This window comes from Acidovorax sp. Root217 (assembly GCF_001428645.1).
GTDB lineage: Bacteria > Pseudomonadota > Gammaproteobacteria > Burkholderiales > Burkholderiaceae_C > Acidovorax.
In genome coordinates this window covers 349-56,539 of record NZ_LMIH01000023.1, presented here as the reverse complement: position 1 = coordinate 56,539, position 56,191 = coordinate 349, and the positions used below count along the sequence as shown (strand labels likewise).

49 protein-coding genes, 1 pseudogene and 2 riboswitches (1 of these 52 cut by a window edge) are annotated in these 56,191 nt (G+C 67.4%); of the genes and pseudogenes, 23 read left to right on the top strand and 27 right to left on the bottom strand.

All coding sequences use genetic code 11. The features are described 5' to 3' along the window. Together ASE31_RS20145 and paoC are read left to right on the top strand one after the other, a co-directional pair. Window positions 1-893: the 3' portion of a xanthine dehydrogenase family protein subunit M gene (locus tag ASE31_RS20145; RefSeq protein WP_057203589.1), read on the top strand. 58 nt of this gene lie to the left of the window's left edge; 893 of the gene's 951 nt are visible here — the last part of the coding sequence; its start codon lies off the left edge, out of view; it ends in the stop codon at window positions 891-893. A 3-nt stretch (window positions 894-896) separates the two neighbouring features. Continuing rightward, complete coding sequence (gene paoC / locus ASE31_RS20140) at window positions 897-3,104, top strand: aldehyde oxidoreductase molybdenum-binding subunit PaoC (protein WP_057203588.1); 2,208 nt, start codon at window positions 897-899, stop codon at window positions 3,102-3,104. A gap of 3 nt (window positions 3,105-3,107) precedes the next feature. On the opposite strand, the gene ASE31_RS20135 is transcribed toward paoC, so the two are convergent. Both ASE31_RS20135 and map read right to left on the bottom strand, forming a co-directional pair. Continuing rightward, window positions 3,108-5,699 carry a [protein-PII] uridylyltransferase gene (locus ASE31_RS20135; protein ID WP_200961144.1) on the bottom strand — a complete coding sequence of 864 codons (2,592 nt, stop codon included), beginning with the start codon at window positions 5,697-5,699 and terminating at the stop codon, window positions 3,108-3,110. A gap of 81 nt (window positions 5,700-5,780) precedes the next feature. Next, entirely contained in the window at window positions 5,781-6,596 is an 816-nt protein-coding gene (gene map, locus ASE31_RS20130) for a type I methionyl aminopeptidase (RefSeq protein WP_057203586.1), read from the bottom strand. 412 nt (window positions 6,597-7,008) lie between these two features. On the opposite strand from map, the gene purL reads away from it, so the two are divergent. Then, on the top strand, window positions 7,009-11,004 hold the full coding sequence (gene purL / locus ASE31_RS20125) for a phosphoribosylformylglycinamidine synthase (protein WP_057203838.1): 3,996 nt from the start codon (window positions 7,009-7,011) through the stop codon (window positions 11,002-11,004). A gap of 87 nt (window positions 11,005-11,091) precedes the next feature. Here the strand turns inward: purL and ASE31_RS20120 are convergent, their stop codons facing one another. Then, complete coding sequence (locus tag ASE31_RS20120; RefSeq protein WP_057203585.1) at window positions 11,092-11,796, bottom strand: methyltransferase; 705 nt, start codon at window positions 11,794-11,796, stop codon at window positions 11,092-11,094. Between the two features lie 202 nt (window positions 11,797-11,998). Between ASE31_RS20120 and ASE31_RS20115 the strand changes: the two genes are divergently transcribed. Both ASE31_RS20115 and ASE31_RS20110 read left to right on the top strand, forming a co-directional pair. Continuing rightward, window positions 11,999-12,991, top strand: coding sequence for a DUF808 domain-containing protein (locus tag ASE31_RS20115; protein WP_057203584.1), 993 nt, complete (start codon window positions 11,999-12,001; stop codon window positions 12,989-12,991). Window positions 12,992-13,162: 171 nt separating this feature from the next. Continuing rightward, window positions 13,163-13,777 (top strand): OmpW family protein, encoded by a 615-nt coding sequence (locus ASE31_RS20110; RefSeq protein WP_057203583.1) that lies wholly within the window; start codon window positions 13,163-13,165, stop codon window positions 13,775-13,777. Here ASE31_RS20110 and ASE31_RS20105 read toward each other — a convergent pair. The 3 genes from ASE31_RS20105 to ASE31_RS20095 all read right to left on the bottom strand — a co-directional run bounded on the left by ASE31_RS20105 (window position 13,774) and on the right by ASE31_RS20095 (window position 15,836). Further along, window positions 13,774-14,400: a LysE family translocator gene (locus tag ASE31_RS20105; protein WP_057203582.1), complete on the bottom strand. Its 627-nt coding sequence runs from the start codon at window positions 14,398-14,400 to the stop codon at window positions 13,774-13,776. The genes ASE31_RS20110 and ASE31_RS20105 overlap by 4 nt on opposite strands. Next, window positions 14,397-14,648 (bottom strand): DUF1272 domain-containing protein, encoded by a 252-nt coding sequence (locus ASE31_RS20100; protein WP_057203581.1) that lies wholly within the window; start codon window positions 14,646-14,648, stop codon window positions 14,397-14,399. Before ASE31_RS20100 ends, ASE31_RS20105 begins: the two co-directional genes overlap by 4 nt. A 114-nt stretch (window positions 14,649-14,762) precedes the next feature. Then, a complete protein-coding gene (locus ASE31_RS20095; RefSeq protein WP_057203580.1) occupies window positions 14,763-15,836 on the bottom strand; it encodes a metal-dependent hydrolase in 1,074 nt (357 codons plus the stop codon). A gap of 404 nt (window positions 15,837-16,240) precedes the next feature. On the opposite strand from ASE31_RS20095, the gene egtD reads away from it, so the two are divergent. Further along, entirely contained in the window at window positions 16,241-17,338 is a 1,098-nt protein-coding gene (gene egtD, locus ASE31_RS20090; RefSeq protein WP_235514699.1) for an L-histidine N(alpha)-methyltransferase, read from the top strand. Between the two features lie 97 nt (window positions 17,339-17,435). After that, window positions 17,436-18,734, top strand: coding sequence for an ergothioneine biosynthesis protein EgtB (gene egtB / locus ASE31_RS20085; protein ID WP_235514713.1), 1,299 nt, complete (start codon window positions 17,436-17,438; stop codon window positions 18,732-18,734). A 58-nt stretch (window positions 18,735-18,792) separates the two neighbouring features. On the opposite strand, the gene ASE31_RS20080 is transcribed toward egtB, so the two are convergent. The 4 genes and pseudogenes from ASE31_RS20080 to ASE31_RS20065 form a co-directional block, all read right to left on the bottom strand. After that, a complete protein-coding gene (locus ASE31_RS20080; protein WP_157412594.1) occupies window positions 18,793-19,314 on the bottom strand; it encodes a hypothetical protein in 522 nt (173 codons plus the stop codon). Window positions 19,315-19,359: 45 nt separating this feature from the next. After that, window positions 19,360-20,361, bottom strand: coding sequence for a hypothetical protein (locus tag ASE31_RS20075; RefSeq protein ID WP_057203577.1), 1,002 nt, complete (start codon window positions 20,359-20,361; stop codon window positions 19,360-19,362). A 115-nt stretch (window positions 20,362-20,476) separates the two neighbouring features. After that, a pseudogene (locus ASE31_RS20070) lies at window positions 20,477-21,078 on the bottom strand (PLP-dependent transferase); the annotation flags it as partial. 25 nt (window positions 21,079-21,103) lie between these two features. Further along, window positions 21,104-23,110: a U32 family peptidase gene (locus ASE31_RS20065; protein WP_057203576.1), complete on the bottom strand. Its 2,007-nt coding sequence runs from the start codon at window positions 23,108-23,110 to the stop codon at window positions 21,104-21,106. A 219-nt stretch (window positions 23,111-23,329) separates the two neighbouring features. On the opposite strand from ASE31_RS20065, the gene ASE31_RS20060 reads away from it, so the two are divergent. Further along, complete coding sequence (locus ASE31_RS20060) at window positions 23,330-24,445, top strand: branched-chain amino acid ABC transporter substrate-binding protein (RefSeq protein ID WP_057203836.1); 1,116 nt, start codon at window positions 23,330-23,332, stop codon at window positions 24,443-24,445. A gap of 4 nt (window positions 24,446-24,449) precedes the next feature. Here the strand turns inward: ASE31_RS20060 and ASE31_RS20055 are convergent, their stop codons facing one another. After that, entirely contained in the window at window positions 24,450-25,454 is a 1,005-nt protein-coding gene (locus tag ASE31_RS20055) for a GlxA family transcriptional regulator (protein ID WP_057203575.1), read from the bottom strand. A gap of 100 nt (window positions 25,455-25,554) precedes the next feature. Here ASE31_RS20055 and ASE31_RS20050 point away from each other — a divergent pair, with 100 nt between their 5' ends. The 4 genes from ASE31_RS20050 (at window position 25,555) to ASE31_RS20035 (ending at window position 29,089) form a co-directional block, all read left to right on the top strand. Next, the gene (locus tag ASE31_RS20050; protein WP_057203574.1) at window positions 25,555-26,175 is read left to right on the top strand and encodes a LysE family translocator; all 621 of its coding nucleotides are present in this window, start codon (window positions 25,555-25,557) and stop codon (window positions 26,173-26,175) included. A 173-nt stretch (window positions 26,176-26,348) separates the two neighbouring features. Beyond that, a complete protein-coding gene (locus ASE31_RS20045) occupies window positions 26,349-26,612 on the top strand; it encodes a hypothetical protein (protein WP_057203573.1) in 264 nt (87 codons plus the stop codon). Between the two features lie 5 nt (window positions 26,613-26,617). Beyond that, the gene (gene tadA / locus ASE31_RS20040; protein ID WP_082604300.1) at window positions 26,618-28,012 is read left to right on the top strand and encodes a tRNA adenosine(34) deaminase TadA; all 1,395 of its coding nucleotides are present in this window, start codon (window positions 26,618-26,620) and stop codon (window positions 28,010-28,012) included. An 81-nt stretch (window positions 28,013-28,093) separates the two neighbouring features. Then, the gene (locus ASE31_RS20035; protein WP_057203572.1) at window positions 28,094-29,089 is read left to right on the top strand and encodes an LD-carboxypeptidase; all 996 of its coding nucleotides are present in this window, start codon (window positions 28,094-28,096) and stop codon (window positions 29,087-29,089) included. A 40-nt stretch (window positions 29,090-29,129) separates the two neighbouring features. On the opposite strand, the gene ASE31_RS20030 is transcribed toward ASE31_RS20035, so the two are convergent. Next, window positions 29,130-29,486 (bottom strand): hypothetical protein, encoded by a 357-nt coding sequence (locus ASE31_RS20030; protein ID WP_057203834.1) that lies wholly within the window; start codon window positions 29,484-29,486, stop codon window positions 29,130-29,132. A gap of 418 nt (window positions 29,487-29,904) precedes the next feature. Between ASE31_RS20030 and ASE31_RS20025 the strand changes: the two genes are divergently transcribed. The 3 genes from ASE31_RS20025 (at window position 29,905) to ASE31_RS20015 (ending at window position 34,544) form a co-directional block, all read left to right on the top strand. Next, window positions 29,905-30,834 carry an adenylate/guanylate cyclase domain-containing protein gene (locus ASE31_RS20025; protein ID WP_057203571.1) on the top strand — a complete coding sequence of 310 codons (930 nt, stop codon included), beginning with the start codon at window positions 29,905-29,907 and terminating at the stop codon, window positions 30,832-30,834. Between the two features lie 111 nt (window positions 30,835-30,945). After that, window positions 30,946-33,504 carry a penicillin acylase family protein gene (locus tag ASE31_RS20020; RefSeq protein ID WP_057203570.1) on the top strand — a complete coding sequence of 853 codons (2,559 nt, stop codon included), beginning with the start codon at window positions 30,946-30,948 and terminating at the stop codon, window positions 33,502-33,504. 26 nt (window positions 33,505-33,530) lie between these two features. Continuing rightward, window positions 33,531-34,544 carry an asparaginase gene (locus ASE31_RS20015; protein ID WP_057203569.1) on the top strand — a complete coding sequence of 338 codons (1,014 nt, stop codon included), beginning with the start codon at window positions 33,531-33,533 and terminating at the stop codon, window positions 34,542-34,544. 8 nt (window positions 34,545-34,552) lie between these two features. On the opposite strand, the gene ASE31_RS20010 is transcribed toward ASE31_RS20015, so the two are convergent. After that, window positions 34,553-35,287 carry a hypothetical protein gene (locus ASE31_RS20010; protein ID WP_200961142.1) on the bottom strand — a complete coding sequence of 245 codons (735 nt, stop codon included), beginning with the start codon at window positions 35,285-35,287 and terminating at the stop codon, window positions 34,553-34,555. An 80-nt stretch (window positions 35,288-35,367) separates the two neighbouring features. Between ASE31_RS20010 and ASE31_RS20005 the strand changes: the two genes are divergently transcribed. After that, window positions 35,368-36,087 carry a hypothetical protein gene (locus tag ASE31_RS20005; RefSeq protein ID WP_057203833.1) on the top strand — a complete coding sequence of 240 codons (720 nt, stop codon included), beginning with the start codon at window positions 35,368-35,370 and terminating at the stop codon, window positions 36,085-36,087. A 106-nt stretch (window positions 36,088-36,193) separates the two neighbouring features. After that, window positions 36,194-36,607 carry an OsmC family protein gene (locus ASE31_RS20000; RefSeq protein WP_057203567.1) on the top strand — a complete coding sequence of 138 codons (414 nt, stop codon included), beginning with the start codon at window positions 36,194-36,196 and terminating at the stop codon, window positions 36,605-36,607. A gap of 51 nt (window positions 36,608-36,658) precedes the next feature. On the opposite strand, the gene ASE31_RS19995 is transcribed toward ASE31_RS20000, so the two are convergent. From ASE31_RS19995 to ASE31_RS19975, 5 genes are all read right to left on the bottom strand, one after another. Continuing rightward, on the bottom strand, window positions 36,659-37,933 hold the full coding sequence (locus ASE31_RS19995) for an acyl-CoA dehydrogenase family protein (RefSeq protein WP_057203566.1): 1,275 nt from the start codon (window positions 37,931-37,933) through the stop codon (window positions 36,659-36,661). Between the two features lie 51 nt (window positions 37,934-37,984). Next, window positions 37,985-39,070, bottom strand: a complete 1,086-nt coding sequence (locus ASE31_RS19990) for a phosphotransferase (RefSeq protein ID WP_057203565.1) — start codon at window positions 39,068-39,070, stop codon at window positions 37,985-37,987. A gap of 114 nt (window positions 39,071-39,184) precedes the next feature. Continuing rightward, complete coding sequence (locus tag ASE31_RS19985; protein WP_057203564.1) at window positions 39,185-39,904, bottom strand: Crp/Fnr family transcriptional regulator; 720 nt, start codon at window positions 39,902-39,904, stop codon at window positions 39,185-39,187. A 190-nt stretch (window positions 39,905-40,094) separates the two neighbouring features. After that, entirely contained in the window at window positions 40,095-40,874 is a 780-nt protein-coding gene (locus ASE31_RS19980) for an oxepin-CoA hydrolase, alternative type (RefSeq protein ID WP_057203563.1), read from the bottom strand. 207 nt (window positions 40,875-41,081) lie between these two features. Further along, complete coding sequence (locus ASE31_RS19975) at window positions 41,082-42,605, bottom strand: 3-hydroxyacyl-CoA dehydrogenase (RefSeq protein WP_057203562.1); 1,524 nt, start codon at window positions 42,603-42,605, stop codon at window positions 41,082-41,084. Between the two features lie 73 nt (window positions 42,606-42,678). Between ASE31_RS19975 and ASE31_RS19970 the strand changes: the two genes are divergently transcribed. Further along, window positions 42,679-44,952 carry a FimV family protein gene (locus ASE31_RS19970; RefSeq protein WP_235514697.1) on the top strand — a complete coding sequence of 758 codons (2,274 nt, stop codon included), beginning with the start codon at window positions 42,679-42,681 and terminating at the stop codon, window positions 44,950-44,952. Window positions 44,953-45,012: 60 nt separating this feature from the next. On the opposite strand, the gene ASE31_RS19965 is transcribed toward ASE31_RS19970, so the two are convergent. The 4 genes from ASE31_RS19965 to ASE31_RS19950 are packed head-to-tail and all read right to left on the bottom strand — an operon-like array spanning window position 45,013 to window position 48,067. Next, window positions 45,013-45,921: a thiamine phosphate synthase gene (locus tag ASE31_RS19965; protein ID WP_057203560.1), complete on the bottom strand. Its 909-nt coding sequence runs from the start codon at window positions 45,919-45,921 to the stop codon at window positions 45,013-45,015. Beyond that, on the bottom strand, window positions 45,914-46,726 hold the full coding sequence (locus ASE31_RS19960; RefSeq protein ID WP_057203559.1) for a thiazole synthase: 813 nt from the start codon (window positions 46,724-46,726) through the stop codon (window positions 45,914-45,916). Before ASE31_RS19960 ends, ASE31_RS19965 begins: the two co-directional genes overlap by 8 nt. 16 nt (window positions 46,727-46,742) lie before the next feature. Next, the gene (thiS, locus tag ASE31_RS19955; RefSeq protein ID WP_057203558.1) at window positions 46,743-46,940 is read right to left on the bottom strand and encodes a sulfur carrier protein ThiS; all 198 of its coding nucleotides are present in this window, start codon (window positions 46,938-46,940) and stop codon (window positions 46,743-46,745) included. Continuing rightward, entirely contained in the window at window positions 46,937-48,067 is a 1,131-nt protein-coding gene (locus tag ASE31_RS19950) for an FAD-dependent oxidoreductase (protein ID WP_057203557.1), read from the bottom strand. Before ASE31_RS19950 ends, thiS begins: the two co-directional genes overlap by 4 nt. Window positions 48,068-48,107: 40 nt before the next feature. Beyond that, window positions 48,108-48,231, bottom strand: a riboswitch (TPP riboswitch). A 92-nt stretch (window positions 48,232-48,323) separates the two neighbouring features. Between ASE31_RS19950 and thiD the strand changes: the two genes are divergently transcribed. Continuing rightward, window positions 48,324-49,184, top strand: a complete 861-nt coding sequence (thiD, locus tag ASE31_RS19945; protein WP_057203556.1) for a bifunctional hydroxymethylpyrimidine kinase/phosphomethylpyrimidine kinase — start codon at window positions 48,324-48,326, stop codon at window positions 49,182-49,184. On the opposite strand, the gene ASE31_RS19940 is transcribed toward thiD, so the two are convergent. Continuing rightward, window positions 49,185-50,465 (bottom strand): cytosine permease, encoded by a 1,281-nt coding sequence (locus ASE31_RS19940; protein WP_057203555.1) that lies wholly within the window; start codon window positions 50,463-50,465, stop codon window positions 49,185-49,187. A gap of 109 nt (window positions 50,466-50,574) precedes the next feature. Further along, a riboswitch (TPP riboswitch) is annotated at window positions 50,575-50,678 on the bottom strand. A 103-nt stretch (window positions 50,679-50,781) separates the two neighbouring features. After that, window positions 50,782-51,345, bottom strand: coding sequence for a hypothetical protein (locus ASE31_RS19935; protein ID WP_057203554.1), 564 nt, complete (start codon window positions 51,343-51,345; stop codon window positions 50,782-50,784). A 149-nt stretch (window positions 51,346-51,494) separates the two neighbouring features. On the opposite strand from ASE31_RS19935, the gene ASE31_RS19930 reads away from it, so the two are divergent. The 3 genes from ASE31_RS19930 (at window position 51,495) to ASE31_RS19920 (ending at window position 53,961) form a co-directional block, all read left to right on the top strand. After that, a complete protein-coding gene (locus ASE31_RS19930) occupies window positions 51,495-52,676 on the top strand; it encodes an esterase-like activity of phytase family protein (protein WP_200961141.1) in 1,182 nt (393 codons plus the stop codon). Between the two features lie 66 nt (window positions 52,677-52,742). After that, window positions 52,743-53,087, top strand: a complete 345-nt coding sequence (locus ASE31_RS19925; RefSeq protein WP_157412593.1) for a hypothetical protein — start codon at window positions 52,743-52,745, stop codon at window positions 53,085-53,087. A 340-nt stretch (window positions 53,088-53,427) separates the two neighbouring features. Further along, window positions 53,428-53,961 (top strand): Rrf2 family transcriptional regulator, encoded by a 534-nt coding sequence (locus ASE31_RS19920; protein ID WP_057203551.1) that lies wholly within the window; start codon window positions 53,428-53,430, stop codon window positions 53,959-53,961. A 12-nt stretch (window positions 53,962-53,973) separates the two neighbouring features. Here ASE31_RS19920 and ASE31_RS19915 read toward each other — a convergent pair whose 3' ends face one another. The 3 genes from ASE31_RS19915 to ASE31_RS31850 form a co-directional block, all read right to left on the bottom strand. Next, window positions 53,974-54,438, bottom strand: coding sequence for a hypothetical protein (locus ASE31_RS19915; protein WP_057203550.1), 465 nt, complete (start codon window positions 54,436-54,438; stop codon window positions 53,974-53,976). A 115-nt stretch (window positions 54,439-54,553) separates the two neighbouring features. Next, on the bottom strand, window positions 54,554-54,730 hold the full coding sequence (locus ASE31_RS31855) for a hypothetical protein (RefSeq protein ID WP_157412592.1): 177 nt from the start codon (window positions 54,728-54,730) through the stop codon (window positions 54,554-54,556). A gap of 186 nt (window positions 54,731-54,916) precedes the next feature. After that, window positions 54,917-55,990, bottom strand: a complete 1,074-nt coding sequence (locus ASE31_RS31850; RefSeq protein WP_157412591.1) for an intradiol ring-cleavage dioxygenase — start codon at window positions 55,988-55,990, stop codon at window positions 54,917-54,919. Between the two features lie 16 nt (window positions 55,991-56,006). On the opposite strand from ASE31_RS31850, the gene ASE31_RS32735 reads away from it, so the two are divergent. After that, window positions 56,007-56,191: hypothetical protein (locus ASE31_RS32735; protein WP_235514695.1), on the top strand; the 185-nt coding region annotated here is incomplete at its 3' end.

Below are 56,191 nucleotides of genomic sequence, written 5' to 3'. Positions count from 1 at the left end.
AACGCGTACCCGGCGCCAGGTTCATCGCGGGCGGCACCAACCTGCTGGACCTGATGAAGCTGCAGATCGAAAACCCCGTGCACCTGGTGGACGTGAACGCGCTGCAGCTCGACAGGATAGAGCCCACGCTCGAAGGCGGCCTGCGCATCGGCGCGCTGGCGCGCAACACCGACCTGGCCGCGCACGAGCGCGTGCGGCGCGACTATGCGGTGCTCTCGCGCGCGCTGCTGGCCGGTGCCTCGGGCCAGTTGCGCAACAAGGCCACCACGGCCGGCAACCTGCTGCAGCGCACGCGCTGCCCGTATTTCTACGACACCCACATGCCCTGCAACAAGCGCCAGCCGGGCAGCGGCTGCAGCGCCATCGGCGGGGTCACGCGCCAGCATGCGGTGGTTGGCACCAGCGCGGCCTGCATCGCCACGCACCCGAGCGACATGGCCGTGGCCCTGCGCGTGCTCGACGCCACGGTGGAGACCGTGCGCGGCGATGGCCGCACGCGCGTGATTCCCATCGCCGACTTCCACCGCCTGCCCGGCACGACCCCGCATGTGGAGACGGTGCTGGCCCCGGGTGAGCTCATCACTTCCGTCACGCTGCCCAAGCCCGCAGGCGGCACCCACATCTACCGCAAGGTGCGCGATCGGGCGTCCTACGCCTTTGCGCTCGTGTCGGTGGCGGCCATCGTGAACCGCAATGGCACCGGTCGCATCGCCCTGGGCGGTGTGGCCCACAAGCCCTGGCGCGTGGCGGCCGCCGAGGCCGAGATGCCCCAGGGCGCCAAGGCCGTGGCGGCCAGGCTCTTCGCTGGCGCGCAGCCGGCGCACGACAACGCCTTCAAGCTGACGCTGGCCGAGCGGACCATCGCCGCCGTACTGTTGCAGGCAAGGAGCTGAGCCATGAAGTTCGATACCCCCGCCACCACCAACCCCATTGATCAGCTCAAGTTCATTGGCCAGCCCATGGACCGCATCGACGGGCCCATGAAGACCAGCGGCACCGCCCCTTACGCCTACGAGCGCCACGACGCGGTGCAGAACGCCGCCTACGGGGTCGTTGTCGGCGCGGCCGTCGCCAAGGGGCGCATCGAGTCCATGGACCTGCGCGCCGCACAGGCCTCGCCGGGCGTGATCACCATCGTCACGGCGCAGACAGCGGGCAAGCTCGGCAAGGGCCAGTTCAACACTGCCGCCTTGCTCGGCGGCCCCGAGATCGCGCACTACCACCAGGCCATTGCGCTGGTGGTGGCACAGACCTTCGAGCAGGCGCGGGCGGCTGCGCAACTGGTGAAGGTGCAGTACAGCCGCGCCAACGGCCGTTTCGATCTGGCTGCGGCCCGCCCCTCGGCGCACAAGCCGCCCGAACAGGATGGGTCGCCCGCCGACACGCGCAAGGGCAATTTCGAGAAAGCCTTCGATACCGCACCGGTGCAGCACGATGCGACCTACACCACACCCGACCACTCGCACGCCATGATGGAGCCGCATGCCTCCACGGCAGCATGGAAGGGCGACAAGCTCACGGTGTGGACCTCCAACCAGATGATCGACTGGAGCGTGGGCGACCTGGCCAAGACGCTCGGCATCCCCAAGGAGAATGTGCGCCTGGTCTCGCCCTTCGTAGGCGGCGGCTTTGGCGGCAAGCTCTTCATCCGTGCCGACGTGTTGCTGGCCGCCCTGGGCGCCAAGGCGGCGCGCCAACCCGTGAAGGTGGCGCTGCAGCGGCCGCTGATCGCCAACAACACCACGCACCGCCCCGCCACCATCCAGCGCATCCGCATTGGCGCCGCCAAAAACGGCAAGATCAGCGCCATTGCGCACGAGAGCTGGTCGGGCGATCTGCCGGACGGCAAGCCCGAGACGGCGGTGAACCAGACACGGCTGCTCTACGCCGGCGCCCACCGGCTCACCGCCACGCGCCTGGCCGTGCTCGACCTGCCCGAGGGCAATGCCATGCGCGCGCCCGGCGAAGCCCCTGGGCTGATGGCGCTGGAAATCGCCATGGACGAGATGGCCACCAAGCTCGGCATCGACCCGGTGGAGCTGCGCATCATCAACGACACCCAGGTCGACCCCGAAAAGCCCGAGCGACCCTTCTCGCAGCGCCAGCTGATCGAGTGCCTGCGCACCGGTGCACAGCGCTTCGGCTGGGGCCAGCGCCGGGCCGAGCCCGGCCAGGTGCGCGATGGCCGCTGGCTGGTGGGCATGGGGGTGGCGGCGGCGTTTCGCAACAACATGGTGATGAAGTCGGGCGCGCGGGTGCGCCTCAACAGCCGAGGCGTGGTGACGGTGGAGACCGACATGACCGACATCGGCACCGGCTCGTACACCATCATCGCGCAGACCGCTGCAGAGATGATGGGCGTGCCCATCCACAAGGTCATGGTGCGCCTGGGCGACTCGGCCTTCCCCGTGTCGGCCGGCTCGGGTGGGCAGTGGGGTGGCAACTCGTCCACTGCCGGCGTGTACGCCGCCTGCGTGAAGCTGCGCGAGACCGTGGCGCAGAAGCTCGGCGTGCTGGTCGATGGCGCCGTGTTTGCCGACGGCATGGTGCGCTCGGGCGAGCGCTCCGTACCGCTGGCCGAGGCCGCCGTGGGTGGCGAACTGGTGGTAGAGGACAGCATCGAATACGGCGACCTGGACAAGAAGTTCCAGCAATCGACCTTCGGCGCGCATTTCGTGGAGGTCGGCGTGGACGTGGCCACCGGCGAGATCCGCGTGCGCCGCATGCTGGCGGTGTGCGCCGCCGGCCGCATCCTGAATCCCAAGTCCGCGCGCAGCCAGGTGATCGGCGCCATGACCATGGGCGTGGGCGCGGCGCTGATGGAAGAACTGGCCGTGGACAAGCGCCAGGGCTTCTTCGTCAACCACGACCTGGCAGGCTACGAGGTGCCGGTGCATTCCGACATCCCGCACCAGGAGGTGATCTTCCTGGACGAAACGGACCCGGTCTCCTCGCCCATGAAGGCCAAGGGCGTCGGCGAACTGGGGCTTTGCGGCGTGGCGGCGGCGGTGGCCAATGCCGTGTTCAACGCCACGGGCGTGCGGGTGCGCGACTACCCTGTCACGCTGGACAAGCTGCTCGACAAGCTGCCTGAAGTGACCTGACGATCAGTTCGACAGCTCGCGCAGCAGCTCCGTCTCGATCTGGATCTGCCGCGCGTTGTTCTGCAGCTCGGGCCCCTGCACCAAAAAGGTGTCTTCCACCCGCTCGCCCAAGGTGCTGACCTTGGCCAGTTGCACGCTCAGGTGGTGGTTGGCGAGTACCCGGGCCACCAGGTAGAGCAGGCCCGCGCGGTCGCTGGCCGAGATGGCCAGCAGCCAGCGCTGGGCCTTCTCGTCCGGGCGCAGGGTGACGCGCGGGGCGATGGGGAAGCTCTTGACCCGGCGCGACACGCGCTTGCGCGTGGGCTCGGGCAGCGGGCCGCCTTCCTCGATCACATGCACCAGGTCGCTCTCCACCATGTGGGTCAGCTCGCGGTAGTGGCCGGCCTGGTCGTCGGCCACGATCTGGAAGGTATCGAGCGCATGCTGGTTGTTGGCCGTGTGCACGCGCGCATCCAGGATGCTGAAGCCCGCGCGGTCGAAGTAGCCGCAGATGCGGGCGAACAGGTCTTCCTGGTCGGGCGCGTAGACCATCACCTGCAGGCCGTCGCCGGCCAGCGACTGGCGTGCCCGCACCACGGCGCGCGGCGCGCCCACGTGGCGCGACAGGTGGCGCGTGTGCCAGGCGATGTCGGCGGCCTCGTGGCGCATGAAGTAGCTCACGTCCAGCGTGGCCCACAGGGCCTTGTGCGCCTCGAAGGGCAGGGCGCTCAGGGCCAGCAGCACCAGGGCCTCGCGCTTGCGCGCCTCGACCTCGGCGGCGGCATCGGGCGCCCGCCCGCCCAGGGCGCGCAAGGTTGCGCGGTACAGGTCTTCCAGCAGCTTGCCCTTCCAGGCGTTCCACACCTTGGGGCTGGTGCCGCGGATGTCGGCCACTGTCAGCAGGTACAGCGCCGTGAGGTAGCGCTCATTGCCCACGCGCTTGGCAAAGGCGGCGATCACGTCGGGGTCGCTCAGGTCTTCCTTTTGCGCGATGCGGCTCATGGCCAGGTGCTCGCTGACCAGGAATTCGACGAGCTGCGCATCCTCGCGGTCCACGCCGTGCTGGCGGGCGAACCGCCGCACCTCCATGGCGCCGATCTGCGAATGGTCGCCACCGCGACCCTTGCCGATGTCGTGGAACAACGCGGCCAGGTACAGGATCCAGGGCTTGTCCCAGCCGCCGGCCAGTTGCGAGCAGAACGGGTATTCGTGCGCGTGCTCGGCCATGAAGAAGCGGCGCACATTGCGCAGCACCATCAGGATGTGCTGGTCCACCGTGTAGACGTGGAACAGGTCGTGCTGCATCTGCCCCACGATGCCGCGAAACGCCCACAGGTAGCGCCCCAGCACCGAAGTCTGGTTCATGAGCCGCATGGCATGCGTGATGCCGGCGGGCTGCTGCAGGATGCGCATGAAGGCGGCGCGGTTCACCGGGTCGCTGCGAAAGGCCCCGTCCATCACGCTGCGGGCGTTGTACAGGGCCCGCAGGGTACGGGCCGACAGGTCCTTGAGCCCCACGGTGGTCTGGTAGAGCAGAAAGGTCTCCAGGATGGCGTGCGGGTCCTTCAGGTACAGGTCGTCGCTGGCCACCTCGATCAGGCCCGACTTCTCGAAGAAGCGCTCGTTGATGGGGCGCGGTTCGTGCGCCGAGGGGTTGAGCGATTCCTCGATGTTGAGCAACAGGATCTGGCTGAGCTGCGAGACCGCCTTGGCCGCCCAGTAGTAGCGGCGCATCATGGCCTCGCTGGCGCGCATCGGCAGGCGTGCGCCGTCGGGCGCCTGCGAGCGGTAGCCGAAGGATTCGGCCACCGTGGTCTGCAGGTCGAACACCAGGCGGTCCTCGTGCCGGCCTGCTGCGGCATGCAGGCGCGCACGGATCAGGCACAGCACGGCCTCGTTGCGCTCGATCTGGCGCACCTCGAAGGCGGTGGCCATGCCGCTGGTGGCCAGCTCCTTCCAGGTGCTGCCCAGGCCGGCCGCGCGGGCCACCCACAGGATCATCTGCAGGTCGCGCAGGCCGCCGGGCGACTCCTTGCAGTTGGGCTCCAGCGCGTAGGGGGTGTTCTCGTACTTGTTGTGGCGCTGGCGCATCTCCAGCGTCTTGGCCACCAGAAAGGCCTGCGGGTCCATCTGCGCGCGGTACTGCACCTGGAACTGCGCGAACAGCCCGGTGCTGCCGCAGATCTGCCGCGCTTCGAGCAGCGAGGTCTGCACCGTCACGTCGGCCGCCGACTCGGCCAGGCACTCGGCAATGGTGCGCACGCTGGAGCCGATTTCCAGCCCCGCGTCCCAGCAGCTGCCGATGAAGGCTTCGAGCTGCGCGCGCAGCACGCTGCAGCCATCGGCGGCCCGGTCGTCGGGCAGCAGCAGCAGCACGTCCACGTCGGAATACGGGAACAGCTGGTCACGGCCAAAGCCGCCCACCGCCACCAGGGCCAGGTCGGGGGGCAGCTCGGCCCGGCGCCACAGCTCCTGCAGCAGGCTGCCGGCCAGGGTGGAGAGCTTGCGCAGCAGCACCCGGATGCCGCGCGTAGAGGCGCCCGTGGCCTGGATGGAGGCCATCAGCGCCGCCTTGTCGCGGCGGTAGGCGTCCCGAAGGGCGTGGATTTCGGTCATGGACGATAGGGGCGTTGCAGTCGATATGGCCATGCAGTGTTCCACGCAAGAGTCGTGCGCAGCGGGGTTCCCGCTGACTTTTTATGTCTTTGTGGCGGTCACAAAGGACGGCAGCGGCGGCGAGCCGGCCGACAGCGTCATCACCTCATAGCCCGTCTCGGTGACCAGCACCGTGTGCTCCCACTGGGCCGAGAGGCTATGGTCCTTGGTGACGATGGTCCAGCCGTCGTTGCCATGGTCCTTCACCTCGCGGCGGCCGGCGTTGATCATGGGCTCGATGGTGAACACCATGCCGGGCTTGAGTTCGTCGAGCGTGCCGGGCTTGCCGTAGTGCAGCACCTGGGGCTCTTCATGGAAGCGCTGGCCGATGCCGTGGCCGCAGAACTCGCGCACGATGGAAAAACCCAGGCCTTCGGCAAACTTCTGGATGGCGTGGCCGATGTCGCCCAGGTGGGCGCCCGGTTTGACCTGCACGATGCCATGCCACATGGCATCGAAGGTCACCGCGCACAGGCGCTTGGCGGCGATGGAGGTTTCGCCGATCAGGTACATGCGGCTGTTGTCGCCGTACCAGCCCTCCTTGGTGATCACGGTGACGTCCACGTTCACGATGTCGCCCTTTTTCAGGGGCTTGTCGTTCGGGATGCCATGGCACACCACGTTGTTGACCGAGGTGCACAGCGACTTGGGGTAGGGCGGGTAGCCCGGCGGCTGGTAGCCCACCGTGGCCGAAATCGTGCCCTGCTGGACCATGCATTCGGCGGCCAGCCGGTCGATTTCGTTGGTGGTGATTCCGGGCTTGATGTGGGGGGCGATGTAGTCCAGCACTTCAGACGCCAGGCGGCAGGCGACGCGCATGCCCTCGATGTCCTGTGCAGTTTTGATGGTGATGCTCATGGAGGGGATTATCCCATTGCGGTGAAGAACCTGTTCACGACCTCGCAGGGGATCGCGTTGGAGCGCAATCGGGATGAGTGGATGCTTCGGATGCGCCGCATGGGCTCATGCCCATGTAAGCAGCCGGGGCCTCCAATCGCCCGATTTCGCTCCAACCCTTCGGGCAGTGGCCTTGGCGGGCGGTCTGCGGCGTTGCGGTGCTTGTTGATAGACGGGCTATCAACTGCACACCGCGCCTTGCATACCACCCGCCAAGGCCGCTGCGCGACCCCTGGGAGATCGTGAACAGGTTCTGCTGCCGCATGCGGTGGGAAGACGCCGGTTAAAATGGGAGGCTAACCGCCACCAAGCCTGCGTTTTTCGGATGGCGGCGGCGCCCACCGTACCCCTCACACCCCAACAGGCCGCTACCGTGACCTTGCACATGACCACGCTGGCGGGCGGCAACGCCCTCAGCACCTTTCGCGCCCAGCAACTCCAGCCTGCCCTCGAGGCCATCCACCCCAAGATCACTGGCATCGCTGCGCGCTTCGTGCACCTGGTGGCCACCGATGCGGCACCCTCGCCAGCCGATCAGGAGCGTCTGGCGGCCCTGTTGACCTACGGGGACCCCTATTCCGGCCCAGACAATGGCGCGGTCATCGTCGTCACCCCGCGCCTGGGCACGCTCTCGCCCTGGGCCTCCAAGGCCACCGACATCGCGCGCAACTGCGGCATCGCGATCCGCCGCGTGGAGCGCATCACCGAATACCGCGTGGCTCTCAAGCCCGGCCTCTTGGGCGGCACGCCCGAGCTGAGCGCCGACCAGGTGGCCCAGGTCGCGGCCCTGCTGCACGACCGCATGACCGAGTCGGTGGTGGCCGACCGCAGCGGCGCCGCAGCGCTGTTCACCGAGCTGCAGCCCGCCCCCATGGAGCATGTGGATGTGCTGGGCGGCGGCCGTGCCGCGCTGGAGGCCGCCAACACCCGCTTCGGCCTGGCCCTGGCCGAGGACGAGATCGAATACCTGGTCAACGCCTTCACCGGCCTGGCGCGCAACCCCAGCGACGTCGAGCTGATGATGTTCGCCCAGGCCAACAGCGAGCACTGCCGTCACAAGATTTTCAACGCCGAGTTCACCATCGACGGCGTGGCGCAGGACAAGAGCCTGTTCGGCATGATCCGCAACACCCACCAGCTGGCACCCCAGCACACGGTGATCGCCTATTCGGACAACGCCTCGGTGATGGAAGGCCACCAGGTCGAGCGTTTCCTGGCGCGCATGGGCGATGCCGGCACGGTGGGCTATGCCAAGAGCGAGGCTCTCCAGCATGTGCTGATGAAGGTGGAAACGCACAACCACCCCACGGCGATCTCTCCCTTCCCCGGTGCCTCCACCGGCGCGGGTGGTGAAATCCGCGACGAAGGCGCCACCGGCCGGGGCTCCAAGCCCAAGGCGGGCCTGACCGGCTTCACGGTCTCCAAGCTCTGGGGCAGCGAGGTCGGCAAGCCCGAGCACATCGCCAGCCCACTGCAGATCATGGTCGAAGGCCCGCTGGGCGGCGCGGCGTTCAACAACGAATTCGGCCGGCCCAACCTGGCCGGCTATTTCCGTGAATACGAGCAAAACGTAGGCGGCGTGCAGCGCGGCTACCACAAGCCCATCATGATCGCGGGCGGCGTGGGCGTGATCGACGCCGGCCTGACCAAGAAGATCGAGTTCCCCGCCGGCTCGCTGCTGATCCAGCTGGGCGGCCCCGGCATGCGCATCGGCATGGGCGGCAGCGCCGCCAGCTCCATGGCCACCGGCACGAATGCGGCCGAGCTCGACTTCGACTCCGTGCAGCGCGGCAACCCCGAGATCGAGCGCCGCGCACAGGAGGTCATCAACCACTGCTGGGCGCAGGGCGATGCCAACCCCATCCTGGCCATCCACGATGTGGGTGCGGGCGGCCTGTCCAATGCCTTCCCCGAGCTGACCAACGACGCCGGCCGCGGTGCACGCTTCGACCTGCGCGCCGTGCCGCTCGAAGAGTCGGGCATGGCGCCCAAGGAAATCTGGAGCAACGAGAGCCAGGAGCGCTACGTGCTGGCCATCGCCCCCGGTTCGCTGGCCCAGTTCCAGGCCTTCTGCGAGCGCGAGCGCTGCCCCTTCGCCGTGATCGGCACCGCCACCGAAGAGCGCCAACTGGTGCTGGACGACACGGCCGTGGCCGGTGGCGACCAGAAGAGCCCCGTCGATATGCCCATGAACGTGCTGCTGGGCAAACCGCCCAAGATGCACCGCGACGTGGCCACGGTGGAGCGCCAGTTCGCGCCCATGGACCTGACCGGCGTGCCCCTGCAGAAGGCCGTGATCGACGTGCTGGCCCACCCCACGGTGGCGTCCAAGCGCTTTCTCATCACCATTGGCGACCGCACGGTGGGCGGCCTGTCGCACCGCGACCAGATGGTGGGCCCCTGGCAGGTGCCCGTGGCCGATTGCGCCGTGACCCTGGCCGACTACAAGGGCTTTGCCGGCGAGGCCATGAGCATGGGAGAGCGCACGCCGCTGGCCGCCATCAACGCCCCCGCATCGGGCCGCATGGCCGTGGCCGAGGCCATCACCAACCTGCTGGCCGCGCCCATCGAGCTGCCGCGCGTCAAGCTCAGCGCCAACTGGATGGCCGCCTGTGGCGAACCCGGTGAAGACGCCGCGCTGTACGCCACGGTGAAGGCCGTGGGCATGGAGCTGTGCCCGGCCCTGGGTATCTCCATCCCTGTGGGCAAGGATTCGCTGTCCATGCGCACGCAGTGGCAAGAGGGTGGCGACAAGAAGAAGGTCACCTCGCCCGTGAGCCTGATCGTGAGCGCCTTCGCCTCGCTGGCCGACGTGCGCGGCACGCTCACGCCGCAGCTCGATGCGACCGAAGCCGACACCACCCTGGTGCTGATCGACCTGGGCAAGGGCCAGAGCCGCATGGGCGGCAGCATCCTGGGCCAGACGCTGGACCAGAGCGGCGATGTGGTACCCGACCTCGACGACCCGCAGGACCTGGTGAACCTGGTCAACGCCGTGAACGCGCTGCGCGCCAAGGGCCAGATCCTGGCCTACCATGACCGCAGCGATGGCGGCCTGCTGGCCGCTGCCGCCGAAATGGCCTTTGCCGGCCACGTGGGCGTGTCGCTCAACGTGGACCTGCTGGTCACCGAAGGCGACGGCATCAGCGACAGCCGCATGGAAACCGGCGACGCCAAGAACTGGGCCACCCAGGTCAGCGCGCGCCGCGAAGAACTCACGCTCAAGGCCCTGTTCAACGAAGAGCTGGGCGTGCTGCTGCAGGTGCGCACCGCCGAGCGCAACGACGTGATGCAGCTGCTGCGCGAGCACAATCTGTCGCGCTTCAGCCATTTCGTGGGCAAGACGCGCCCCGTGTCCTCGCCCATCGACGCCGGCAAGGGCGAGCTGCAGGTCTGGCGCGATGCCAAGGCCGTGTTCAGCGCGCCGCTGGTCGACCTGCACCAGGTGTGGGACGCGGTGAGCTGGAAGATCTGCCAGCAGCGCGACAACCCCGCCAATGCCGATGCCGAGCACGCCGCTGCCGGCGCCCCGGCCGATCCCGGCATGCACGTGCACCTCACGTTCGACACGGCCGAGAACGTTGCCGCGCCGTACCTCAACCTGGCGCGCCCCAGGGTCGCCATCCTGCGCGAGCAGGGTGTGAACTCGCACATCGAGATGGCCTATGCCTTCACCGAAGCGGGCTTCGAGGCCTATGACGTGCACATGACCGACTTGCAGACCGGCCGTGCCCAACTGGCGGACTTCAAGGGCGTGGTCGCCTGTGGCGGCTTCAGCTATGGCGACACCCTGGGTGCCGGCATCGGCTGGGCGCGCAGCATCACCTTCAACCCGGTGCTGGCCGAGCAGTTCCAGGGCTTCTTCGGCCGCACGGACACCTTTGGCCTGGGCGTGTGCAACGGCTGCCAGATGTTTGCCGAGCTGGCCGACATCATCCCCGGCGCGCAGGACTGGCCGCGCTTCACCACCAACCAGAGCGAGCGCTTCGAGGCCCGCCTGTCGATGGTGGAGGTGCTCGAATCCCCCAGCCTGTTCTTCCAGGGCATGACCGGCAGCCGCCTGCCGATCGCCGTGGCGCACGGCGAGGGCTATGCCAACTTCCGCTACCGCGGCAATGCCGACAAAGCGATTGCGGCCATGCGCTACGTGGACAACCACGGCGCGGCCACCGAGCAGTACCCCTTCAACCCCAACGGCAGCGCGGGCGGCCTGACCGCCGTGACCACGGCCGACGGCCGCTTCACGGCCATGATGCCGCACGCCGAGCGCGTGTTCCGCAACGTGCAGATGAGCTGGACCAGCGAAGACCGCAGCCAGCTGAGCCCGTGGATGCGCCTTTGGCAAAATGCCCGCAAGTGGGTTGGCTGATCCGGTGGGTACGGCCGTTCAGGCCGTGACCGGGATCAAGGGACGGGGCTTCGGCCCCGTTTTTTCATGGGCGAGCCGTTTGCTGTCTCAACTGGCCAGTGCAGGCCGCTGGTAGACCAGCAGGCGGCCCTTGTAGGCCGGGCGGTCGTCCAGGGCCGGGTGGTCCAGGCGCTCTTCCACCACGGCGAATCGGTGCACGGCCATCTGCTTGTGGAAGGCGCTGCGGTTGCCGCGATCCGGGTCCACGATCCAGATCTGGGCGCCCACGCCGGCGTGGCGGTCAATGAAGCCGGCCAGGGTGGCGCGTGCGTCGCGCTCGTAGAGCACGTCGCTGCCCATGATCAGGTCGAACTGGCCGCTCACGGTGCTGGCGGCGGTGCCGTCGCCCTCGGTGCCTTCGGGTGGGTTCCAGTGGCCGGCGCAGTATTTCATGGGCGGCAGGGCGTTCAGCCGCAGGTTCTCTAGCAAAAAGCGGTCGGCCAGCGGGTGTCCGTCGCTGGCAGTGATGTCCATGCCGCGCCGGTGGCACACCAGGCTGGCCAGGCCCAGGCCGCAGCCGATCTCCAGCACGCGCTCGCCCGCCTTCAGCGGCCGGGTGGCCATGCGCTCAGCCAGTTGCGTGCCCGAGGGCCACAGCATGCCGAACAGCGGCCACAGGGCCGACGAAATGCCGAGCCGCTCGGCTTCGCCCAGCGGGTCAGAGAACTGCTGCCTGTCCAGCAGCGAACGGATGATGAGATTCGCAGCGCCCGCGATCGGGACGCTGTCTTGCTTGGTGAGGTAGCCTGGCATGGCCCGGGCGAGAAGCCCGGTATCAAGGGACCCCAAAGGTTGGTGGTGCAGCGCCAAGTATGCGCCTTTTGGCCTGTAGGGGCTTCCTTGCGTGGCCCGCAATGGGCTCCTGGCCTACTTTGCATGTAGCCGTTGGACGCGTGGGGACGGGCCCTGCGCGTTGCTATAGTCGGCGCATTCACCGCAATCGCAAGGACATTCCATGGCCGCTGGCAGCCTTCTAGCCCTGTTGGACGATATCGCCACCATCCTCGACGACGTCGCCCTCATGACCAAGGTGGCGGCCAAGAAGAGCGCCGCCATGGCCGACGACGTATCGGTCATGACCAAGGTGGCCGCACAGAAGACGGCCGGCGTGCTGGGCGATGACCTGGCGCTCAACGCCCAGCAGGTCACCGGCGTGCGCGCCGAGCGCGAGATCCCGGTGGTCTGGGCCGTCGCCAAGGGCTCCCTGATCAACAAGGCCATCCTGGTGCCGGCGGCGCTGTTGATCAGCGCCTTCGCGCCCTGGGCCGTCACGCCGCTGTTGATGATCGGCGGCGCCTTCCTGTGCTTCGAGGGCTTCGAGAAGATCGCCCACAAGTTCCTGCACAGCGAGAGCAAGGACGAGGCCGAGCACGAAAGCCGTGCCCAGGCCAATGCCAACCCCGCCGTGGACCTCGTGGCCATGGAAAAGGACAAGATCAAGGGTGCCGTGCGCACCGACTTCATCCTCTCGGCAGAAATCATCGCCATCACGCTGGGCACGGTGGCTACGGCCTCGTTTGCGCAGCAGGTGGCCGTGCTGGTGGGCATCGCGGTCATCATGACCATAGGCGTCTATGGACTGGTGGCCGGCATCGTCAAGCTCGACGACCTGGGCCTGTGGCTCAACAACAAGCGCAGCGCGGTGGCCAAGGCGCTGGGTACGGGCATCGTCAATGCGGCCCCCTGGCTCATGAAGTTCCTGTCCATCGCCGGCACGGCCGCCATGTTCCTGGTGGGCGGCGGCATTCTGGTGCATGGCGTGCCGGCCCTGCACCACGCCGTGGAAGGTGCAGGCGCTGCGTCCGCCCTGTGGCCCGTGGGCGGGCTGTGGGCCGTGCTGGTCCCCAACCTGCTCAATGCCTTGGTGGGCATCATTGCCGGTGGACTGGTAGTAGCCGTGGTGACCGCCGTGCAAAAAATGCGTGGCAAGAGCGCGGCCGCGCACTGACGCGCCGCCCCCACTTTTGTTGATCCAGATCGAAGCCCCGGCACCAGGGCGCTGATGCGCCGGCCCGGCCGGCGCATCGGTTGATCTGCGGCAAGGCGAGGTGGTGCGTGCGGGGGCCCAATGCATGCACGGGGGTCGTCCCCGTGCAACCGCATCGAATCGATCGCTCCCATGAAGAACAACAAGCTGCTGAACCTGGCCCTGGTGGCCGCCTGCGCGCTGGCATCCGGCGCCACCATGGCACAAGGCGCACAAGACGCCAACGGCCCCTGGCTGGTGCGCGCCCGCGCCGTGAACCTCGACAGTGCCAACAAGGACGGCACCGGCCTGGGCCTGTCGATCAACGACAAGGCCATCCCCGAGGTCGACGTCTCCTACTTCTTCACCAAGAACATCGCCGCCGAGCTGGTCCTGACCGTGCCGCAGAAGCACGACGTGCGCGCCAGCACGCTGGGCGGCAAGATCGGCACGCTCAAGCACCTGCCGCCCTCGCTGCTGCTGCAGTACCACTTCGACGCACCCGGCTTCAAGCCCTATGTGGGCGCGGGCTTGAACTACACGCGCTTTTCCAGCGTCCACCTGCCCGCTGGCGTGGGCATCGACAAGAGCAGCTGGGGCGCGGCCCTGCAGGCCGGGGTGGACATTCCCCTGTCCAGGAACCTGTATTTGAATGTGGATGTGAAGAAGGTTTATATCCAGACCGATGTGTTTGCAGGTGGCGTGAAGGCCGGTACCTTCAAGGTTGATCCTGTACTCGTCGGCATAGGTCTGGGCTACCGGTTCTAAGCGCTGCGGCGGTAGAACGCCAGCGAGCCGGCCAGCGCCAGCAGCGCGCCGCCGCAGCAGCGGTCGAGCCAGAGCACGGCGCGGCGGTGCAGCAGCTGCACCGCCTTGGCGCCCACGATGGCGTAGGCCAGCATCACCGCGAAATCCAGGCCGGCGAACACCACTGCAATGGCTGCGTACTGCGGCCACTGCGGAGCGCCGGCGTCGATGAACTGCGGCAGCAGGGCCGAGCAGAACAGATAGCCCTTAGGATTGGTCACCGCCACCAGGAACGACTTGGCAAAGATGCCGCGAGCCGTCGCCCCCTCGGCGCTGCCGGCCTGCGACAGGTCCAGCCCGCCCTGCGAGCGCAGCAGGCGCAGGCCGAGCCATGCCAGGTACGCGGCCCCTACCCATTTGACGACGGAGAACCAGAACTCCGAGGCCGCCAGCAGCGCGCCCAGGCCCACCGCCACGGCACCCACCAGCACAAAGTCCGATGCCACCGCGCCCAGCATGCCCGGCACGGAGCGGCGCACGCCGTAGCGCGAGCCATTGGCCAGCGCCAGCAGCACCGTGGGCCCGGGCGTGGCAATGGCCACCAGCGCCACCAGCGCAAAGACCAGCAGGGTGGTGGCGTTCATGCCAGCACCGGGCCGCAGCCTTGCGGTTTGTGTACGCGATCGGTTGACGCGGGAAACTTCGCGAGCTTGGATGCGGGCCGGCGCGGGCGCTGCAGCAGCTCACCGCCGCAGTTGGGGCAGATGCCGCCCAGTGGGCCGCCCGCACAGGTGCTGCAGAAGGTGCACTCGAAGGTGCAGATGCGCGCGGCAGTCGTATCAGGGGGCAGGTCTTTGTCGCAGCATTCGCAGCTGGGGCGCATCTGTAGCATGGCGGGGCCTCGGGGTGGTCGGTAGACCGCCCACTCTATGCGCAGCCGCCTTGCCCGGCAAGGTACAGACAGCTGCTGCCACCAGCGCCATCTGTACTGCTGCTGCCTGCGTGCTCAGCCCGCTGGGGTGGCCGTCGGCGCGGGCGTCCTCGGCTCAGTGCCTGGCGGTGGGTGCAGGGGGGCGTCATCGAGCGCCCACATGCGCCGCCACAGCCAGGGCAGGGCGGTCTCCAGGTCGGGCCGCTGCCACTCCTGCCGTGCCTTGGCGGTACCTGCCAGCACCTGCTGGGGCGTGCCGATGTCGAAGTGGAACGAGTACGCGGGCTCCATGCCCATGCGCAGGTCGGTGATGTAGACATGCCCGCCCGCCTCGTTCATGCGGTAGAAGCCGTGGGTGAAGCGCGAGAGGCGCTGCACATGCGCGTTGCCCTGGTAGGTGGCGAACAGGTCCGCTCCGCGCTCATGCCGCGTCCAGCGCATGGGCTGGTGGCTGCCATCGGCCAGCGAGCGAAAGCCCTCCAGGTAGTGCGTGGGCGTCATCGCCACCACACGCCACAGCACGGCAGAAAACGGCGCCGGCGTCACCAGCACGCGCTCCGCAGTGATGCCTTCTGACTGCAGCGAGGCACGCGCAATGCCCTCTACATGCTGCTGCGCCAGCACGCCGACGCCCAGGTAGGCAGTGCTGAACACCAGCGCCCAGGCATTCCAGCGCAGGCCGCGCCGGCCATCGCGCCCGCGAGCCACCAGTGCCGCCACCACCCCGATAATCAGCGGCACGGTGTACAGCGGGTCGATGATGAACACGCTGCCCACGCCATACGGGTGGTTGGTGAACGGGTACAGCAGCTGCGTGCCGTAGACCGTCATCGCATCGAGCAGCGGGTGGGTGACCAGCGCCAGCCACAAGGCCAGCCACCAGCGCAGCAGGTGCGGCATTTCGCCATGCAGGCGTGCGACCAGCCAGGCCAGCGGGCCTGACAAAAGTGTGAGGGTGAGCAGGGCATGGCTGCTGCTGCGGTGCAGCACCATGTTGAGCATGGCATCGCCATGGTCGATGAAGGCATCCAGGTCGGGCAGGGTGCCGGCCACGGCGCCCCAGAAGACGGCCTTCCACGCTGCGGTGCGGCGGCCCATGGTGGCGAGGGTGACGGCGGCGCCCAGGGCGATCTGGGTCAATGAATCCATGGGGCGGTGTGTCCTTGTCTGGAGTATTTGTGGCAAAGATGTGTCTGCAAGCGAAATGCGGGCCAGCCACAACAGGGCTTGCCGCGCATGTTAGGAGCCTGTCGGACTTGGAGCGTCGAAAGCGAAAATCGGCCTCAGCGAGGACAGTTTTTGCCGGATTTGCAGCCCCATAGCCAGGCTATGGGGCAAAAAGGCGGTGAAAAATGGACCGCTGCGGCCGATTTGCAGCCGACGATTTCCAAGTCCGACAGGCTCCTATGGGGCGACATCATGGTGGCATGGCCCGATGACAGGAAAGCCTGCGCAGTTGCGCCCAAGCAGCGCCATCCAGGATGCCCCATGATCAGGCACATGCGCGCTCGTCCTACTTTGGGGCCCCGGCCCCGCCGCTAACCTACCGAACCATGGCCCACGCACTCCTCCAGAACCCGTCGCCCTTGCTTCCAACCCAGGGCGCGCCGCGCCAAGCGGCCTCGAACGCCAAGCCACCCCACCTGGCCTTCGAAGCCTTCGAGGGGTTGGCCCCCGAGACCGACAACGCGCAAGCCCCCGTATCCGCGCTGGCAGACCAGTCCGTATTCGACGAGATTACCGAGGGCCTGCTGCAGCAGCCCGCCACCATCTCGCCCAAGTATTTTTACGACCAGCTCGGCTCGGAGCTCTTCGAGTCCATCACCCGACTGCCCGAGTACTACCCCACCCGCACCGAGCATGCGGTGATGCAGCAGCACGCCGCCGCCATTGCAGACGCCGTGGGCCACGGCCGTACGCTGATTGAACTGGGCGCTGGCAACTGCGAAAAGGCGCGCACCCTGTGCCGCACGCTGGCGCCGGCCTGCTTTGTGGGCGTGGACATCTCGGCCGACTTTCTGCAGGACGCAGTGGCCCGCATGCGCGAAGAATTCCCCGGCATGGACGCCCGCGCCGTGGGCGCCGACATGACGCGCGGCGTCACCCTGCCGGCCGACATCCCGCGCACCGGGCGCCTGGTGTTCTACCCCGGTTCGTCCATCGGCAACTTCGACCCACCGCATGCGCTGATGCTGCTGAAGCAGATGCGCGACCTGGTGGACGGCGAGGGTGAACCGCATGCCAACGGTGGCCTGCTCATCGGCATCGACCTGCCCAAGGATGTGGACGTACTGGAGGCCGCGTACGACGATGCCGCCGGCGTTACCGCTGCCTTCAACCTCAATGTGCTCACGCACGTGAACCGCCTTATCGGCAGCAATTTCGACCCCGCGCAGTGGCGCCACCTGGCCTTCTTCAACACCCTGCAGTCGCGCATTGAAATGCACCTGCAGGCCATGTCGCCCCTGCAGGTGCGCTGGCAGGGCGGCGGTGTACGCGACTTTGCGGCGGGCGAGTGCATCCACACCGAGAACAGCTACAAGTACACGCTGCCCGCATTCACCGACCTGCTGGCGCGCGCCGGCTTCTCGCGTGCCCAGGCCTGGACCGATCCGCGTGGCTGGTTTGCGGTGGTGCATGCGCAGCCTTGACACGCGGCTTGCGCCGCCACCACTGCACGGCAACGCGGGGTTGCCCGAGCGATTTTCCCAGCCGAATGCCGCCACGCTGGGGCACACTGGCAGGATGATGAACACCCTGGCGACGACGACGAACCCGCCCCCTCAGCCCGCCGACTACGCCGCCGTGCGCCAGCGCTCGGTGGAGCTGGCGGCGCCCCTGTCGGCGGAAGACGCCTGCGCCCAGTCCATGCCCGACGCCAGCCCCGCCAAATGGCACCTGGCGCACACCACATGGTTCTTCGAGACCTTTGTGCTGGAACCGCATGAACTGGCGTTTGCGCCGTTCCACCCCGCGTTCCGCGTGCTGTTCAACTCGTACTACAACGGCGTGGGCGCCAAGCACCCGCGCGCGCAGCGCGGCCTGCTCACACGCCCCTCGCTGGCCGAGGTGCTGGCCTACCGCGCCAATGTGGACGAGCGCATGCAGCGCCTGCTGGCCCGCCACGCAGGCAACGCCAAGCTGCTGGCCCTGGTCGAGCTGGGCCTGCACCACGAGCAGCAGCACCAGGAGCTGCTGGTCACCGACATCAAGCACCTGCTCTCGTGCAACCCGCTGTTCCCGGCGTACCACACCCGCCAGCCCGCTGATACTACTGCAGGCAGCGGCCCCGCCCAGCCCCTCACCTGGCACCGCAGCGACGGCGGCGTGGTCGAAATCGGCCATGCCGGCAACTCTGGCGTTTTTGCTTTCGACAACGAACTGCCGCGCCACCGCGTCTACCTGCAGCCCCACGCCCTGGCATCGCGCCTGGTGAGCAATGGCGAGTATGCCGCCTTCATCGAAGACGGCGGCTACCGCAACCCCGCCCACTGGCTGGCCGAAGGCTGGGACTGGCGCACCGCGCAAGGCCTTGAACAACCGATTTACTGGCACCGCGCAGGGCAGGGCGGTGGCGATGATGCGTGGCACGAATTCACCCTGGCCGGCCTCGTACCCCTGGCCAGCGCATTGCCCGCCGTGCACCTGTCGTACTACGAAGCCGACGCCTACGCCCGCTGGGCCGGCGCCCGCCTGCCCACCGAGGCCGAATGGGAATGCGCCGCCGCGCGCCAGCCCCTGCAAGGCCACTTTGTCGACGGCCCCGATGCACTGCTGCACCCCGGTGCGGCCGAGGGTGGGGGCATGGCGCAGATGTTCGGCGATGCCTGGCAGTGGACCCAGTCGAGCTACGCCCCGTACCCCGGCTTTCGCACGGCCGAGGGCGCCGTGGGTGAGTACAACGGCAAGTTCATGGTCAACCAGTATGTACTGCGCGGGGGCTCGTGCGCCACGCCTGCGGGGCATGTGCGGGCCACGTACCGCAACTTCTTTCCGGCGACTGCGCGGTGGCAGTTTTCGGGGGTGCGGTTGGCGCGGGATGTGTAGTTGTGCTGGAGACCGGGTGCTTGTGCAGGTCTAAGCCAAAGTACCTGTTGGCACTGTCCTAGCGTGTGCTTTTTGACATGTTCAGCACTTCGACTCCGAAGCCTTGCACCAGCGACTGATTGAGTAGCGTCTCCATCGATCCGTCTTCAAGGTTCGGCGATGGGCTGCCGCTGTGCTTTGACGCCTCCGGGTGAGCCTTGCTCAGCGCACAGAATGTTTGCAGTATCTGGCGCTCGCCCAATGCCGCCACCGATGTTCCGGGGCTTGCCGCCACCAGCGGCATGAACCGCCGGGCGTCGACAATACGCCACAGGGTGCGTAGCTTTGCGCGTGGACCTGGTTCGCAGGCGTGGCCGTCGACATTGATTTCCAGCTGCGATATGTGGATTGCTCCGGAGAACACCTGGATTTCGTACAGCCATGGGATGCTTATGTGGATGCCCTGGGGGATTGTTTCTTCCGTGGCGGAGCCCATTTTCAGGCGGACGCCTGTAGCCGCTTCGGGCACGTAGAGGACACCAAAATAGGCCACGACCAGCAGCGCCAGGATGGATGAAGCGGTGAATGCCAATGTTTTCATGGACTGTTCGGGGGCCCGTGTCGGTCCGCAAGCGTTGCGCAAGGGCTATTGGAGGTACAGATTTCCGTCATGCTCCATGATGTCGTTGGTGACGAATTGATCCCCTATCCTGTGTACTGCTCGGCCCGAAATGCTGTCTGAAAGAAAATGGAAGTAGTGCACCATGTTGGTGGCGTAGTTGCCATTCGGGCTGACATTGCATTCGCCGCTGAGGTAGGGCTTGATGTTGTCCATCTGGAACCCGACATGCAGGTAGTTGCCTGACTCTTCCACGAACATCAGTCCTTGCGCCAAGGCCTCGGGGGCTTTCATCGTTTGGGACCAGTCGGGATAGCGTGCCCCATCGTCCTTTCCCAGGTAGCCGATACGCAACTCCGTGAGATGGCTTGGGAGCTTGGAGAAGTCTGCGTTGGGTATGGTTATGTGGGTCTTGAGCCTGCGGTAAAGCGCTGACCGCGCCTTCTTGTTCTTGACCCGCATCTTGAGGATGAGCCCGTCCCTGTCGATGTGCCGGTTCAGGAAGTGGCGCCAGTGGTCGACTTCCACGGCCATCTTCTCCTTGTGCGCAGCAATGCGCACAAGCGCCTCCGGCACATCGTTGGCCACCTGGGCAAGCACGGGTTTGGGCATGCTCGCCCACCATTCCTGCTCGGCCTCCCGCTTGTCTTCTGCCGGATCGCTGCCATTTTCCCAGAAGACGGAGCGCGACCACGTGCCCGCCCCATCGTTGAAAGCATACATGTCATGCCCGTTCTCGTGTGACATGAAGGCCCAGAACATCGCGCTTTTCGCCTCGCAAAGAACGGCCAGCACCTCTTCGCAAGCGTCGCCGAAGAGATCGAGGCCGTAGAGGTCCTTGGAGATTTTCTTGCCGGTGATGGTGGCTGCTGTGTCCAGCGGCCGATTTACGGCGCCGACTGGGCCGCCAAAGGCAGTGGCCAAGGCGGCCAGCGTGCCTGTCTCCAGCGTTTCGCTGATTTGTCCAAGCCAGGCACCGGTATCGCTGTCGGGGGTCTTGATGATCACTTTCAACGAAATTTCGTGCATGGGTCGCTTGGCATGATTTAGGTGCCGCAGGGCGCGGCGTGTTCACCGTCCAGTCTAATGGGCGTTTTCTACGTCTCAGGCAACCCTGGTCCTGCCCAATGGAGCCACACTGCTTTTACACTTTGCCCAGCGCCTGCTCCAAATCCGCCTTCAGATCACTGATGTGCTCAATCCCCACCGACAACCGCACCATCCCCTCGCTCACCCCCGCCTTGGCCAGTTCCTCTGGATTGAGCTGGCGGTGCGTGGTCGATGCCGGGTGCGTGGCCAGTGACTTCGCATCGCCAATGTTCACCAGGCGGGTGAACAGCTGCAGCGCATCGAGAAAACGCGCCCCCGCAGCACGCGGATCGGCATCGCTGTTCTTGACCCCAAAGCTCAAAATGCCCGACGCGCGCCCGCCCAACTGGCGCTGCACCAGCGCATGGTCCGGGTGTTCGGGCAGGCCGGCGTAGCGCACCCATTCGACCTTGGGATGGGCCTGCAGGTACTCGGCGATGGCCAGGGTGTTGTCGCAGATGCGGTCCATGCGCAGGGCCAGGGTTTCGATGCCTTGCCGGATGAGAAAGGCGTTCTGCGGTGCCAGCGCGGCTCCCGTGTTGCGTAGGGGCACGACGCGGGCGCGGCCGATGAAGGCGGCGGGGCCCCTGTGCAGACAGCCCCGTGGTAGCTCAGAACGGTCTCTTTCAGGCGCGGGAAGCCGGCCTTGTGCCCAGCCACCAAGGGAGCTTTGGGGGCCGTCTCAACTGCCCTGCTGCGGCCGCGTGCGGTAAAAATTCAGCGGCGTCTCACGCGCCTGGCTGTTGAGCACCTGGCGCTTGATCTTGCCCACCACGTGCATCTCGCAGGGCTTGCAGTCAAAGCGCAGGGTCAGTTTTTCCTTGCCGTTGATGAGCATCAAGGGCTCGGCCTTGATGGTGCCCTGCACGCCGGTGACGCCCTTGGCCTGCTTGGGGCACAGGCTCATCGAGAAGCGCACGCAGTGCTTGGTGATCATGAGGCTGACTTCGCCTTCTTCCTCGTGCGCCTCATACGTGGCGTCGATCACCTTCACGCCGTGGCGCACGTAGAAGTCGTGCGCCTTGTGGTTGAACACGTTGCCCAGAAAACTCAGCGTGTCCTCGGGGTACAGGGCCGGGGGCTCCACCGGGGTGGCGCGCTGCAGGCGCGTAAAACCCTTGGCGCGGTTGGCCTCCAGGTCGGCCAGCGCGTCGCGGCGCAGCGCGTTGACGGCCGATGCGGGGATGAACCAGGGCTGCGAGAGCTGCAGGCCCACGTCGTTCACCGCGAAGATGGTGGCGCCAAAGCGGGCCAGGTGCTCGCGCAGGCTGGCGTCGGCCTGGGTGGCGTCGGTGGCCGGCTGGTGCGCGTGGTCCAGTTGCGCGCCGCCGGCATAGCCGTCTTCGTCGGTCAGGGTCAGCGCAAAGCCGGTCGGCGTTTCGGACAGGTAGACCCACAGGCCGATGCGGCGGTCGCTCGACTTCTTGTCGAGCGTGCGCACCCAGTCCATGTCGCGGTTGCGGTTGATCTCGGTGCCCCGGCGCAGGTCCTTGAAGCCCTCCATCGGGTCTTTGGGGAACACGCGCCACTGCGTGGTGCTGCGCGGCGACACGGGTTCGGCCCGGTTGATGGCCATGCCCACCAGGTCCTTGTGCAGGTCGTAGTAGCACAGGCCGTCGCCGTTGTGCAGCACGGTCTCGGGGCTGCTCACTTCCAGCTCCACGAAATCGGCGCCCACCTTGGTGACCCAGCCGATGGCCTGGCCGGGGTTCTTGGGGGTGTCGAAGGCGCCGATGTCCTGCTTGCGGCCGGTGACGAAGTAGTCGGTGAACTCGCGGTTGAAGTTCTGCAGCGGGTCGGGCGTGAAGGTGAAGCTGGTGCGCCCGCTCGACGAGCGCGACAGCGGGTGGCCAGAGGACTCGCGCTCCTCCATGATGCCGTCGATGAGGGTGCGGTAGTGGGCCGTGATGTTCTTCACGTAGCCCATGTCCTTGTAGCGGCCTTCGATCTTGAAGCTGCGCACGCCGGCATCGATCAGCGCGCGCAGGTTGTCGCTCTGGTTGTTGTCCTTCATGCTGAGCACGTGCTTGTCGTGCGCGATGAAGCGGCCCTGCGCGTCGGTCACCTGGTAGGGCAGGCGGCAGGCCTGGCTGCAGTCGCCGCGGTTGGCGCTGCGGCCGGTCTGCGCATGGCTGATGTTGCACTGGCCGCTGTAGGCCACGCACAGCGCACCGTGGATGAAGAACTCGATGTTGGCGCGCCCCGGCGCGTCCACCGGGCCCAGGGCCATGTGGACGGCTGCGATCTGCTGCACCGTGAGCTCGCGCGCCAGCACGATCTGCGACAGCCCCGCGTCCTGCAGAAAGCGCGCCTTCTCGGGCGTGCGGATGTCGGTCTGCGTGCTGGCATGCAGCTGGATGGGCGGCATGTCGATTTCAAGCAGGCCCATGTCCTGGATGATCAGCGCATCGGCCCCGGCCTCGTAGACCTGCCAGGCCATCTGGCGCGCGTCTTCCAACTCGTCGTCGCGCAGGATGGTGTTGAGCGTGATGAAGATGCGGCTGTTGAAGCGGTGCGCGTGGCGTACCAGGCGCGCAATGTCACGGATGTCGTTGCCCGCCCCGGCGCGCGCGCCGAAGGCCGGGCCGCCGATGTAGACGGCGTCGGCACCGTGGTTGATGGCTTCGATGCCAATGTCCGCATCGCGCGCAGGCGCGAGCAGTTCGAGCTGGTGGGGCAAGAGAGACATGGGGCGCAATTATCCCAGCGGCGGCCACTCCCGGTCCAATGGGATTGCAATTAGCTCGACTAATGCTGTATGCAATTCTGTTGTGCAAGTCTGATGTACCGAAGACGGGATAGGATGGCGGCGCCTGGCCGGGCCTCTGGTCAGAGCGCTCTCCCTTGTCCTTGTTCATCCGGAGTTTTGCCCGTGTCTTTTGCTTACCGTTCGCGCTTTCATCTCTCACTGGTTGCTGCGGCAGCCGCCACCGTTGTCTGCTCCGCCGCCCTGGCGCAGGACGTGCAGGTCGTCAAGATCGCCCACGCGGGCCCGCTGTCGGGCGGCATTGCCCATATCGGCAAGGACACGGAAAACGGCGTGCGCCTGGCGCTCGATGACCTGAACGCGCAGAACCTGGTGATTGGTGGCAAGAAGATCAAGTTCGAGATCGCTGCCGAAGACGATGCGGGCGACCCGCGGCAGGCCACGGCCGTGGCGCAAAAGCTGTGCGACCAGAAGGTGGCTGGCGTGGTGGGCCACCTGCAGTCGGGCACCTCCATCCCCGCCGCATCGGTGTACGACAAGTGCGGTGTGCCGCACATCACGGCCGCTGCCACCAACCCCGACCTGACCAAGCCCGGCTACAAGACCACCTACCGCCTGATCGCCAACGACAGCGCGCTGGGTGCGGCGCTGGCCATCTTCTCGGCCGACCACCTCAAGCTCAAGTCCGTGGCCATCATCGACGACCGCACGGCCTACGGCCAGGGCGTGGCCTCGGTCTTCAAGGCCACGGCGCAGCAAAAGGGCCTCAAGGTGGTGGGCGAGGAGTTCACCACCGACAAGGCCACGGACTTCATGGCCATTCTCACCGCCATCAAGAACAAGAAGCCTGACGCCATCTTCTACGGCGGCCTCGACGCGCAGGCCGGCCCCATGCTGCGCCAGCTGGATCAGCTGGGCCTGGGCAACGTGAAGTTCTTCGGCGGCGACGCCCTGTGCACCGAAAAGCTGCCCGAGCTGGCTGGCAAGACGCCCGCCCTGAAGAACGTGACCTGCGCCACGGGCGGCGCCTCGGTTGCCAAGATGCAGGGCGGCGCCGACTGGAAGAAGCGCTACGACGCCAAGTTCCCCGGCCAGTTCCAGATCTACAGCCCCTACGCCTACGACGCGGCCATGGTGCTGGTCGATTCCATGAAGCGCGCCAACTCGGTGGACCCCAAGGTGTTCATCCCGTTCATCGGCAAGACCGAGTACAAGGGCGTGACGGCGAACATCGCCTTCACCAGCAAGGGTGAGCTGACCACGCCCGCCGTGACCCTGTACACCTACAAGGACGGTAGCCGCGTAGCGCTGAACTGATCTTTCAGCGCGCGGCTCCAGCCCGCCCTGCGCGCACCGCGCCAGGGCTGGTGCCATAGTGCTTGCGGAACAGCCGTGCCAGGCTGCTGGCATTGCCCAGGCCCACCTCGTCGGCAATGGCGGCCAGGCTGTGGTGCGAATTGGTCACGCGCCAGTGGGCGTGCTCCATGCGCATCTTCGTCCAGTGGTCATGGGCGCTCATGCCCATCTGCTCGGCGAACAGCCGGTCCAGCTGCCGGCGGCCGATGCCGATGCGCTCGGCGAGATCCGCCACGGTGAGGCCATCGGCCAGGGCGCTGCGCATCAGCGCCACCGCGCGCGACAGGTGGCGGGTGAGGTCGGGCCCTGCGCCTTCCATCGACTGCAGGTGGTGCGCCTGGTGCCGGGGCGCGTCCACCAGCATGTCGGCCAGGCCCTTGAAGGCGCGCACGCGGCCGCAGTGGCGTGAGAGCAGCTCCACCGCCATGTCGATGGCCGCCGTGCCGCCCGCGCAGGTGATGCGGTCGCGGTCGAAGCAATAGATCAGTTCATCGGCCACCACGATGCGCGGAAAGGCCTCGCGGAACTCGGCCACATGGCGCCAGTGCAGCGCCACGCGGTGGCCCTTGAGCAGGCCGGCCTCGGCCAGCAGAAAGCTGGCGTTGTCGATGGCCACGAGAGGCAGGCCCCACGATGCCGCCTTGCGCAGCAGCGGGCCATAGGCCTGAACATACGCGCGCGAGGCCTGCACCGTGCGGCTGCCAAAGACCACCAGGTAGTCGAACGCCGCCAGGTCCACGGCGTCGGCCGTGGTGTCCATGTTCACCTGCACGCCGCTGCTGGAGAGCACGGGCGCATCGTCGATGCCCAGCAGCGTCCAGGCGCAGTAGCGCTGGCGGCTGTGGTCCTCGTCGTCGGCCGAAAAGCGCAGCTTGTCCAGAAAGCCGCCAAAGGGCAGCAGCGCGAAGTCGGGCAGCGGCAGCAGCAACAGGCGCACGTCGGGGCGGGGCAGGGGGCTGGGGGCGCTCATGGGGGAGTCCAGTTTGGTATTGATAATAGCCAAATTCGATGCCATATGGACGACCCCACCCACCTAGACTGCAGACCATATTCAAGAAGATGGTGCCGCAATGGAACTGAAAATCTGGCTGGTCTACCTGCTCGCGGTCATCGGCCTGTCGCTGACCCCCGGCCCCAACAGCCTGCTGGTGCTGGCCCATGGCGCCCTGCACGGGCGGGCGCGCACGCTGTGGACCATTGGTGGCGGGGCGGTGGGTTTCGTGGCGCTGATCGGGTTGTCCATGCTGGGCATAGGCGCGCTGCTGCAATCGTCGGCCCATGCGCTCACGGTGATGAAATGGGTGGGCGGCGCCTATTTGGTATGGCTGGGCATCCAGCTGTGGCGGGCGCCGGCCATGCAGCTGGATGCTTTGCCGAGTGCCCGGGGCGAGCGGGTGGTCACGGGCGGCAGGCTGTTTCGGCAAGGACTGCTGGCCGCCATCTCCAACCCCAAGGTGCTGCTGTTCTACGGTGCGTTCCTGCCGCAGTTCATCGTGCCGGGGCGTGATCTGTGGCTGCAGTTCGTGGTCATGGCGGGCACCTTCGCGGCGGTCGAGTGCCTGGTGGAGTTCGGCCTGGCGAGCCTGGCGCACCGCATCCGCCCCTGGCTGCAACGCACGGGGCGCAAGTTCAACCGCGCCTGTGGGGCCTTGTTCGGGCTGATGGGAGCTGCGTTGCCGATGACGCATTGACCTCCTTCACCGCCGTCCCGGTTTACAGTGCGGGCTGCACAGTAAAACAAGCGGCTGACAAAACTCAGCGAAGCGGTTTTGGCTAGGCGCTGCGTCGCAGGCAGTACGGTAGTACGACAAGACGCAGCAACGACGCCAGAAGAGTTTTGTCAGTCGCGTACCGGGAGCAGGGAATGCGTGGATTGTTTGGTTTGGTGGGGCTGGTCGTGGTGCTGGCCATCGTGGGCATCATTGCCAAGAAGCAGTTGTCGGCCACGCGCGCACCTGCGGCGGCGCTGCAGCAGGCGCCCATCGCGGGCACCGGTGCATCGGCCCCGGTGATCAACCCCACAGGCAATGTGCGCGAGCAAAGCCAGCAGGTGCAGCAACAGATTCAGCAGCAGCTCGATGACATCATGAAGCAGCGCGCGCAGGCCCTGCCGGACGCCGACAAGTGACGGTGGTGGCTGTGGTGCTCACCGACGAAGACGGCATGCGCCTGGCGCTGGCCGAGGCGCGCGCCGCCGCCGATGCGGGCGAGGTGCCGGTGGGTGCCGTGGTCGTCAAGGACGGCCAGGTGATCGCTACCGGGCGCAATGCCCCCGTGCAGGCCAACGACCCCACGGCGCATGCCGAGATCGTGGCACTGCGCGCGGCCGCGCAGCGCCTGGGCAACTACCGGCTCGACGGCTGCACGCTCTATGTCACGCTGGAGCCCTGCGCCATGTGCAGCGGGGCGATGCTGCATTCGCGCCTGGCGCGCGTGGTGTTCGGTGCCTCGCAGCCGAAGACGGGCGCCGCAGGCTCGGTGCTCGACCTGTTCGCCCACACCGCCATCAACCACCAGACCCAGGTGCAGGGCGGGGTGCTGGCGGACGAATGCAGCGCACTGCTCACCGGTTTTTTTGGCGCACGGCGCAGCCAGCAGCGTGCCGACGCGCTGGCACGCCACCCGCTGCGCGACGACGCGCTGCGCACGCCCGATGCGGCCTTTGCCGACCTGCCCGGCTACCCCTGGGCCCCCAACTACGTGAGCGACCTGCCCGGCCTGGCCGGCCTGCGCCTGCACTACCTGGATGAAGGCCCGCACGACGCGCCGCGCACCTGGCTGTGCCTGCATGGCAACCCGGCCTGGAGCTATCTGTACCGCCACATGCTGCCCGTGTGGCTGGCGGCGGGCGACCGCGTGGTGGCGCCCGACCTGATTGGCTTCGGCAAGAGCGACAAGCCCAAGAAGGAGGCCGTGCACCGCTTCGAATGGCACCGCCAGGTACTGCTGGAGCTGGTGGAGCGCCTCAACCTGCAGCGCACCGTGCTGGTGGTGCAGGACTGGGGCGGCATTCTGGGCCTGACCTTGCCCATGGACTGCCCAGAGCGTTTTGACGGCCTGCTGGTGATGAACACGCTGCTCGCCACCGGCGACGTGCCGCTGCCACAGGGCTTTGTGGATTGGCGCGCCATGTGCCGCGACAAGCCTTTGTTCGGCGTGGGCCGGCTGCTGGGGCGCGGGAACCCGCAGTTGTCTACCGCCGAGTGCGCGGCCTACGACGCACCCTTCCCCGACAAGGGCTACCGCGCGGCGCTGCGCGCCTTCCCCGAGCGGGTACCCGCCGGGCCCGATGACCCGGGAGCCGCACTGTCGCGCCAGGCCCGCGATTTCTGGCGCCAGCAATGGCAGGGCCAGAGCCTGATGGCGGTGGGCGCGCAGGACCCGGTGCTGGGCCCGGCGACCATGCAGGCACTGCAAAAGGACATCCGCAACTGCCCCGATCCCGTCGTGCTGCCGCAGGCCGGGCACTTCGTGCAGGAGCATGGGCGGGGCATTGCCGAACGGGCTGTGGAATACTTCGCACCCTGACCGCACGCCAGCGCCGCTTTCTGCGGCCCGCCAGCGGCATTCCATTCCACGGAGCAGGCCCGATACTGGCGCCTGAACGCTTTGCACAACGATCACGACGACCACCACCATCACGACCACGCCGATTGCGACCATGACCATGGTCCCAAGCACATCTATATCTACTCGCCGTCCAGCGCCGTGCGCGACAAGGCGGCTTTCAAGCGCGGCATTGCCCGCCTGAAGGCCCTGGGCCACGAGGTGGAGGTGGATGTGGATGCACTGGCCAGCCACACCCGCTTTGCCGGCGACGACGACACCCGCCTGGCCGCCATCCACCGCGCGGCCGCCAGCGGCGCGCATGTGGCATTGATCTCGCGCGGGGGCTATGGGCTGTCGCGCATCCTGTCGGGCATCCGCTACAAGGCGGTGGCCAAGGCCATCGACAAGGGCATGAAGTTCGTCGGCCTGAGCGATTTCACGGCCTTCCAGAATGCGCTGCTGGCGCAGACCGGCGCCGTGAGCTGGGCCGGCCCCGCCCTGGGCGCCGACTTCGGCGTCGCGGGCGAGCCCGACGACATCATGGAGGCCTGCTTCGACGACCTGCTGACCGGCCACGGCGAAGGCGCGGGCTGGCGCATGCACCGCGAAAAGCCCCATGCCACCACCGGCAAGCCGGCCGTGCCCGACATCTACGTGAAGAGTGCCCAGCTGTGGGGCGGCAACCTGGCGGTGCTGGCATCGCTGGTGGGCACACCCTACCTGCCCAGCGTGAAGGGCGGCATCTTGTTCCTGGAAGACGTGAACGAGCACCCCTACCGCATCGAGCGGCTGCTGACGCAGTTGCTGCACGCGGGCGTGCTGGCGCAGCAAAAGGCCGTGGTGCTGGGCCAGTTCACCCAGTTCAAGCTGGTGCCGCACGACAAGGGCTACAAGCTGCAATCGGTGGTGGACTGGCTGCGCAGCCAGATCAAGGCGCCCGTGCTCACCAACCTGCCGTTCGGGCATGTGGAGACCAAGGTGCTGCTGCCCGTGGGGGCCACGGTGTCACTGTCGGTGGAAGAGCGCGACGCGCTGATTTATTGGGGGCATCTGTAGGCCCTGCACAAAGGCGCTGCGCGCCGCAGGGGCTTGCCGCTCAGGATGCCGACGACGCGCGTGCCACCGGCGTACCCAGGGCGCGCGGCAACAGACCCTGGAACAGGAGTGTCACCTGCGCGATGACGTTTTTGGCAGAAGGCTCGCCCTGCAAGGGGACCAGGGTGCTCTGCAGGTCGGTGCGCAGGTACCACAGCGCCTCGATGTCGCCCGCATAGCGCAGGCGGATGTTCATGCGCGCCACTTCGCAGCCGGAGAAGCCCGACAGGCTGCCGATCATGGCGCGGCGCACTTCCTCCAGTTGCTGGTCACGCACCCAGGCGGTCGACGCGGGTGCGTCACGGCCAATGAGGCCGTGCAGGCTGCTGCCGCGTACGTAGGGTTTGTTCCAGCGCATGGAATGGTTCTTCACCATAAATAAGTAACAAGGGACTCAAGGTACGTGGCCGACTGCGCAAATGCAAGGGGGCCGCTCCCGCTTTTCGCATAAAGCCAACAAGCCTCGATAGCTTTTTGCAAACAATTGCAAACTTTCGATTTGTTTTTGAATGTAGTACGAATGGATTAAGCAGAAGTCATGCCCGGTGCTCTGAACGCTTCGAACCATCCACCGGCAACTGCTTGCAAAGCGCTGCTGGCCTGTGAGTGCGGGCGAAACCATGCCGTGTGGCTTCGCCAGCAAAGACCGCCCGGCCGGGCCGCCGTGGCCTCTGCGCAGGGCCGTTGCCAGGCGTGTGCAGCCGCAGTGGCGCCATGCGCTCTGTGGGCGCTTGAACTAAACTGATTCACATGAAGTTACCTGCGCTTGCGTACCCATGACGGTTTTATCGACGGTGGTCTTTGCCGACATTTCCGGCAGTACGTCGTTGTACGAGACGCTGGGGAACGAGCGCGCCACCGAAGCGGTGACGCAGCTGACCCAGTGGATTGCCGACACCATCGAAGCCAATGCCGGCCGCGTCGTCAAGAAACTGGGCGATGGGGTGCTGGGCATCTTTGGCGATGCCGCCGGTGCCGTTTCGGCCATGGCCGAGATGCAGCGCATGCACCTGGCGCGGCTGGACCGCTGGCCCCACCCCCTGCGCATGGACATCCGCGTGGGCGTGGCCAGTGGCGAGGTGGTGGATGTCGATGGCGATTGCTATGGTGACGCCGTGAACGTGGCCTCTCGCCTGTGCGAGCGGGCCGGCCCGTCCGAGATCTGGGCCACCGAAACGGCGGTACTGCTGGCAGGCGCTGCGGCCTCGGTCTGGTACCGCAAGCTGGGGATGATGGAAATCCGTGGCAAGGCCGAAACCCTGATGCTCTACCAGGTGGAGTGGCGCCAGGACGAGGAGCCCGACTCGCTCACCATGCAGTCGGCGCTGATCAGCAGTTTCTCGCCCGTCGATTCCATCCTGGGGCAGATCCAGTTCTCCTGGCATGGGGTGGATCTGTCGTTCAGCTCGGCCGATGCCCCCGTGCATGTGGGCCGAGCCACCGAGATGCAGCTGCGCATCAATGACCCCCGCGTGTCGCGCCTGCACGCCCGCATCGACTGGCGCAACAGCGGTTTCGTGCTGACCGACATGAGCAGCTTCGGCACCTGGGTGCGCTTCGAGGGCAGCGACTCGCCCGTGCGCCTGCGCCGCGATGCCTGCATCCTGCACGGCACGGGGGAGATTGCGCTGGGCGTCTCTTTCAGCGAGTCCACTGCGCCCAAGATGCGCTTCCAAGTGGTGGGCGGCAACGTGCATCTCGGCTGAAGGCTGGAATGCCGCCTGCGGGCTGGCGAGGATCGGTGCGCTTTCAGCGCCTGCGTACGTTCTGACACAATCGCTGGCACAAGAAAACCCGAGACAAGACAGGACGCAACAATGGCGTGGATCAAGAAAACGGCCGTGGGCCTGGTGGCTGCGGCCTTGCTGGCGGGTGCGGGCGCTGCCATCTACGTGCAGCGCACGTTTGCGGTGGTGGACGGCAAGATCACCGTCGCCGGCCTGGCCCAGCCCGTGAGCGTGCGGCGCGACGGCGCGGACGTGACGCACATCGGCGCGCAAAGCCCGCAGGATGCCTGGTTCGCCATGGGCTATGTGCATGCGCAGGAGCGCACCTGGCAGCTGGAGTTCAACCGCCGTGTGATGCATGGCCAGCTCTCCGAAGTGTTTGGCGAAGCCACGCTGGAGACCGACAAGCTCATGCGCTCGCTGGACATCATCGGCACGGCGCGCAAGCAGTACGCCGGTTTGCCCCTGTACGCCCGCGAGGCGCTGCAGGCCTACAGCAAGGGCATCCATGCCTTCCACAAGGACCGACCGCAGGCCCTGCCGCCCGAGTTCCTGGTGCTGGGCGCCAAGCCCGGTGGCGAGGCCGGCGCGGTGTGGGAGCCCGAGGACAGCGTGGGCTGGGCGCTGATGATGGCGCTGGACCTGGGCGGCAACTGGGGCAATGAATTCGCGCGCCTTTCCGTGGCCCGCACGCTCGATACCGACCGGCTGTGGCAGCTGATGCCGCCGTACCCCGGCGAGCCACCCGCCGCATCGGCCGACCTGGCGGCGCTGTACCGGCAACTGGGCGTTTACCGCAGCGATGCCGCTGCCGCCGCGCCCAGCGCCGGTCTGGCCCGTGGCGCCGCGCTGCAGGCCCGAAAGCCCGACGCTGCGCCTGCGGCAGAGCAGGGCGGCAACCCGCTCTCGCGCCAGATCAGCGCCGGCATGCTGGCCTGGGCCGATGAGCTGACGCACAACGCTGGCACCAGCGATGGCAAGGGCAGCAACAACTGGGTGGTGGCAGGTTCACGCACCGAAAGCGGCAAGCCCCTGCTGGCCAACGATCCCCACCTCTCGCTGAGCGCGCCCGCCATCTGGTACTTCGCGCGCCTGCAGGCGCCGGCCGGCAAGGCGTCGGACGGTTCGCCGATCGCCGCCATCGATGCCATGGGGGCCACCCTGCCGGGCCTGCCCTTCGTGGTGCTGGGCCGCACCGCCAGCGTGGGCTGGGCCTTCACCAACACCAGCCCCGACGTGCAGGACCTGTACCTGGAGCAGATCAACCCGGCGGACGCCACGCAGTACCGCACGCCCGAAGGCTGGGCGCCGTTCGCCGTGCGCAAGGAGACCATCCGCGTCAAGGGCAAGCCCGACGTGGAGATCGCCCTGCGCAGCACGCGCCACGGCCCGGTGCTCAGCGATGCACAGAAGTCGCACGCCGACGTGCTGGACCTGAAGAAGTACGTGCTGGCCCTGCGCTGGACGGCGCTGGAGGCGGACAACCAGACCGTGCTGGCGGGACTGATGGTCAACCAAGCCACCACGGTGGAGGACCTGTTCGCTGCCTTTGAGCACCACCAGGCGCCCATGCAGAGCGTGCTGGCGGCCGACGTGAGTGGGCGCATCCGCTTCCAGGCCATGGGCCGCGTGCCCGTGCGCGCGCCGGACAACGACATCCGCGGCGTGGCCCCATCGCCCGGTTGGGACGCGCGCTACGACTGGAAGGGCTGGCTGCCGCTGGACCAGACCCCGCAGGACGAGGGCGCCAAGGGCTGGATCGCCACGGCCAACCAGCGCGTCACGCCGCCCGGCTACCCCCACTACCTGGCGCAGGACTGGGTGCTGCCCTACCGCTACGAGCGCATCGCCGAGCTGATCGAGGCACGCCCTCGGCATACCGCTGCCAGCCTGCAGGCCATCCAGCTCGACATCACCTCGCTGGCCACCCGGCGCCTGCTGCCGCACCTGCAGCAGGCCCAGTCCAGCCACCGGCTGGCCGCCAGGGCGCAGGCCCTGCTCAAGGACTTTGACGGCGTGATGGACGCCGGGCGTGCAGCGCCACTGGTGTTTGCCGCCTGGGCCGACGAGCTGGCGCGTGGTGTGATCATTCCGCGCATTGGCGAGGCACGCTTTGCCGCCACCTATGGCAAGCGCGACTACCGCGCCGGCATCGAAGGCATCCTGCAGCGCAACGACACCTGGTGGTGCCAGCCCTCCACCTGCGCGGAGCAGGCCGGCGCCGCCCTGGGCCGTGCGCTCGATCGCCTGCAGGCCGCCTATGGCGCCGACCCGGCCGCGTGGCGCTGGGGCGATGCCCACCCCGCGCTCAGTGCCCACCGGCCTTTTGGCAGTGTGGCGGCATTGGCGCGCTTCTTCGACGTGAGCGTGCCATCCCATGGCGACGGCTACACCGTGAACGTGGGCCAGTACAACGCGGGCGAGGCCAAGGGCCCCTTCGCCAACCGCCACGCCGCGTCGCTGCGCGCCATCTACGACCTGGCGGACCTGGAAAAATCGACCTTCATCTACCAGACGGGGCAAAGCGGCCTGGTCTTCTCGCCGCGCTACCGCGACATGGCGACTGCCTGGGCGGGGTCTGGCACCCGGCTGCTGCAGCGCCAGCCAGCGCGCTTCAGCCACTCCCTGACGCTCGCGCCGGCGCCTTGAGCCAAGAACAGTTTCCAAGGATTTCCATGGGTTTCGTACCGTTGATCGAAGTGACCCGGGGCGCCCTGGTCGAATGCCAGCACTGGGGTGCCGTGGCCGTGGCCAACCGCGCGGGCAGGCTGCTCGCCCAGGTGGGCGACCCGCAGTCGGTGGTGTTCACGCGCTCCACCATCAAGGCTTTCCAGGCGCTGCCCTTCATGCAGTCGGGCGGTGCCCGTGCGCTGGGCTGGGGCCCTGCCGACTTGGCGCTGCTGTGCGCCAGCCACAACGGCGAGCCCATGCATGTGGCGCAGGTGGAGCACATGCTGGCCAGCGTGGGGCAAACCCACCACGCGCTGCGCTGCGGCTGCCACCGGCCGCTGTTTGCCGAGCTGGGGCTCGGCTCCCTGCCGGCGGACTTCGTGCCCGACGAACGCCACAACAACTGCAGCGGCAAGCACGCCGGCTTCGTCGCTTACTGTGTGCAGCAGGGCTTGCCGCTGGACGACCACCTGGACCCCGGGCACCCGCTGCAGGCAGCGATCCGTGGCTATGTGGCCCAGGCCGTGGGGTTGGAAGTGAATGACCTGGCCGCCGGCACCGACGGCTGCTCGGCCCCGAACTACGCCATGCCGCTGGCCAACCTGGCGCGCGGCTATGCACGCCTGGCCGGCGGTGCGCCGGACACCGATCTCGACGAGAGCCTCACGGCGCTGGCCGATGCCATGGTGGTACGGCCCGAGCTGGGCTCGGGCACGGGTCGGCACGACCTCGACTTCATGCGCGTGGGCGCCGGAGACTGGGTCTCCAAGACCGGGGCCGATGGCGTGCAGGTGGTGGGCAGCCGCAGTCGGGGCGAGGCCTTCGCGCTCAAGATCATGGATGGCAATATGCCCGCCCAGGTGGCGGCGGCCGTCGAAGTGATGGACCAGCTCGGCTGGCTCAGCGATGCGCAGCGCTCTGCGCTGGCCACTCGCCGCTCGGCGCACCTGGTCAATCCGAAGGGGATCGAGGTGGGTACCCGCCGGCCGGTGTTCAGGCTCGGTACCGCTGCAGCCTGACGCGAGGCTCAGGAGGGCAGGTTGGCGAGAGGGTAGGCCGCATCCGCTGCCGGGAAAAAGGTGGCGAACGGCTCCGAGTCCGGCAACACGTACACCACCCCCGCCTCGCGCCCGAACCAGGGCGCAACGCAGCGGTTGTAGAACTCGGCGGGCGAATTCACGCAGCCATTGCTGATGCGCCGCTCTGCCAGCACGGGGCTGGCCAGGCGCTGCACGCGGCGCTCGGCCGGGGCGCCGCGCACACGGTGCAGCGAGACGGCTGCATCGTAGTCGATCCACACGATGTCATGGCCCTGCAGGTTGCTGCCGGGCTCGCTCACGAAGCGGCCCGCTGGCGTGGTGCGCTCGTGCGACCGGATCTGTGACAGCGGCTTCTGGCCGATGCCAGGTGCCGAGCGGTCGCCCAGGGCCGAGCCCAGCAGCACCGGCGCGCTGCCGGCGTAGCCGCCTGCGGGGCCGAACACGTGGATGGTGGCGGCAGGCTTGTCGATCACGGCAAAGGCCATGCCCTGGTGGTTGGCGCTGGCGGCCACCCAGCGCACCAGGCGCTGTGCATCCACCGAGGCGCCTGAGCGGCTCCACGGGTCAGCCGCCGCCAGGGCAGCGGGTGACCAGGCGGCCGCTGCCAGCAACACTCCGGCGCTGGCCAGCAGGGCGCGGCGCGGCACGGCGCAGGGCTGCTGTGCGCTTGAAAGCGCCAAAAATTCACGGACGGGGGAGGCGATATCGGTTGGGCAGGTCATGGTGCCCCCCAATCGTAGCGGTTTGTGCCAATAATGGCGCTACCCGCGACTTCCGCAAGGCCCCCGGGCCTGTGACCACCATGTTCGATCGCATTCGCCAGGCTTTTGCCGGCACCGCCGCCGACGCTGATTCCACTCTGGGCCATGCGGGACCGGTCACCGGCGCGCAACTGGCCCGCTGGATCGCAGAGCAGGGCTTGCACAGCGTGCCGCAGCCGGTCGAAGGCCATTTCGACGTGGGGGGCGACATACTGGGCCGCCCCTGGCGACTGGAGGGCAGCACCTCCACGCGCGACTACATCCTGGGGCTGGAACTGCGCGGGCGCGCCGACGTGGATGCCGACCCCGACGCCGCCGTGCTGGTGCTCAACCGCCCGCTGCGCGACGCGCTCGAGCGCCATGCCTACAACGCCATCACCGACAGCCTGCAGACCAGCGTGGACGCGCGCCTACCGGAGGAGATGCGCTGGCTGTCCATGTTCGACGAGGTGTCCTGGCCCGAGTTGCCTGGCTCGTTCCGGCGCCATTTCGCCGTGGTGGCCGAGCGCATCGAGCATGCCGAGCGCTGGATCCACGCGCACCTGGTGTCCGAGCTGCTCAACGCGGTAGAGGGCGAGCAGGGCGCGCTGCGCTCGGAAACCCCCATGGTGCTGATGCTTGCGCGCGGCCGGGTCTACCTGCGCACCGAGCACACGCGCCGCTCCCTGTCCGAAATCGTCCATGCCCGTTCGGTGCTGCTGACGGCAGCCCAGGCCGCCGCGCAGCACCTGCCGGCACCGCCGGTGGACCTGGATTCCTGACCTGCGGTCCCTCCTTCAGGGGGCAGGCTTCTGCGAATCTCCCGCCTGCGGCGCCGGGGCTCGCAGTGCTCCTATCATCAGGGCCTGCGTTCCATAGAGATTTCGAATGACCACACCCTCTGTCCGCGCCATTGGCGGGACCACCCCTTACACCGTAACTCTGGTCGATGAGGCCGGGCATACCTGGCTGGGCGACGAGCCTGCGGAGATTGGCGGGGCCGATGCCGGGCCTTCCCCCTTCCACCTGCTGCTGTCGAGCCTGGGGGCGTGCACCGTCATCACCCTGCAGATGTTCGCTGCGCGCAAGCAATGGCCCTTGGCCGGTGTGGAGGTGGCCCTGCAGCTCAACCCCGCCGGCACGCCCGCCAGCGGCAGCGACATCACGCGCACGATCACTTTGTCGGGCGCGCTGAGCGAGGAGCAGCGCGAGCGCCTGTTGCAGGTGGCCAATGCCTGCCCGGTGCACAAGCTGCTGACCGGTGAGGTGCGCATCGCTTCTGCGCTCGTTGAACCAAGCTGACGCCGTGCGCCAGCGCAGAGCCCCTGCGCTGCGCGCAGGGGCAGGGCTTGCTCAGCTGCCGCGCGTGATGGGCACGCCGGCATCGCGGCCGTAGGCGCCGTACTTGCCCAGCTCCCACTTGGCGATGGCGTTGCGGTGCACTTCGTCCGGGCCGTCGGCAAAGCGCAGGGTGCGCGCACCGGCGTAGGCGTAGGCCAGCGGGAAGTCGTCGCACATGCCGCCGCCGCCATGCACCTGCATGGCCCAGTCGATGACCTGGCAGGCCATGCTCGGGGCCACCACCTTGATCATGGCGATCTCGGTCTTGGCGACCTTGTTGCCGGCCACGTCCATCAGCCATGCGGCCTTCAGGGTCAAGAGGCGTGCCATGTCGATCTTGCAGCGGGCCTCGGCGATGCGTTCCTGCGTCACGGTCTGCTGTGCCACGCTCTTGCCGAAGGCGATGCGCGAGCTGGCGCGCTTGCACATCAGTTCCAGGGCGCGCTCGGCCAGGCCGATCAGGCGCATGCAGTGGTGGATGCGTCCAGGGCCAAGGCGGCCCTGGGCGATCTCGAAGCCGCGGCCCTCGCCCAAGAGGATGTTGGAGACCGGCACGCGAACGTTCTCGAAGGTCATCTCCACATGGCCGTGGGGCGCATCGTCGTAGCCGAACACGTTGAGTGGGCGGATGATGGTGATGCCCTTGGCATCGGCGGGCACCAGCACCATGCTCTGCTGCGAATGGCGGGGGGCGTCGGGGTCGCTCTTGCCCATGGTGATGAACACGGCGCAGCGCGGGTCGGCCGCGCCCGAGATCCACCACTTGCGGCCGTTGATCACGTACTCGTCGCCATCGCGCTCGATGCGCGTCTCGATGTTGGTGGCATCGCTCGACGCGACGTCGGGTTCGGTCATCGCAAAGGCCGAGCGGATCTTGCCTTCCAGCAGCGGCTTGAGCCAGCGCGCCTTGTTGGCATCGTCGCCGTAGCGGGCGATGGTCTCCATGTTGCCGGTGTCGGGCGCGGAGCAGTTGAACACTTCGCTGGCCCATGGCACGCGGCCCATGATCTCGGCCAGGGGGGCGTATTCCTGGTTGGTCAGGCCGGCGCCTGCATAGCCCGATGCGGCGGCACTGTCCACCGGCAGGAACAGATTCCACAGGCCGGCGGCCTGGGCCTTGGGTTTGAGGTTCTCGATGGTGGACAGGGCCGTCCAGCGCTTGCCTGCGGCCGTGTTGGCCGCCAGCTCGTTCTTGTACGCCGCCTCGTTGGGGTAGATATGCTCGTCCATGAACTGGAGCAGTCGGGCCTGCAGGTCCTTGGTCTTGGGGGAATAGTCAAAGTCCATGGGGAGTCTCCGTCAAAAAATTCGTGGAAGAAATTCGGGCCGCATCGGCGGTCAGCTGCGCTGGGCGAACGACCAGGCCAGCTCGGCCATGGGCCGTGCGGTGTCGCCCGAGGCCTTGGCCTGGGCGCTGGAGGCGGTACCTGCCTCCACCCGCTTGGCAATGCCCTGCAGGATGGCGGCGATGCGGAACATGTTGTAGGCCAGGTAGAAGTTCCAGTCGGCAGCGAGCGCCTCGGGCGTGGTGATGCCGGTGCGTTCGCAGTACAGGCGGATGTAGCTGTCCTCGTCGGGGATGCCCAGCGCCGCGATGTCCATGCCCGCGATGCCGCGGCCCATGCCGGCAGGGATGTGCCAGCTCATGCAGTGGTAGCTGAAGTCGGCCAGCGGGTGGCCCAGGGTGGACAGCTCCCAGTCGAGCACGGCGATCACGCGCGGCTCGGTGGGGTGGAACATCAGGTTGTCCAGGCGGTAGTCACCGTGCACGATGGAAACATGGCCCTCGTCGCGCGCGCTGGCCGGCATGTGCGCGGGCAGCCATTCCATGAGCCGGTCCATCTCTTCGATGGGCTGGGTGATGGAGGCCACGTACTGCTTGCTCCAGCGGCCGATCTGGCGGTCGAAGTAGTTGCCGGGCTTGCCATAGCTGGCCAGGCCCCGCTCGGCGAACTTCACGCTGTGCAGCGCGGCGATCACGCGGTTCATCTCGTTGTAGATGTCGCCGCGCTCGGAGGGTGTCATGCCGGGCAGCGACTGGTCCCAGAGCACGCGGCCCTGCATGCATTCCATGATGTAGAAGGCGCGGCCGATCACCGACTCGTCCTCGCACAGCACATGCATTTGCGGCACGGGCACATCGGTACCCGCCAGGCCGCTCATCACCGCGAACTCGCGCTCCACCGCGTGGGCCGAAGGCAGCAGCTTGGCCACCGGGCCCGGCTTGGCGCGCATCACGTAGCTTGCCTTTGGGGTCACCAGCTTGTAGGTGGGGTTGGACTGCCCGCCCTTGAACATCTCCACGGTCATCGGGCCTTCGAAGCCCTGCATGTGGGTGGTGAGCCAGGCGGTGAGGGCGTCGACGTCGAATGCGTGCTGCTCCGACACCGCGCGGGTGCCGACGAAGTGGTCAAAATTGCTCATGTATTGGGGTTCCCCACGCGGGTTGTCGCGTGCTTGTCTCTGTCCACCGGCAGGCGCAGGCGGTGGTGTTCTTGAGGGTGGCGAGGGCCGTGCCGGCCTTCGCTGCGGCCCAATTCAGGTATCGGCGTCCGCGATGCGCATCAGCGCTTCTCGGTCGCGAATGACGAGGCCGCCCGGTTCGATGCGGATGGCGTCCTCGCGCTCCATCGACTTGAGTTCCTGGTTCACGCGCTGGCGCGATGCGCCCAGCAGTTGCGCCAGTTCTTCCTGCGCCAGTTGCAGGCCGATGCGCATCTCGCTGCCGTCCGACAGGCTGGGCACGCCGTAGCTGCGCACCAGGTGCACCAGCTGTTTGGCCAGGCGCGAGCGCAGGGGCAGGGTGTTGAGGTCTTCCACCAGGCCGAAGAGCTGGCGTATGCGCCGTGCATGCAGGCGCAGCATGGCTTCGTAGAGCTCGGTGTGCGCCGCCAGGATCTTGCGAAAATCGGCCTTGGCCACGCACAGGATGGTGGTGTCCCCATGGGCATAGGCATCGTGCGTGCGCCGGTCCCCGTCGAAGATCGCCACGTCGCCGAACCAGATGCCCGGCTCCACGTAGGTCAGCGTGATCTGCTTGCCCGAGATAGAGGTGGAGCTCACCCGCACCGCACCACGCGCGCACGCAATCCACTCCTCGGGCGGGTCCCCGCGGGCGGCTATGAGGCCGCCATCCTTGAAGCGTTTGACGTAGGCACATCGGAGGATGTCGTGGCGTAGAGAAGGTGATAGGGATGAAAACCAGCGACCTGAGTTGATCGCTTCACGTTCTTCGATGGTAAGAATCGGGTCGTCCATGGCCTGTCTTTTGCGTGACTAGAAACAGCCCCATTGTCGCGTGAGGGACCGGCGCGCCGCGTCAGGGTTGTCACCTGAGCGTCTTGGATATCTGTTGGTGCGAACGCGAGCGCAAACACACACGGCCCTGTGCAAGGGCCGTGTGTGTGCGGTGAAGACAAGGTTTGCGCCCAGGGCAGGGCGATTGAGCCTACTCGTAGGTCGGCGTGCGCTTGTCGAGAAAGGCCGATATGCCCACGCCGCCGTTGGCGTGGTGCAGGTTCTTCACGAAGTGGTCGCGCTCGCTCGCGAGGTGTTTCGTGAGGTGGTTGCCGGGCGCATCGCCCAGCAGTTCCTTGATGCTGGCCAGTGCGTTCGGTGCGCGCGCGTTCAGGCGCTCGGCCAGGGCCATGGCGACTTCGAGCGCGCTGCCCGGATCGGCCAGCTGGTTGACCACGCCCAGCGCGTGCAGGCGCTCGGCGGGGACGCGGTCGCCGCACATCAGGATCTCGGTGGCGATCTGGCGCGGCAGGGCCTGCGCCAGGCTCCAGCTGGCGCCGCCATCGGGCGACAGGGCCACGTTGCTGTAGGCCATCACGAACACGGCGTTGCGCGCGGCCACCACCATGTCGCAGGCCAGCGCCAGCGAGAAGCCCGCGCCCGCTGCCGCTCCTTCCACTGCCGCGATGATGGGCTTGGGGTAGGTGCGCACCATCTCGATCCAGTTGTGCAGGCCTTCGATGCTCTGCGCCTGCACCTCGGGCAGCTCCTGGCGGTTGGCCAGCAGGCGCTGCAGGTTGCCGCCCGCGCAGAACATGCTGTCCGAGCCCGTGATCACCACGCTGCGGATGTCGTCGCTGTTCTCGGCCACGCTCAGGGCCTCCACGCCGGCGGCGTAGATCGCAGGCTCGATGGCGTTGCGCCGCTCGGGGTTGTGGATGGTCAGGACCAGGGTCTTGCCCTGGCTGGTGCTTTTGAGTTCTGCGGGCATCTTGTCTCCGGGTAAAGGCTTTGGACGGCTGTTGTCAGGTTTTCACGGGGCTACGCATCGTCTTCAGCTTATCGAACAGGGCGCGGCCCAAGCCAGGGCAGCCGTGCAAGGGCCGCCCCGCCGCACTGGCTGCGTCCCCCTTCCCGAATTGCACAGCCATTCGAGAGAAGGGGGACGGCGCGAAGCGACTCAGGGGGATGTACCGAATCAAGCTTCTTCGACGTGCGTCAGGCTCAGGCCGATGGCACCGCGGCGGCGCAGCCAGGGGCTGGGGCGGTAGCGGGTGTCGCCATACACGGTCTGCATGTTGAACAGCACTTCCAGGATGTTGGTCGGGCCCCAGCGGTCGCCCATGGCCAGTGGGCCCAGGGGGTAGCCCAGGCCCAGGGTGACGGCGGTCTCCAGGTCGCGCGGGCTGCAGATGCCCTGCTGGCAGATGTCGCTGGCGATGTTGACGATGGTGGCCACCACGCGCTGGGTGACGAAGCCGCCGCTGTCGCGGATCACGCTCACCGGCTTGCCGTCGCGGGCGAACAGGGCGTGCGCGGCGTTGCGGATGTCCACGCGCGTGGCGGGGTTGGTGGCCAGCACGCGGCGCTTGGTGGCGGCTTCTTCCACCAGCATGTCGATGCCGATGGTGCGCGCCGGGTCCAAGCGCTCCACCACGGCCACGGTGGTCACGTCAAAGCCCAGGGGGGCCACGAGGGTGAGGGCCGTGGGCGACGGCGAGGTGCCGGTTTCGATGGTGGCGCCCAGGTCCTTGAGCAACTGGTACAGCTCGGCCCGGCGTGCGGCGCGGGGCGACACCCACACCGGCGGGATCTCGGCCACCACGGGCACCGGGGGCTCGGCGGGCACCTGGGCCACGCCCTTGTCGTAGCGGTAGAAGCCTTCGCCGACCTTCTTGCCCACCACGCCGCCGGCCAGGCGCTGCGCAGTGATCACGCTGGGGCGGTAGCGCGGCTCGTCGTAGTACTGTTGATAGATGGATTCCATCACCGGGTGCGAAACGTCCAGTGCCGTCAGATCCATGAGCTCGAACGGCCCGAGCTTGAAGCCCACCTGGTCGCGCAGGATGCGGTCGATGGTGGCGAAATCGGCCACGCCTTCGCCCACGATGCGCAGGGCTTCGGTGCCGTAGCCGCGCCCGGCGTGGTTGACGATGAAGCCCGGCGTGTCCTGCGCCTGCACGGGCGTGTGGCCCATCTGCTTGGCGTAGGCCGACAGGGCGGTGCAGACAGCCGGCTCGGTCTTGAGCCCGGCAATCACCTCCACCACCTTCATCAGCGGCACGGGGTTGAAGAAGTGAAAGCCCGCCAGGCGCCCGGGCCGCTGCATGCCTGCGCCAATCGAGGTGACCGACAGGGAGGATGTGTTGGTTGCCAGCACGGTGTCAGCGCCGACGACCTTCTCCAGGTCGGCAAACAGGCCGCGCTTCACATCCAGCCGCTCGACGATGGCCTCGATCACCAAGTCGCACTGCGCCAGGCCGGCCGCATTGTCAACAATGTGCAATTGCGCAGACCAGGCCGTGGCCTGCTCTGCAGAAATGCGATTTTTCCCTACGAGTTTTTGCCACTGGTCGTGGATACTGTCTTTGGCGGCAAGTGCTGCACCATCTTGGGCATCCAGCAAAAAAACCTGGCTGCCGGCCTGGGCAGCGATCTGTGCAATACCGCGACCCATGGCGCCCGAACCCACGATGCCGACATTGAGAAACTGAATTTTCATAGCGCCATTATGGCTGTGGACATGCCTGCGCACTTATGTGCAAGAATGGGCTGCGCTCAAAACAGAAATTATTGTGAATATCCGTAACACCATTCTGGGAGCCGGTTTGTGGGTGGTTGCCATGGGCGCCTCGGCGCTTTCAATGGGCAACGGGCGGGGCGCCGTGGTGATCGGCTCGCCCGTCGATCTGGTCTTCGACATCCAGCCAGACCAGGGCTCTGACGTCGCATCGTCATGTATCGGTGCCACCCTGGTCGCGGGCGACACCCCCATCAGCGCCTCCCGGGTGCGCGTGACGCCCCAGGCCGAATCGGCCGGGCGCGCGGCCTCCGTCCGCGTACAGACCACCTCTGTGGTCGACGAGCCCGTGTTGACCGTCACGCTCACCGCAGGCTGTGCAGGCAAGGTCACGCGCAGCTACACCTTTTTGGCAGACCCCCCTGCGCGCCTCCCCCCTGTTGCCCCTGGGCAACTGCCGGCGGTGCCGGCAGCACTGCCGGGCACCCTCGCTGCGGGCGCATCGGGCCTGGCCGGTGCTTCTTCCCCACTCGATCGCAATGCTGCCGGTGCAGCAGCCCGTGGCGCTGGCGCAGCGCCCACCCGGGCGGCACCGGCCAGCGCCGCTGCAGTGCGTGCCCCGCGTGCCGCCGCTACTGCACCCGCCCGCACCAATGCGCGCGTGCTCGCCGGTGCGCAGGCACCCGCCCCAGCAGCCGCCGGCCCGCGCCTGGTGCTGGAGCCCCTTGATCTGTGGCTCGAAAGCCCGGTGGCCCTGCGCGCCACGGCGCAGCTGCTGTCGACCCCGGCAGAGGAGTCCTCGCCTCAGCGTGCCGAAGCGGCTGCCGCCTGGAAGGCCTTGAACGCCACGCCGGAAACGCTGGCGCAGGATGCCGAGCGCCTGCGCGTTCTGGAGGCCGAGGCCAAGGCCGTGAAGGCGGACTCGGCCCAGCAGTTGGCCACCACGCAGCAATTGCAGCAGCAGCTCGACGAGGCCCAGGAGCGCTTTCCCGCCACGGTGGTCTACGTGCTGGGCGCCTTGCTGGCGCTGGCGCTGGGCCTGCTGGCCTGGGTCTGGCAGCGCGCCAACCGCCAGGCCACGCTGTCGCAAAAATCGTGGCGCGAGTCGGTCAAGGTCAGCGCCGTGGACTCCAGCGCACCCACGGCAGGGCAGGTCGATCCTGGATGGGAGCCGCTCGAAACCTTGCCCGTCCCTTCGATGAAGGGCGATCTGCTGGCGCCATCCGGCAGCGCCGCATTGTTCAAGGACGCCAAGACGGTCTCCGCACCGGCGCCCCTGTATGCCGCCTCGACGGCGGTGGCGGCTGCGGCCGCCCGGGTGCCAGTTCAGGCCAAGGCGCCAGCCCCTGCGGTCGAGCCGGCAAGGGCCTTGCAGATCGTCAACCCCGATGACCTGTTCGACATCCAGCAGCAGGCCGAGTTCTTTGTCTCGGTGGGCGAGCACAACCAGGCGGTGGAGGTGCTGCGCAAGCACATCGTTGACCACAAGGAAACCACGCCTGTGGCCTACCTGGAGCTGCTGCGCCTGTTCCACACCCTGAGCCGGGCCGAGGACTTCATGCAGTTGCGTGCGCAGTTCATGCGCTATTTCAACGCCAAGGTGCCCGAGTTTTCGGCCTTCAACCGCCAGGGGCGTCCGCTGGACCGCTACCCCGATGCGCTGGCCGAGGTCGAGGCCGAGTGGAGCTCACCGGCCGTGCTGCACACGCTGGACAAGTTTCTGTTCCACCGCCCGGGCAACCAGGCGGCCGAGCCCTTCGATCTGGCCGCCTACGACGACCTGCTGCTGCTGCTGGGCATTGCGCAGACCACGCCGTCGAGCGCGCGGGGCGCACCGCCGCCGCGCAAGCGCACCACGCCTGTGGAGGACTCGTTCGAGGCCGCTGCCGAGAAGGGGTTGAGCCATCTGTCGCCGCTGGACAACACGCAACCCGACTTTCCGCTCGATTCGCTGGCCGCCAGCCTGGAGTTCGATTTCGGTGAGGTTCCCGCGCCCGCCCCGGCGCCGGTGGTACGGCATTCCGGGCCTGCCGAGCTGACGCTGGAGCCTGCATCGGGTCTGTCGCCCATCGTGGGGGTTTCCTCCTCCCCCGCACCGCTGACTTCCGCGCAGCCGCGCCATCCGCCGGCAACCTACACCAGGTCGTCCATCAACCTGGACGTGGACCTGTCGGAGCCCCTGCACCTCACGCTGAGCGATCTGCCGCCCGTGCCGGTCACGCCCCCTCCGCCGGCCGGCCAGGCCGTGGGTTTCGGGGCGGAGAACGACCTCATGGAGCTGCGCCTGGAGCTGGAGCAGCGCAAGGACGACGACGAACGCAAGAAGTAGAAAAAGAAACAGGCCTTCAAGGCCTGTTTTTACAGGGCCGCTTGTGGGCCTGGGGTGTTGCTAAGAGCCTTGCATCGCCTGCATCAGCGCTGCGGCGGCGGCCTCAGGGTCGGGCGCGTTGACCAGCGCACGCACCACGGCAATCGAGCCCACGCCCGTGGCCAGCACCTCGGGAAACTGCTCTGCACCGATACCCCCGATCGCCACCTGCGGGTAGCTGCGCAGCAGCCGCGCGTAGCCCTGCAGCCGGCCCACGCCCTGCGGCGCAGTGGCCATCTTCTTGAGCGTGGTGGGGAACACGGCGCCCATGGCGATGTAGCTCGGCCCCACGGCATCGGCGCGCACCATCTCGGCATAGCCATGGGTGCTCACGCCCAGGCGCAGGCCCGAGTTGCGCAGGGTCTGCAGGTCGCCCGCGCTCAGGGCATCGAGGTCTTCCTGTCCGAGGTGGATGCCGTAGGCACCGGCATTGATCGCCGCGCGCCAGTGGTCGTTGATGAACAGCAGCGCACCGGTGTCCTGCACCGCCTGAACGGCAGCGTTCACTTCCCGGTCGATGGCGGCCGGGTCGTCCGATTTGAAGCGCAATTGCACCGTGGGCACGCCCGCGCGCGCCATGCGGCCCACCCAGGCGGCATCGGGCAGCACGGCGTAGAGGCCCAGGTCCTTGGGGCAGGCCGTGAATGCGTGGGCGCGGGGCAGGGCCTGCAGGCCGAAGTCTTCAGGTGCGTCGGGCCAGGTTTCGGGGCTCACGGCGCCCGTGCGGACAGTGCGTGCCTGCCAGGCGCGGGCGATGCATTCGGCATCGTGGGCGATGAAGCCCAGGGCGCTGGCGGCCTGCAGGGCGGCCAGGTAGGCCGGCTCGCTGGACGTGGGTGCCGGCACCGGCTCGGCGCTGAAGCCTGCAAACGTGGCAGCGTGGTGCGCGAGGATGGCCTTGGCCAGTTCGGTGGGTGCGGTGTCAGGCATGGTCGTCGTGGTGCCAGAAAGGGGTGCCGAGCACGGGCGTGCTGGGCTGGGCTGCATCCTGCGCGGTCATGGCACCGGCCAGGCGCGCGGTGCGGCCGGCATGCACGGCGTTGGCAAAGGCGCCGGCCATGGCCACGGGATCTTGCGCCAGGGCCACGGCGGTGTTGAGCAGCACGCCGTCGTAGCCCCATTCCATCACCTGGCAGGCATGCGAGGGCAGGCCCAGGCCGGCGTCCACCAGCATGGGCACCTTGAGCCGCTCGCGCAGCATCTGCAGCGCATAGGGGTTCACCGGGCCGCGGCCCGTGCCGATGGGTGCGGCCCAGGGCATCACGGCCTGGCAGCCCACGTCCACCAGGCGCTGGCACAGCACGAAGTCTTCGGTGCAGTAGGGCAGCACCTGAAAGCCTTCCTTGATCAGGTGCTCGGCAGCACCCACCAGGTTCAGCGTGTCGGGCTGCAGGGTGTAGTCGTCGCCGATCAGCTCGAGCTTGATCCACGGCGTGTTGAACACCTCGCGCGCCATCTGCGCGGTGGTGATGGCCTCCTGCACGCTGTGGCAGCCAGCGGTGTTGGGCAGCACCGGCACGTTCAGGCGGCGCAGCAGCTCCCAGAAGCTGCTGCCCGACTCGGCCGGGTTGCTGCCCTGGCGGCGCAGCGAGGCCGTGACCATGGCGGGGCGGGCGGTCTGCACCGCCGCTTCCAGCACGGCGGGCGAGGGGTAGCGCGAGGTGCCCAGCAGCAGGCGGCTGGCGAAGGTCTGGCCGTACAGGACCAGGGGGTCGTTGATTGCGGGTGTTGTCATGGTGGTGGGGGTGTGCTCAGCCGCCTGTTACAGGGGAAATGACCTCGACCTTGTCGCCCGGGTTCAGCGTGTGCGCCGCATAGCGGCTGTTGGGCACGAAGACCGTGTTCACGGCCACGGCAAAGGGGGGGCGGGCAGCGATGGCGGCCACGGCAGAGGCGACAGTAGCGTCCTCGGGCAGCTCGTGCGGGGTCTGGTTGATGGAAACGTTCATGGCAAAAGGGCAGCGACAGCAGCCTCCTGGGGCTGCTGCAGCAATTGCAGGTTCAGATCGAATCGGGGGGCGAGCCGGGACTGGCCCGCAGCGAGCAACTCCATCACCACGTCGAGCATGGCCGGTGCGATCATGAAGCCGTGGCGGTACAGGCCGTTGACCTCCAGCACGCGCGGGCGCTGCTGGCGGATGGCGGGCAGGTTGTCGGGCAGGGTGGGGCGGCACTGCGTGGCCACCTCGACGATGCGCGCCTCGGCAAAGCCGCTGTGCACGGCATAGGCGGCGCTCAGCAACTCCAGCGTGGAGCGCACGCTGGCGGGCGAGAGGTCGTCGGACTCGATCTCGGTCGCACCGATCACGAACAGGTGGTCCTCTTTGGGGGCGATGTAGATCGGGTAGCGCGGGTGCACCAGGCGCGTGGGGCGCTGCAGCGTGACCTCGGGTGAGTGCACACGCACCACCTCGCCGCGCACGCCGCGCAGGGCGCGCCACGGGTCGCGTGCACCCAGGCCACGGCAGTCCAGCACCCAGTCGGGCTGGCCCGGGTCGCCGGGGGCAAAGTCGTCGGGGTGGCGCGGCGCATGCCAGTGCGTGTGCACGCCCAGGCGCTGCATTTCGTGCAACAGGGCGGCCAGCAACTGGCGGTTGTCGAGCTGGCCTTCGCCGGGCAGGTACAGGCCTTTGGTGAAGCGGCCAGCCAGCGCCGGCTCTACGGTGGTCAGACCCGTGCCGTCGAGCAATTCCAGCGGGGGCAGTTCGGGAATGGCCCGGTTGTTGGCCTGCAGCTGGAGCGTGAGGCGCTGGGCTTCGCTCGCGTCCTGCCGGTGCCAGACGATCAGCGTGCCCTGCTGCTGGAAGAAGACGGGTTTCTCCAGCCGTGCCAGCAACTGCGGCCAGCGCGTCAGGGCATGCTGGCCCATGCGCACCACGCCGGGCTCGGTCACCGCCGACTCGGCCAGCGGCGCCAGCATGGCTGCGGCCACCGTGGCGGCCGACTGCTCGGCCGCCGGGCCCGCGGCGTCGTAGATGTCCACGGCGTGGCCCTGGCGCGCCAGTTCGACGGCCAGCAGTCGGCCCATGAGGCCAGCGCCCAGGATGGCAAACGACGAGGAGGAAGGGAGGTTCATGCGTCCAGCTGTGCAACAGGTGGACAAAACGGGATGGCTTTCCGTCACTGTGGAAACTCCCCACGCCAGCATGACCTGGATCGGGTAGCGGGGCCGCGTGTACGCAGGCCCCAGGGTATTTCTCAGTCGCGCGCCGCATGGGCGGGACACCCCTGTTTCGTCCGTAAGCCGCAATTACAGCACAACCCTCCGGGTCGGCGCTGACCCAGGTCATGGACTGGTAGGGCGGCTGCCGGATCAAGGATAATTTTCGCCCATGACTTCTGCCTCCCCCAACGCGCCCCAAGGGCCCTCCACGGCCCCGCGCTATGCGCGCGTGCTCTCGATCGCCGGCTCCGACAGCGGGGGCGGCGCAGGCATCCAGGCCGACCTCAAGACCTTTGCCGCGCTGGGCTGCTACGGCATGACCGCCATCACCGCCATCACCGCGCAGAACACCCGGGGCGTAACCGGCATCCACGGCATTCCGCCCGACATGCTCAAGGCGCAGATCGACGCCGTGGTGCAGGACATCGGCGTGGACGCCGTGAAGATCGGCATGCTGCATTCGCCCGAGGTGGTGCGCGTGGTGGCCGATGCCATCCGCGAATACCGGCTGCCCCACGTGGTGCTGGACCCGGTGATGGTCGCCACCAGCGGCGACCGCCTGATCGCGCAGGAGACCGTGGCCGTGCTGGTGCGGGAGCTGTTCCCCCTGGCCGAGGTGATCACCCCCAACCTCGACGAAGCGGGCTGGCTGCTGGGCCGCACCCTGGCGGGCCTGGATGACCTGGAGCAGGCCGCGCAAGACCTGCTGGGCCTGGGCGCGCGCGCTGCACTGCTCAAGGGCGGCCACCTGCCCGGCGACTGGGTGGTGGACATGCTGGCCACCCCGGGTCACCCTGGCCACCGCCTGCAGTCTGCCCGCATCGCCACGCACAACGGCCATGGCACGGGCTGCACGCTGTCGTCCGCCATCGCCTCGCACCTGGCCCTGGGCCAGCCGCTGCAGCAGGCGGTGGAAAACGCCCGTGCCTACATCCTGGGTGCGATTGCCGCCGGTGCGAATGTGGTCACCGGTGGCGGCCATGGTCCGCTGAACCATGGCTATGCGCCGGTGGCGCAGCGGGTGTTCTGATCAGGCTTTGGGTCGTGTTGCCCAGGCCAGGCCGAAGCTGAACACCAGCGCGGGCAGGGCAGAGCCCGCGCCCGGCAGCACCAGTGGCGCCACGTGGTACACCGCAATGCCCACGAGCCAGATGGCCACGGGCAGCCAGTTGACCTGGGGCGCGCGCTGCAGCAGTGCCGGGGCGTTGGTGCCAAAGGCCAGGCGGCCGATGATCACGCCGAACAAGGGCACGAACACCGAGCTGAGCAGCAGCAAGAAGGGCTCAAGGCTGTGCATGGGCAGCACCAGCGCCAGGGCCGTACAGCCCGCGGCCATGGCCATGCCCCAGCGGCGCACACCCCAGCGCGGCAGCAGGCTGTGGGCCGACACGGCGCCCGAGTAGGCATCGCCATAGGCATTGTCCACCTCGTCGATCAGGATCAGCGACAGCGCGATCAGCCCGCCCTGGGCCAGCAGCAGGGCCTGCACCAGATCCTTGCTCGGCAGGGTCAGCGCCACCAGCACACCCAGCGTGTAGCACCACATATTGGCCAGCGCGTACCCCAGCCAGGTGCCGCGCAGCGCCGATCCACCGTTTTTGCCATGGCGCGCATAGTCGGCCACCAGCGGCAGCCACGAGATGGGCATGGCGATCACCAGGTCCAGCGCGGGCAGCACGCCCATGCCACCAGTACCAGACCGGTTCCACAGCTGCGCAAAGCCCTGGGCGTTGGCCAGGGACAGAAACTGCCAGCTCAGCCACAGCAGCGACAGCACCACCAGCGGCAGCGCCACGCGCGCAATCACCTTGCGCACCAACTGCACCATCGACGCGCTGATCAGCAGCATCACCACGCCGCCCCACAGCAGCGTGGCCAGCACCGGCCACTGCCCGCCGGCCATACTGCCGGACTGGCGGCCGATGGCCACGGTGGCTTCGCTCATCACCACCAGTTCGAACGTGCCCCAGCCCACCAGCTGCACGATGTTCAGGATGATGGGCAGGCTCGCGAAGGTGCGGCCATACACCGCGTGCATCAGCCCCGCACTCGCCAGCCCGCTGTCGCAGCCCAGCTTGGCCACCCACCCGAGCAGCCCCGCGCCCACGATGGATCCGGCGACGATGGCGATCAAGGCTTCCTTGGTGCCCAGCGCGGGCATGAGGTAGGCACCGACCTGCATGACCAACAGGCCCACGCCCAGGCTGAACCAGAGCGAGGCATGGTCATGCCACTGGAAGACGCGGCGGTCCGGTGAAACCGGGGCCAGCGCCTCGTTGGCGGGGGCGGTGGGGGAAACGTGGGCAGACATGGTGTTTGGGCTCTCCGTTCAATCAATGGACGACAGAGCAGGGTCGGCAGCGTACTGGCTGGACCCCAACGCACCAGCTCCATGGCATTGGGAGCGGGGCGCCAGGTATGGCGTATGCGAACTGCTTCCCTGCGCGAGGATGATCTCAATCAGGTTCAAAGGGACTCTCTCAGTCGGAGCTGCTTGCGCAGGCCGACACCCCTAGCGAAAGCGGATTCTATCGCCGGGCTGCAACCGGGCGTAAAAAGGCCCGCGCGGGGCGGGCCTGCATGTAGTGAAGAAGGCGGTCAACCATGTTGGCTGCGCTGCACCACCGTCATGTCTGCGGAGCATCCAGAACGGCACGGCTCAAACCGATGTCTTCCTCAATCTGGGCGATTCGGGCGTCGATTTCCGCCAAGGGCTGTTGGATGTCGACGCGGGTGGGCGCCTTGATCGAATAGTAGACTGCCAGGGGCGTGCCCAGACTGACCATGGCCCAGACGAACAAGGACTCCCCCTCCCTGATGTGCCTGCCGAAAAGGCCAACGACCATGGGGAACAGCAAAGCTGCAGCCAGGAACGAGATCGAAGCAATGCTGCTGCGGTGGGCGTTGGCTTTCGCAAACTGCGCGTTCGCCGCGTGGATCAACGCTGCCTTGCTCGCCTGGGCTTCGACGAGTTCACGGTCCAGGCGCACCAGGGCGAGTTCTGCCGCTGTTCGGTCGGTGCCCCGTTGCACGGCCTTGATCGCGGTCTCCACCTTCCGCAACCAGACGATGCCTCCGGAGCGCTCCACGATCTGCTCGGTCCCACAGTAGCTGCAGGCAAAGCGCTCCAGGTCCTCTCCGATTTGCAGGGGGGCAGAGCAGTTGGCGCACGAAAGTTTCAACAGCGGCACAAGGTGTCCTGGTAAATAGCCAGAAAATTTACCATCACTTGTATGCCTTGCCGCATCCGGGTGCCTGCATCTCGCGCCAGGAGCCGGTCTCCGTTCTGTCACATCCCCTCCCTAGACTCGCCCGCTTCACTCACGGGGAGAAAACCACAATGACAGTTCTTCGCAGCATCAGGACCATGGGCGCCGTGTGCGCCGCCACCGCACTGCTCGCCGCCTGTGGCGGCAGCGATGACAACAACGGCGAGCGCAGCGTCGGCTCCCTGCGCCTCATCGGCCAGCAGATCCTGCCGCGCCGCATGGAGTACCAGGGCACCGTCGTCGGCGGCATCTCGGGCATCGACTATGACGAGAAGAGCAACCAGTTCGTGCTGCTGTCGGACGACCGCACGACGACCGATTCGGCGAATGCGCCGCGCATGTACACCGTGCGCCTGAACTACGACGCCAGCAGCTTCAGCGGCGTGCAGTTCCTCTCGACCTTCAGCATGAAGCAGCCCAATGGCGCGGTGTACCCCAAGGTGCCCGATCCGCTCGTGGCCGACCCTGAATCGGTGCGCGTCGATCGCGCCACGGGCAACTATGTCTGGGTCAGCGAGGGCGACCGCACGCTGGCCTCGGGCACGAGCGCCGCGCGCATCATCGACCCGTTCATCCGCGAGGTGCGCCCCGACGGCACGCATGTGCGCGAGTACCAGATCCCTGCGATGTTCCGTATGTCGGCCGACAACACCGGTCCGCGTGGCAACCTCGCTTTTGAAGGCATTGCGTTCACGCCCGACAACAGCCGGGCTGCCGTGCTGATGGAAGGTGCGCTGCTGCAGGATGGCCCGGCATCGACCACCACGGCCGGCAGCGTGTCGCGCATCACGATGTTCGACCGTGCCACCGGTGCGGCCGTGGCGCAGTACGCCTATCCCGTCGACAAGGTGCAGGCCGTGCCGGTGCCAGCGGACCAGTTCACGGTCAGCGGTGCCACGGAAATCCTGGCCCTGAGCGGCACGCGCTTCCTGGTGCTGGAGCGCAGCTTCTCCGTGGGCGTGGTGGGCAACCAGATCCGCCTGTATGAAATCAACACCGCCAACGCCTCGAACGTGCTGACCACGCCCGCACTGGCCGGTGCCGCCTACACGCCCGTTACCAAGCGCCTGGTGCTCGACTTCGAAACGCTCAAGGGCCCGCTGGGCGGCATCGCCAATCTGGAAGGCATCACCTTCGGCCCCAAGCTGGCCAACGGGCGCGATTCGCTGGTGGTGGTGGCGGACGACAACTTTCCCACGGCAGACTCACAGACCGACCGCAACCAATACCTGGTGTTTGAAGTCCTTCCTTGATCGAGGTCATTCCCTAGGTCAGTGGCGGGCCCGGGAGGCCCGCCATGCTGCCTATAATTGGCCACCATGTTCCGGAGCCTTGTCGCCGTCTTTCTCCTGCACTTTTTGCTGTGCGTGGGGATTTCCGTCGTCGGTTCCAGCAAGCCCTACACGTCGTTCGATCCGCAGGACGTGGCGGCGCTGAGCCAGTCTGCACCAGGGCAGGAGGCGCCCGGTGCCAATTCCGATGCGGACGACCATGCCCTGCTCGATGACCGGCAGGACTTTCCTGATCTGCTGCAGCCCCCGCCCCTGCCCGATACCGGCACGGTTGCTGACAGGGGCCTGATTGCGCTGACCCCCGTGCGAACGTCTTCTGCGGCCATTGCGCCACCGCACAAACCGCCAAAAGCTCTGGGCATCCTCGCCTGAGCGTCCGGCCCACGGCCGGCTCCCCCTTCGCTGCTGAAGCGGTGTTTCTCCTGGGAGGCTGCCTTCCGGCAGCCTTGCGCCACGCGCACCTGGCTGTTGCCGCATCCCCCTCTGCACCGAAGCGCCCACCGGTATTCCCTGCGCCGCCGCCCCGTGGCGCCAGCGACCGGCCCCCGATATTCACCATGGAAATCGCCACCGTGCCTGCTTTTCTTCTGCCCAAGCGGCTGTCCGACCCTTGCGGGTTTGCGGGCCCTGGTGCCATTGCCCACCTGACCCCCATGAACAAGAACACCGGGGTGCATGCCCACCACAGCGCCCCCCATTTCCGGAGCAAGCCATGCGCCTGACCACCCGTAGCAAGTTTGCCGTCGTTGCCATCGTGGACCTGGCGTCCCGCTCCGTGGGCAGCCCGGTGGCACTGTCTGCCCTGAGCGAGCGGTACGAGATTTCCGTGTCCTACCTGGAGGTCCTGTTCAGCGGCCTGCGCCAGGCGGGGCTGGTGATCAGCACCCGGGGCCCGGGCGGCGGCTACACGCTGGCCCGCGGCGCGCGCGACATTTCGGTGGCCGACATCGTGCTGGCTTCAGAGGTCGGCAAACCGGGTGGTTCCAACCGACCGGTCGATGCGATGAGTTCTTCGCAAGGCGCCATGACGGCGGAGCTCTGGGCGGCTTTCAACCATTCGGTGATGGAGTACCTCGCATCGGTGTCCGTGGCCGAACTGGTGAGCCAGCAGGCACCCATCGAGCGCATGCCGGTGGCCGCAGAAAAGAGCAGCCCTGCCAAGCGCATGAAGCCCCGGCCACAGCTGCCCCGGGAAGGGGTTCCCAATTCCGTCTTTGCGCTGGGCGCCCTGAGGGCGCTGGAGTAGCGCTGCTTGCTGTTACTTGGCGGCCGTGCGAGCCGCCTCGGCCTTGGCCTTGGCTTCATCGGCCTTGCGCTGCAGTTCCTTGGCTTCCTTTTCGGCGGCTTCGGCTTCTTTCACCTTGGCTTCCTTGGCCTTGGCATCCTTGTCTGCGCTGGGGCTGGCCATGGCATTGCCGATCATGGCGCCGGCCACGCCGCCTACGGCGGCAGCGCCCAGGGTGGATCCGATGCCGGGGCGCGCTGCGGGTGCCGCTGCAGCAGCAGGGGCTGCAGCCGCCGGAGCTGCTGCAGCTGCTGGGGTGGCGGGAGTTGCCGGCGCCTTGGGCGCCGCAGTGGCGGCCGGGGTTGCTGCAGGTGCTGGACGGGCCGCAGCGGGCTTGCTGCCGCCTCCCATGCGCTTGGCCTGCGCCAGCGTGGGAACGGTCAGGGCGGCGATGGCCAGGGCGATGACGGCCGAGGTGGTGCGAAGCGAAGCATTCATGGGTAGATCCAGGTCCTTGACAGGTGAGCGGACATGCTACTGAACCGGTCTTTGGCCCTGCCGCGCCAAAGGCATTGGCTGCGCATGGATACCCGCCTGCACGAAGCGTGGCAAGTCAGCCGAGCTTGCGGACCATGTCCTCGATTTCCTGGCGGTCCAGCTCCCGGCGCTGCTCCAGGTGGTCGATGACCTGGGCGAGCAGGCGCGCCGTGCGCTCTGCCGTCGTCGAGTCCTGCTCGGTGAGGCAGTCGAAGACCAGTTGGTAGGTGTCCTTGGGTGGAATCGCGCTCATGGAAGTCTCCCGGTGTCGTGCGCACATTCTGGGCGCACATGGGCGGGGCGGCTGTAGGCCGATGGGTGGCCTGGCTGTAGTGCGGATTCGGTGGTGGCGCGTTCCCGCAGAACATGAAAAAAGGGTGCTCCGGCCAGCCGGAAGCACCCAAGGGCGGGAATGCAGGGAAAAGGGGGGTGCGACGGATCAGCCGCTCACGCCGACGCGCAGCTTGGCCACGTAGCCGGCGCTGTTGTCCCCCGTCACGGTGGCGGTTTGCAGCGAGACGCCGTCGCTGAACACGTTGTCGGTGGCAAACGTGATCTGCGAGAGGTTGCGCACGCTGGCGCTGTAGCCATCGGCGGTGTAGACCTGCTGGCACACGGCGGTGGGGAAGGCCAGCTGCGAGGTGCGGATGGAATTGGAGCCGCGCGTGGCGCTGGCGAGGTTGCGGTACACCTCGAAGTGGATGTGGGGCATGCGGCCCGAATAGCAGCCGGGGAAGATGGACTGGAAGGTGGCCACGCCCGAGGCGCTGGTCTCCTGCACGCCGCGCAGGTAGTTCTCGCTGGTGACGCCGTTGGAGTACATCGAGTACAGGCCGTCGCGCGTGCAGTGCCACAGGTAGATGGCGTAGCCCGACAGGCTGGCGCAGCTCGATGCGGCGTTGACCAGCTCCAGCTCGATGCGCAGGGGGATGCCGGCCGCGATGCCGGTGGCGCCGCCGATGCTGGGGCGGATGTCGCTGCGCACGATGCCCGAGAGCGTGAGCGCATTGGCCACGCCCGACTGGTTGCTGTTGGTGCCGTCGCCAGGGTAGGGGCCGGCGGTTTCCTGCGGGATGATGCTGCAGGTCTGGCTGGTGGCACCGCCTGCGGCCATGCTCACCCAGTGCGACAGGGGGCCGAGGTTCAGGAAGGCGTAGCCGGTTTCGCGGCCATAGGCGTACAGGTTCGAGTCCTGCAGGCTCACGCCCAGGTAGTTGTCGGTGGTGGGGTAGAAGCGGAAGATGAAATTGGCATTGCTCTGCGCCACAGCCGAGCTGGCCGGGAACCACTGCGGGTAGCTGGCCTGGGCCCAGTTGAGCACCGTGGATGCGTCGCTGGCCGTGTCGGCCATGCTGTTGCCCGAGAGCAGGGACATGGGCGCCATGCTGCCCACGGCCAGCCAGCGCAAGGCATTGCGGCGCGTGGCGGCCTGGCGGGTCAGGGTCTTGAGGTCGTGCTGGAGCCCATGGTGGTGGGCGGTGTCGTCGTCGTGGTGCAGGGTGTTGGTGTTCATGGGCTTGCAGGTTCTGTTGAAGAAGAAAACCACTCACCCGGACCGCGCTGCCTTTGACTGGCTGGCTGTCTGGGTGACCGTGTGCACAGTGTCTCGCCAGCCTGTATCCCCTGTTTATGCAGTTTGTGTCGTGGTTGAAATGAAGGGCTATTGGATCGCTGTTGGAATGGCTGGGGCGGTGGTTGCTTCTGGTGTTTTTTT

Excerpts from the sequence above, each read along its gene's own strand:
- paoC (WP_057203588.1), top strand. The coding sequence starts at position 897 with ATGAAGTTCGATACCCCCGCCACCACCAACCCCATTGATCAGCTCAAG.
- ASE31_RS20135 (WP_200961144.1), bottom strand. The coding sequence starts at position 5,699 with ATGACCGAAATCCACGCCCTTCGGGACGCCTACCGCCGCGACAAGGCG.
- map (WP_057203586.1), bottom strand. The coding sequence starts at position 6,596 with ATGAGCATCACCATCAAAACTGCACAGGACATCGAGGGCATGCGCGTC.
- ASE31_RS20120 (WP_057203585.1), bottom strand. The coding sequence starts at position 11,796 with ATGCCAGGCTACCTCACCAAGCAAGACAGCGTCCCGATCGCGGGCGCT.
- ASE31_RS20115 (WP_057203584.1), top strand. The coding sequence starts at position 11,999 with ATGGCCGCTGGCAGCCTTCTAGCCCTGTTGGACGATATCGCCACCATC.
- ASE31_RS20110 (WP_057203583.1), top strand. The coding sequence starts at position 13,163 with ATGAAGAACAACAAGCTGCTGAACCTGGCCCTGGTGGCCGCCTGCGCG.
- ASE31_RS20105 (WP_057203582.1), bottom strand. The coding sequence starts at position 14,400 with ATGAACGCCACCACCCTGCTGGTCTTTGCGCTGGTGGCGCTGGTGGCC.
- ASE31_RS20100 (WP_057203581.1), bottom strand. The coding sequence starts at position 14,648 with ATGCTACAGATGCGCCCCAGCTGCGAATGCTGCGACAAAGACCTGCCC.
- ASE31_RS20095 (WP_057203580.1), bottom strand. The coding sequence starts at position 15,836 with ATGGATTCATTGACCCAGATCGCCCTGGGCGCCGCCGTCACCCTCGCC.
- egtD (WP_235514699.1), top strand. The coding sequence starts at position 16,241 with ATGGCCCACGCACTCCTCCAGAACCCGTCGCCCTTGCTTCCAACCCAG.
- egtB (WP_235514713.1), top strand. The coding sequence starts at position 17,436 with ATGAACACCCTGGCGACGACGACGAACCCGCCCCCTCAGCCCGCCGAC.
- ASE31_RS20080 (WP_157412594.1), bottom strand. The coding sequence starts at position 19,314 with ATGAAAACATTGGCATTCACCGCTTCATCCATCCTGGCGCTGCTGGTC.
- ASE31_RS20075 (WP_057203577.1), bottom strand. The coding sequence starts at position 20,361 with ATGCACGAAATTTCGTTGAAAGTGATCATCAAGACCCCCGACAGCGAT.
- ASE31_RS20065 (WP_057203576.1), bottom strand. The coding sequence starts at position 23,110 with ATGTCTCTCTTGCCCCACCAGCTCGAACTGCTCGCGCCTGCGCGCGAT.
- ASE31_RS20055 (WP_057203575.1), bottom strand. The coding sequence starts at position 25,454 with ATGAGCGCCCCCAGCCCCCTGCCCCGCCCCGACGTGCGCCTGTTGCTG.
- ASE31_RS20050 (WP_057203574.1), top strand. The coding sequence starts at position 25,555 with ATGGAACTGAAAATCTGGCTGGTCTACCTGCTCGCGGTCATCGGCCTG.
- ASE31_RS20045 (WP_057203573.1), top strand. The coding sequence starts at position 26,349 with ATGCGTGGATTGTTTGGTTTGGTGGGGCTGGTCGTGGTGCTGGCCATC.
- ASE31_RS20030 (WP_057203834.1), bottom strand. The coding sequence starts at position 29,486 with ATGCGCTGGAACAAACCCTACGTACGCGGCAGCAGCCTGCACGGCCTC.
- ASE31_RS20025 (WP_057203571.1), top strand. The coding sequence starts at position 29,905 with ATGACGGTTTTATCGACGGTGGTCTTTGCCGACATTTCCGGCAGTACG.
- ASE31_RS20020 (WP_057203570.1), top strand. The coding sequence starts at position 30,946 with ATGGCGTGGATCAAGAAAACGGCCGTGGGCCTGGTGGCTGCGGCCTTG.
- ASE31_RS20015 (WP_057203569.1), top strand. The coding sequence starts at position 33,531 with ATGGGTTTCGTACCGTTGATCGAAGTGACCCGGGGCGCCCTGGTCGAA.
- ASE31_RS20010 (WP_200961142.1), bottom strand. The coding sequence starts at position 35,287 with ATGACCTGCCCAACCGATATCGCCTCCCCCGTCCGTGAATTTTTGGCG.
- ASE31_RS20005 (WP_057203833.1), top strand. The coding sequence starts at position 35,368 with ATGTTCGATCGCATTCGCCAGGCTTTTGCCGGCACCGCCGCCGACGCT.
- ASE31_RS20000 (WP_057203567.1), top strand. The coding sequence starts at position 36,194 with ATGACCACACCCTCTGTCCGCGCCATTGGCGGGACCACCCCTTACACC.
- ASE31_RS19995 (WP_057203566.1), bottom strand. The coding sequence starts at position 37,933 with ATGGACTTTGACTATTCCCCCAAGACCAAGGACCTGCAGGCCCGACTG.
- ASE31_RS19990 (WP_057203565.1), bottom strand. The coding sequence starts at position 39,070 with ATGAGCAATTTTGACCACTTCGTCGGCACCCGCGCGGTGTCGGAGCAG.
- ASE31_RS19985 (WP_057203564.1), bottom strand. The coding sequence starts at position 39,904 with ATGGACGACCCGATTCTTACCATCGAAGAACGTGAAGCGATCAACTCA.
- ASE31_RS19980 (WP_057203563.1), bottom strand. The coding sequence starts at position 40,874 with ATGCCCGCAGAACTCAAAAGCACCAGCCAGGGCAAGACCCTGGTCCTG.
- ASE31_RS19975 (WP_057203562.1), bottom strand. The coding sequence starts at position 42,605 with ATGAAAATTCAGTTTCTCAATGTCGGCATCGTGGGTTCGGGCGCCATG.
- ASE31_RS19965 (WP_057203560.1), bottom strand. The coding sequence starts at position 45,921 with ATGCCTGACACCGCACCCACCGAACTGGCCAAGGCCATCCTCGCGCAC.
- ASE31_RS19960 (WP_057203559.1), bottom strand. The coding sequence starts at position 46,726 with ATGACAACACCCGCAATCAACGACCCCCTGGTCCTGTACGGCCAGACC.
- thiS (WP_057203558.1), bottom strand. The coding sequence starts at position 46,940 with ATGAACGTTTCCATCAACCAGACCCCGCACGAGCTGCCCGAGGACGCT.
- ASE31_RS19950 (WP_057203557.1), bottom strand. The coding sequence starts at position 48,067 with ATGAACCTCCCTTCCTCCTCGTCGTTTGCCATCCTGGGCGCTGGCCTC.
- thiD (WP_057203556.1), top strand. The coding sequence starts at position 48,324 with ATGACTTCTGCCTCCCCCAACGCGCCCCAAGGGCCCTCCACGGCCCCG.
- ASE31_RS19940 (WP_057203555.1), bottom strand. The coding sequence starts at position 50,465 with ATGTCTGCCCACGTTTCCCCCACCGCCCCCGCCAACGAGGCGCTGGCC.
- ASE31_RS19930 (WP_200961141.1), top strand. The coding sequence starts at position 51,495 with ATGACAGTTCTTCGCAGCATCAGGACCATGGGCGCCGTGTGCGCCGCC.
- ASE31_RS19925 (WP_157412593.1), top strand. The coding sequence starts at position 52,743 with ATGTTCCGGAGCCTTGTCGCCGTCTTTCTCCTGCACTTTTTGCTGTGC.
- ASE31_RS19920 (WP_057203551.1), top strand. The coding sequence starts at position 53,428 with ATGCGCCTGACCACCCGTAGCAAGTTTGCCGTCGTTGCCATCGTGGAC.
- ASE31_RS19915 (WP_057203550.1), bottom strand. The coding sequence starts at position 54,438 with ATGAATGCTTCGCTTCGCACCACCTCGGCCGTCATCGCCCTGGCCATC.
- ASE31_RS31855 (WP_157412592.1), bottom strand. The coding sequence starts at position 54,730 with ATGAGCGCGATTCCACCCAAGGACACCTACCAACTGGTCTTCGACTGC.
- ASE31_RS31850 (WP_157412591.1), bottom strand. The coding sequence starts at position 55,990 with ATGAACACCAACACCCTGCACCACGACGACGACACCGCCCACCACCAT.